Source organism: Shewanella canadensis, assembly GCF_003966225.1.
Taxonomy (GTDB): Bacteria; Pseudomonadota; Gammaproteobacteria; order Enterobacterales; family Shewanellaceae; genus Shewanella; species Shewanella canadensis.
On record NZ_RXNU01000016.1, the window covers coordinates 57,672 to 109,561 of the forward strand.

Below are 51,890 nucleotides of genomic sequence, written 5' to 3' on the forward strand. Positions count from 1 at the left end.
GATTCGCTCACGCTCTAACATGGTTGCCAGTTGGCTTATCTCCGCCTCACTCTGCTGCTGACGACATTTTGCTTCGACTCGTTTCCGTTCAGCCAGACCAAACAGGCCCACTCCTATGATGAGCAATCCTCCGTAGAGAACGAAGAAATATGGATTGATTCCGAGGAGTAGCGAGAGTGCTGTGAGGAGTGTTAGCAATGCCAGCAGGCTGAAGAAGGCAGTTCTGAGGGAGTAATAGAAACCGATAAAGAAGCCGGCGAAGGTAAAAAGAGCGAGCGAGCCGGCATTGATAGGAGTAATGAGTGCGCCTAAGGCTATCATAGCGAGAATAGGGTAAATGGCTTTCTGTTTCGAGCTGCGATGAGCCCAGAAGTAACAGTAAATAAAAGGGATTAAAATCAGTAAACACACCCCTATATCCCATAGTGGCATCTCATTGATAAAAATCGGGATAAAGTAGAAAACCAGATTAACCAGATAGATCCAAGCAAGCTTGTCTTCGGTCGTCTTACGCCTGGTTTTCGGCATAATATTTATGCTCTTCATTGCGCTCATTCCCTATGGGACCGCTTAGCTCTTTCTGTAGGCTTAGCGGCTCATTTCAACTAGTGAGTTAGATTATTTTGCTTCAGCAGAAAGTTTGCCCAGGAATAATCGGGCTGGATCTCAATCGCTGACTGCCAGTCGGTGATTGCGCCTTCGTTGTCACCACTATTTTGTTTAGCCAATCCGCGCCAGGTGTATGCCTCTGCATGTCCCCAACAGACCTCATCGCAGGGTTCGCTGTAGAGCGCTATTGCTTTACTGCTTAACTCTATCGCTTTTTTCATACTACCACCAAAGGTCACGGGCGTATTGAAGGCCGAGATAGCTTTTACTAACGCGACTCTGGGGTTATTGGGAGAGAGTGTCTCTGCCTGAGTGAGGGCTTGAGATAGCTTAGGTCCTAAACTTGCTCCCTGACTATTGTCTATGCCTATCTGCATGCCATACACAGAGGCAAGCAGCGCCAGTGTTTCAGCCTCTGTATGACCCAGTTCTTCCAGAGTCGATTGTGCCGCTAAAAGCGCAGATTTGGCTAATGGCCGCTGGCCTAAGATGTTGGCCGTGATAGCCAGACGATAGTTTGCATAGGCGTGCTCGTAACCTTGCGTCTGCTGACTCAGAGCCTGTAAAGCTGTTATGTTCATCGTATTAGAAGCGTTATCGATAGCCGGAATGTCGTTAGCGTGAACCGTCTGAGAGAACAGTGCCATTGTGGTGATAAGTATCGCTGCTTTCATATCAATCTCCTGTAAATTCCCTTTATTGGGTACAGGACCAGTATGTAAAATTGACCGAGGTGATGGCAGACACAAACGTCATCAGATCGAGATGACAAATGTCACTTTCGTTCTTGTTTAGTATGCCACCGAAAGGCGTCGGTGGCTTGTCGATAGAATGTAAGTTGTTAAGCTGCGGCTTGAGCCACGAGATAGCCGATATATGACAGATATCCGGCTAATAGAATACCGCCTTCCCGTCGACCGATCCTAAAGCCCGACCAGGCGAAGGGTAAGATGAGGAGTGCCAACACCAGCATCACCATCAAATCAAGACTTTGCACTCCCCCGGTGGCAATGGGATGTATCAGCGCCGTGATACCCAATATGCCAAGAATATTGAATAGGTTTGAGCCGACAATATTGCCTATGGCGATATCACTCTCTCCCTTTCTTGCGGCCACAACCGAGGTGACAAGTTCAGGCATACTGGTTCCTATGGCGACGATGGTCAGCCCTATGATGACCTCGCTGATACCTAAGGCTGTTGCTAACTCTACGGCGCCATCGACAAATAGGATCCCGCCAGAAACCAGCATCGCTATGCCTATGATTATCAGGAGCACAGATAGCAATGGTTTTTGTGGGCGCTCATCAAGCTCTTCACTATTGGCTCCTTTTTTTGTGCTGATGTAGCTGAAGCTTAAATAGAGGAACAATAGAGTCGTGAGCAGGGCACCATCCCAGAAGCTGAGGCCACCGTCGAGCAGTAAGCCCCAAAAAAGGAGTGAGGCGACAATCATGATCGGAATATCGCGTCTTACCATCTGAGATTGCACCTGGATGGGGCGAATTAAGGCGGTTATAGCCAAGATAAGACCGATGTTGGCGATGTTTGAGCCGATGACATTGCCCAGTGCGATACCACTCTTGCCTGCGAGTGCTGACTTTAAACTTACGGCTAGCTCTGGTGCACTGGTACCGAATGCAACTATGGTCAAGCCGATAACCAGAGGGGCTATCCCCAGTCTCAGTGCGATAGCGCTCGCCCCTCGAACCAAGGCCTCTGCACCGAGAGTTAATATTACGAAACCGCCGATAATGGCCAGTAAGATGAGCATGTTTTTTCACCAGGATAATTTCAGGATGGCTAGCATATGTATTTTGCCAGGGCAGGCAATAAAAATAAGCGATGAAGGGATTAAATTTCGTTAATTTTGAAGGCGTCAACAACAAAAAGCATGTCGAATGACATGCTTTGAATTAGGTAACTAAGAGTGGATTCTAAAGGTTAAAGCTCCTCTTCCCAGCGAATCTTGCCCCCACGGATCCCATCGACTTTTTCACTGAAACGCTTCTCTAACACATGGCGTTTTATCTTCAGTGTAGGAGTTAATACGTCATTATCGACGTCCCACGGTTCATCAACGACAATGATCGCATCTATGGTCTCATGTGACTCCAGATTAGGGTTGATGCTGTCCAGCGTCGCCTTCAAGGAGGTGCGTACCTCCTCTCTTGGTTGCAATGATGCACCCTCGGAGAGTTGCACCAGTGCTATAGGATGGGGCAGACCCGAACCTATGACACAGAGGAGTTCTATATGGGGGTCTTGGGCAAGCTTGCGCTCAATAGGTACCGGAGCGACATACTTTCCTTTGGACGTTTTAAAGTTATCCTTTACCCGACCGGTAATGGTGACACAGCCGTCGTTGTCGATTTCACAAAGATCACCGGTATGGAAGTAGCCATCGGGATCGAAACAGGCTGCGGTCATCTCAGGTTGTTTATAGTAACCCGTCATCAAGCCCGGGCTCTTAACCAGCAGCTCTCCGGACTCAGTTTGTTTAATGGAGCATCCCTCAATTGCGCGACCGACTGTGCCTATTTTAGCGGGATCGAATGGGTAGTTGATGATCGAGTAGGCACTGTTCTCTGTCATGCCCCATGCTTCACTGATGTTGAGTCCTATCTTGTGATACCAGGCGATCAGAGACGGTGGAATAGGCGCCGAGCCCGAACCCAACAGGTGGCAGTGCTCCAGGCCTAAACCCTCATGGATCTTCTTCTTAACGATATTATTGAGGATCGGAACCTTAAGCAGGAAATTAAGCTTCTTATAGCCGATCTTCTCGATAATGTTTTGCTGGAACAGGCTCCAGAGCCTTGGGACAGAGAAGAAGACTGTCGGTCTTGCGCGTTGAACATCGGCGACAAAGCTGTCGAGGCTCTCAACAAATGCGACGCTGCTGCCAGAATAAAATGAGGAGCCTTCCATCGCAACGCGTTCGGTAATATGTGCCAGAGGCAGATAGGAGATCAGCCTGTCTTCAATGCCCGTTTTTAGATCCCGGACCACAGCCTTACAGGTCCAGCCATAACTGGCGAAGTTCAGTATCGCACCCTTGGGCTTACCCGTAGACCCCGAGGTGTAGATCAGGGTCATCGTCTGCTCCGGTGTCGCGAAGGGGGCATCGATTAGAGGTTGGCCCAGTTCGAGCAGGCTGTCCCACCGATATTGAGCCGGCATAGTATCGTAGGGCATTGCCATTCTTAGGATATCACCACCTACGCCAGCTTCCTGATCGGCCCAATAATCCAGCTTGCCGATAAAGATGGCTTTCGCTTCACTGTGTTCCAGCACATAACGTATGGTGTCAGCGTTGGCCGTGGGATAGATGGGAACGTTAATGTAACCCCCATGCATCAGGGCGAGATCGGTAATAAACCATTCGGCGCAGTTTTTCGATAATACCGCGACCTTATCACCGGGCTTTAACCCTAAGTGTCTCAGTGCGCCGGCTATCTGTTGCATCTTCTGCTGAACTTCTACCCAGCTAAAATCTTTATATTGGCCATTGATGGGTTGTCTCAGGTAGGTGTTGTTACCGAGCTTGTCGACCCAATGGGCTAGCATCTCTACAGGGGTTTTAATTGTCGATTCCATCAGCGATTCCATAATTATTATTGTTCTATCGATTGGTATTAGTGCCAAACAGCTATGGTTTTTTATTTGTGTTCGATATCTGTTCGACTACGTCTTTGAGTATGGCGAAAAATGTGATCTATGACAAATTCTTTGAAGAATAAATAGTTGGAAGGTGAAAGCTAAAAGGATTAATTGAGGGAAAAGGGATTTCTAGGATAGTGAGTAGTGCTTCTCGGGTCGAGCTGATATGTCTGGCCGACCCGTTAACAGAAGCTTATTTGACAGCTTTTTGTGGTGATCGCATCCTTTCCCACCAGTCTGCATCGGCGACTATCTGTCCCTGCTCATCCACTTTAGGATAGGGGATGCTTTTACGTCGGCAGGCTTTAGCATAAATCGGATGACCCTGTTCGAACAGTTTTACCTGGCAGTAGTCTTCATCGAGTTTGCGTTGGCCGTACATTCCCGCTTCCTGTCTCTGACGCTGTGCTTCATACATGATGAGAGCCGATGCTACAGACACATTCAGGGATTGGACCATGCCTATCATAGGGATGATGATATGTTGATCGGCCGCTGCGATCCCCTCCGGGCTCACGCCATCTCGCTCATTACCTAAGATAACGACCGTGGGGCGAGTATAGTCAATCTCGCGAAAATCTATCGCATTTTCTGAGAAATTAGTCGCCAGAATTTGCATTCCCTGAGCTCGAAACTGTGTTTTAGCCTCATCAATATGATCATGCGTGATGGTCTTGACCCACTGCTGGCTGCCCGAGGCTGTATTGCCAGAGACTCTCATATCAAGATCCGGCCAGATGGCGTGAATTTGATGGATCCCCACGGCGTCGGCGGTACGTATGACGGCGGCAACATTATTGCTCTTATGGACTTTATCGAGGCAGAGGGTGAGATCTGGCTGGCGGTTGTCTAGCATCTCATTGATGCGTGCAAAGCGTTCTGGACTCATGGCTAACTTCTAATTTACAGGTTTAAATAACAAAAGGGCGCCGCAGCGCCCAGATATTGATATGAAATGGCGGAAGATTAAATCTCCATGACTCCATCCATCTCAACTAAAGAATCTTTTGGTAATTGCTTAACTCCGATCGCGGCGCGAGCGGGGTAAGGCTGAGAGAAGTAACGTTCCATGATCTCATTGACGGTAGCGAAGTTACTCAAGTCAGTCATAAAGATGTTGAGTTTAACGATATCGCTGAGTGAACCACCCGCCGCCTCACAAACTGCGGTAAGGTTTTCAAATACCTGGACAACTTGCGCTTCAAACTCATCGCTGACCATCTGCATATTTTCCGGATTCAGTGGGATCTGACCCGAAAGATAGACGGTGCTACCTACTCTTACTGCTTGAGAATAGGTACCGATCGCTTGTGGAGCTTTATCTGTGGCGATGATGATTTTTTCTGCCATAACACTCTCTCTGTTTTGTTAACTAACTATCGATTAGGAATTTAACGCTTACAAAACTAAATGACGATGAAACTCAGCGATTACGGGATGTACGCAGTACTTCAGGTAGTACCCTGATGCGTCGCATCACGTTGGCCAAGTGAATTCGGTCTCTGACCGAAACGCGCAGATTGATGAGGAAGACTCTACCATCACGCTCTTCGGTACTGAGATTGTGAATATTGGCGCCTTCGGCGGCAACAATCGAGGTGATTTTAGCCAAGGCTCCCTGATGATTCACTATTTCAACTCGCAAGTTCGCCTGATACTCGACGCCCTCTGCGCTGTCCCATTGGACTGGAATATATTTATCCGGTTCACCTTGATAGCCACGAATATTGGCACAACTTTCCATGTGTACTACCAGGCCTTTACCCGGGCTTACGTGGGCGATGACGGCATCGCCGGGGATCGGGCGACAGCAGTTGGCAAAAGTCACCAGCATGCCTTCGGCGCCGCGGATTGGCATCATGTTGGAGTCTTTATCTTCGTGCTGCTCTATCTGATCGCCACGAAGTCGCTGAGCGATAACAATGCTCATGGCATTGCCTAAGCCAATATCGGCCAGTAGCTCATCTAAGGTGTTATGTTTGGTGTCGTTGACGACGCTGTCGATCTGTTCGGCCGAAATAGTGTCTAGCTTAGTTTCGCCCAACGCATGATTTAACAGGCGCTTACCCAGTGCTACCGCGTCGACCTCTTTGAGGTTCCTCAATATCTGGCGGATCTTAGCGCGAGCCTTACCCGTAACAACAAAGTTCAACCATGCGGCATTGGGTCTGGCACCCTTGGCCGTAATAATTTCAACGGTTTGCCCCGAGATCAATGGCTGGCTAAGTGGATAGGCCTGACGATTAACACGGGCACCGACACAGGTATTACCCACATCGGTATGAACTTCATAGGCAAAATCGACGGGCGTTGCCCCGACGGGAAGTTCGAGAATGCGCCCTTCGGGAGTAAAGACATAGATCTCTTCAGGGAAGAGCTCGGTCTTAAAGTTTTCGACGAATTCGAACGAGGTACTGGCGCTTTGCTGCAATTCCAGCAGGCTCTGCATCCACTTACGGGCACGGACTTGTGTCGTGGTTCCCTGTTCTGCGGAACTGCCTTTCTTGTAGACCCAGTGTGCCGCAACCCCTTTATCAGCCATCTGGTCCATATCTTCGGTACGGATCTGTATCTCAACGGGCACAGCGTGAGGACCAAACAGTGAGGTATGCAAGGATTGGTAACCGTTGGCTTTAGGGATAGCGATATAATCTTTGAAACGTCCCGGACGAGGCTTATATAGCCCATGCATAGCGCCCATGACGCGGTAACAGGTATCGATGGAATCGACAATTACGCGGAAGGCATAGATATCCATCACTTCCTGAAATTGAAGTTCCTTGCTACGCATCTTGTTATAGATGGAGTAGAGGTTTTTTTCACGGCCCTTAACGGTGCCTTGCAGTCCGGTGTCTTCGAGGCGAGTGTGCACTGCGGCTTCGATGCTTTGGATCAGCTCTTTACGGTTGCCTCTGGCGGCTTTAACCACCTCTTTAAGCACGCGGTAACGCATTGGGTAATAGGCTTGAAAGCCTAAGTCTTCCAACTCTATCTTGATATTGTGAATACCGAGACGATTAGCGATGGGCGCATAAATTTCGAGGGTTTCTCTGGCAATACGGCGACGTTTATCGGGTCTGAGTGCTCCGAGTGTGCGCATATTGTGAGTGCGATCGGCTAATTTAATCAGGATAACTCGAATATCTTGAGTCATTGCCATCATCATCTTGCGGAAGTTTTCGGCCTGAGCCTCTTTCTTATCGCGGAATTTTAGCTTATCGAGCTTGGAGACGCCTTCAACCAGTTCGGCGATGGATTCACTGAAAATCTCAGCGAGTTCCTCTTTGGTAACCGGGGTGTCTTCAATGGTGTCGTGCAGGAGGGCAGCCATAAGCGTCTCATGATCGAGACGCATATCGGCCAGGATGCGGGCTACCGCAACCGGGTGTGTGATATAAGGTTCACCACTTGTGCGCATCTGGCCTTCATGGGCATCACGCGCCACCTGATAGGCCTGCTTGAGTAATTCTACCTGATCGGGTTCTAAATAACCCGATGCAGACTCCTTGAGACCTTCAAACAGATACAAGTGGCAATACTCCTTATATTACGTTGTTACGACCTTCGGCAATCGCAGCAACAGCAGCAATTTCAGCTGCTTCACGTTCACGGACCGTTTGGCGCTCATCGGCGTCCAAAGTATCGGCAGTGACTAAACCTAATTCGATTTCGCGAAGAGCGATAACCGTTGGTTTGTCGTTCTCTTCTTCAACCATAGGGTCTTTACCCTGCACGGCGATTTGGCGAGCACGACGCGCTGCAACCAGGATCATATCAAAACGGTTGCCGATTTGGTTTACGGCGTCTTCTACAGTTACGCGAGCCATGTGTGGAAACTCCAGTGTTAGGATGAAAAAATGACGCAAAATTGTACATGATGACAGCTAATCTGCCAACAGATCTTTAATCATATCATTTTGAGCATGAATTTGGCCAGCACCAGTTAAGCGTTGACTACGAATAACGGCGATTAAATCGGCGAGGGCGGTATCAAAATCATCGTTAATAATGATGAAGTCGTACTCAGCGTAATGTGATATCTCTGATGCAGCTTGTGCCATACGGCCTGCTATGATCTCATCGCTATCCTGACCTCGACCTGTCAAGCGGCATTCTAATTCGGTTCTGGAAGGCGGTAAAATAAATATACCAATGGCTTCAGGCATCAATTTTTTAACCTGCTGAGCCCCTTGCCAGTCGATATCGAGAAACACATCGATACCTTCATTAAGGGTTTGCTCGATCACTTTACGTGATGTGCCATAGTAGTTACCGAACACTTCGGCCCATTCGAAAAACGCGTTTTCTTTAATTAATGCTTTGAACTCTTCGACTGTAACAAAATGGTAGTGTTGGCCATTAACTTCACCGGGACGCGGCTGACGTGTGGTATGAGACACAGAAACTTGCTTGTCAGTCGGCTTATCTTTCAATAGTGCCGATATCAGTGAAGATTTACCTGCACCACTGGGTGCCGATACGATAAATAGATTTCCGCGTGCGGTCATTTGCTAAGTATCCAAAAGGTGAAAACGAAAGGTTGCCCCGCATTTACGGGTGATCCGGACATTATACAGCCTAGCAAGGGCGTGGCGCTAGTGTCAGTTTACTTCTATTTAGCTCAGCTGAGTTCTGCGTCGGCCACTGTTTATAAGGTGATGGAGCGAGTCTGATGTTGCTGCAAACGTAAAAAGGGACGTGCCCGGTGAATTTTTCAAGCTGGCACTGACTTTGAGAGAGAAATTGGTTAGTCTGTTAGCAGTTAAAGCTGATTATTTAGCTGGGGCCAAAGTGATATTTTGATATCGAGGCATTTTTTGGGCGTTTATTGTGCCGCTTAAGCTAGTTATTTCCCATTCGAAAGTTATTGTTAGGTATCAAAATTCATGCAGTATAGATCGCTCTTTTGTGTCCGGGGACGAGATAATGGTCCTAGATTTGCGCTTATCAGTGCGCTGGCTTACCTTATTTTATTATTGGGGTTCATCTTCATCGGAGCCAGTTCGGCACTGATTATCCTTACCCTGCTCTTGATGCCTGTTCTTGGACTTAGCGGCCTGCGTCGCATGCGCGATGCTGCCAGACCAAGTTGGTTGCTGGGTTTGAGCTTTATTCCTCTACTGCTTTTTGTTCTCTCTCTCGTCTATGGCGACAGCCTTAGCTTGTCTGCAAGTGTTGTTGTCTTTGCCACTCTTATAACGGGATTTCTGGCGATGCAGAGGTCGACGGGTAAAAACGGCCAATATCATCAAGGTTATTCGGGGCCAGCGGCCATGACCGCAGGCGGGAAGGGACGCATGAGGGTCGAACCTACCTTAGATGGCTCGCCAGAACCTGTTGGGGGATATATTGCTGATGCCGACATGCCTCAGCAAGCGGTAGAGTCCGTTCCTTATGGTGAAGCTGACAGAGGTTTCGATGGCGTCTCATTAGATCAATGGATCTCATGGGCTAAGCAAAACAGGAGGCTGCTTCAGGCCTTTGTTGGCGGATTATCATGCATGATACTCATCGCAGGATTTTGGTCGCTATTCTCCGGGACGACAGATGATGAATATGTCGAACAAGAGCCGGAGGTATCGGCGCCTCAGATCGCGGTGCAAAGGGATGAGGTGAAGCTGCCCGATGGATTCAGCCTGATCCTAGAACAGGACCTATTGGTGATGCGTTGGCTGGGTGAAACCGAAGACCCTGGGGTTATCTGGTCTCTGGCCACGGCTCAGGGAGATAAAACCTGTGCTCACCTGATTTTTAATAATGGGACACGTTACCGCCCCGTAGCGGTGGAGCAGATGCCCGATACAGGCATCGAAGCAAGATTTTCACCTCTCGATACCGAATCCATTATTAGTGACGTCGCACGCCGGGGCAGCGTGAAGCTCTGCGGCTATGACTTTAGCCTGAAAGGCAGCCAGTCTGCGTTGGCCAAGAGTGGTTCTTTTATTTCCTATTTATAGATATAGCTGGACTGGTGGGCCACGGGTGATTCTTTTATTTGCAGTATATAGATATAGCTGGGCTTGTCGGTCAAGAGTGGCTTTTTTATCTCCTGTATATTAGAGCTGGATATAAATTGGCTTTCTTTTTAGATTTTCCGGTTGTGCATGGTTCGCCAATTAGCGGCGACCTAATAATGGTGTAGAAATTTAGTGTATGACGCTTACAGCAATCATGAATGAAAATAGACCGCTGACGCTAGTCATTATGGCGGCGGGACTCGGTAGTCGATTCGGTGGTGATAAGCAGCTGGCCGCCTTGGGGCCCAGTGGCGAAACTATGTTGGAACTCTCTACTATATCGGCCTATCAGGCCGGTTTTGCTGAGGTTGTCCTAGTGATAAGGCCTGAACTCGAAGCACAGCTCGAGTCTCTGTTTTGTGAGCGAGTCAAACCTCAGGTTTCACCAGCATTCCAATACAGTTTTTGCTATCAGAAAATTGATGATCTCCCATCTGAAGCGTTAACTCTTTTCGATAACTTTGATCATAGGCTGAAACCTTGGGGCACGGCACATGCACTCTGGTGTACGCGCCACAAAGTTAAAGGCTTAATGGCGGTGATTAATGCCGACGATTATTATGGCGACACCGCTTTCGAACTGTTGGCTCAAGGTTTACGAGCCAGACCGCAAGAGTGGATGTTAGTGGCTTATCCACTGCATTTAACGGTGTCTGAACATGGCGGAGTGAACCGGGGTGTTTGTCGGGTCGTTCAAGGTGTGCTGCAAGGTATTGCCGAATGGACTCAGATCCGACAGGAGCCCCAAGGTTTAGTGGGTTTGTGTGACGGTGAGTCAGGTAATCTGATAGCTTCTACTCCAGTATCTATGACTTGTTGGGGATTTTCAGCCGATATTTTTGCGATTATAGAAGATGCACTGGATCAGTTTATTGCTGAGCATGGTCATGAGCAAAGCGCGGAATGTTACCTGCCTACCGTCATTCAGAACTATATGAGTGCAGAAGGTCATCTTTATGATTTTAAAGATAATAATAAACTTGACATTAAACCTATGATTAAACAAGAAACCAAGCTGATTCGGGTCGAAACGGCGCAAGAGCCTTGGTTTGGAGTGACCTACCCTCAGGATGTAGCGTGGGTACAAGATAAGCTCAATGAGCTTGTAAATACGAAGAATGGAGTGGTTGCGTGATCGATTTTATTAGGCAGTCTGTTCTGCCATTTTATGGTATTCCGTCTGCGGATACATCAGTGTCCCCTTTGGGGAATGGTCACATCAACGATACGTTTCTGGTGAGGTGGAGCCAGGGTGAGCTTGTCCTGCAGAAACTCAATACTCAAGTATTTAAAACACCCAATGAATTAGTCGACAATGCCGATAAAATTGCAAAATATCTGTCGGACAAACAAGCTCGGGGGGATTATTCCCTTAAAGTGGTCGAGCCGATTCGAACTCAAGATGGAAAGCTGGCCGTAGACTTAGGTGAGCAGGGATTCTGGAGAGCGATCAATTATCTTCCACACAGCCACAGTATCGAAGTGGTGAGTACTGAAGATGAAGCCTTTGCCGCCGCAAAAGCCTTTGGCCATTTTTCATCTGCCTTAAGCTCTCTCGATGCTACAGAGCTTGCCGATGTCATAGCGCAATTTCATCATCTACCGGGTCGTATCGAGCAGTTACAGGCGGCCGTTGCCAAAGACGCTCAAGCGAGAGTTAGCACCTGTAGGGAGTGGGTGGATTTCGCCCTTTCTCAGCAATCACTGTTGAAAGAGTTAAGAGATATCTCACCTAAGCTGCCTCTTCGAACCTGCCATAACGACACCAAGATCAATAACATGCTGTTCGATAAGCGTGATATGAGCAGCCTGGCAATCATCGACTTAGATACCTGCATGAAAGGGCATCTGATGTATGACTTTGGCGACATGGTGCGTACCTTCTGCTCGCCGGAAGAGGAGGACTCGACGGCTCTGGAAAATGTTCGTGTGCGTGAGTCTATCTTTGCCGCAATCTGTCGTGGCTACCTGAGTGAGCTGGGAGAAGTGCTGAGCCGTGCGGAGAGAGAAAGCTTGTGGCTGGGTGCTCGGGTTATCTGTCTGATGATCGGGGTGCGGTTCTTAACCGATCACCTCAATGGTGATGTCTACTTTCATATCCATCATGAGAATCACAACCTGGAGCGCGCCGCCAATCAGTTCACCCTGTATAAAAGCCTGCTGGCGCAAGAGAAGAGCCTGAAATCATATCTATAAGCTTTCTGGATAACTTAAATATTCGATAAGCTTCAAATTTGATGGGGGGAGAACTCCTTCTCCTCCTTTGACCCATGGTGAACGCTCCATAAACGGTGTTTTTGATGGAGAGCTTTGCCTGGAGTTCAACATTCCCCCTGTTAAACAAGCCTTCTTACAGTATTGCTGACTTTGAATCTGTCGTTGATTCGCTCGTTTTTACCAACCAGTATGTGACTCATTGATAACTCGCTTTAGACTCGATATGTTATTGATTAACAATGGGTGATGAGATGGACGCTCCCTAATACGGCGTCAATGCACCGAACTGATTTTTACATGATTTTCTTTACAGCAGTGCAGGAATCCCCGGAAGTTGCCCGACGAGTGCAAGTGAGCCTACACAAATAATAAAGGCGGTTAGTGGAATGATCAGCTTGTCCATCAATGATAACTTTTCACTGCGAGTTTTGTCGCCAATAAAACCCATATTATCAAGTAGCATAGTTAACGCCCAACCAAAAACAGGGTTAACAAAAGCGCATGAGAACAAACAAATCCCTGCAGCTTGTGAATCCTGAGTATCTCTAACCATCTGCATTCCGGCTTCAAGTAGCGGTAAGAAAACGCCAACGAGCAATGCGACTCTCAGCACTGGCTCCCACATGGCGAGATCCATTGGATAGCCAATTACAGCGGCCAGCACACACATGATGCCCGTAAGTACCGCACCGCCGGGAATCGGGCGTTTAGCTATCGCGGCTGGGATCATATAGGTTCCCCAGGATGAGGCTAAATTACCGCCACCGAGGATAGAGCCGACAATCTGGCGAATTGAGCACACAGTCATGGTGTCATCCACATTCATCAACACGCCTTCGGCTTTTTTAGGGTAATTCAACTCTTGGAAGACCCTGTGGCCTAGAAAGTCAGGTGACCACATAGCGACGGCCAAAATAGCAAAGGGAATAACGGCGATATAATGGCTTATGCTGGGCCAACCTAATTGCCAACCTGTCGATTCACCCCACCAATAACTTGGACTGAAATGGGGCAGGCCGGGTTCGGTTACAAACTCAAAAGGTGTTCCCATTGCGAAGGCAACAAGACCGGCGATAAGTGAACAAAGGGGAATGGCCAGCCAGCGTTTATGGATTTTAGCGAGATAGGCATAGATAACAATGGTTGCCAGTATCACGCCAAAAGACACGGCTCCCTGACCGATACTACCAGACCAGAGCTCGAGTTTAGCGATTTGACCGATTAAACCTACAGCCCCAAGATAAATAAGCAAGCCCCCTCGAACGCCTTCCCCCGTTAGTTTGACTAGCTTTGAGCCTCCCTTACTGAAGCTCAGCAATAAGCCGAAAAGCCCTACCATGATGCCCAGTGCTAACGGGTGGCCCCCTGCTGCTGCAATGAGCGGAATCAGCGGGATCATAGGGCCATGGGTGCCCGCAAGGTTGGTGTTTGGGTTGAGCAAAGCTGAAAATAGAATGACAAATAACACACCAGCAATCAGAAGCTCATAACGAACATTCTCAGCAACAAATTCAGGTGTTAGCCCAAACTGCACCGCAAAGGCTGCGGCCATGGCGGTCACCATGACGACTTTACCTATAGTGGCTGCCAGCGCCGGTACTAAATCTTCTGGTTCAATACCAAAATCTCTAAAAGGCAGATGAAGTCGCCAGCGCCTGAACCTCATTATGATCAATTCATTGTTGAGATATGCTTCGCGGGTTTCAAAGTCACTAGCGGGTTTGTGGGCTTGTTGATAGCTTAACTCGCTATTTACAGACCCCTCTTCTGGCCTATTCTCTGACATAGACAGCTCACCTTGTTGTTTAGGCTTCGATTAAATAAGTGTAGTCAAAAAGCAAGGAGATAAGCATCTAACCGGGCAAGGGGAAATATGCAAGGCTTCTCTCCAGCTGGAGAAGCGACTTACTATGCGCATCGACAAATTTTGGCTACAAAAAGATTTATTGATCACATTTCAGCCATTCTCTAAAGAGATGACCGTAAGGCGACAGTGGATTCAACGACAAGAAGTCGAGGCTTTTAAGGCCAATAATAACCTAGCTAAAGTGAATATTGTTGCATTGGAGCTCAACGATATGCCTCCGAGCCTGGTTGCGTCGGCATTGGATGTTGAAGTTGTAGCCCACAATCATCGTTCAGATATCTTTCAACCGGGCGTGCTTACCGAAATGGATGCTTTTATCTCCGCTCGTGAAACGCTTGGTGTGAGCTTCTCATATTGGGGACCTGTATCTGCAGGTGCAGATGTTGGCCAATAACATGGCCACCATAATTCTTGATGGGTCTGTAAGCTTTTACTAAGCTTAAAATATTACAGCATTTAGAGTCGAGGTGGTTATGGCGAGGCTTGGAAGTACATCGGTCAGCATCGAGCTTTTTGTTTAACGAGAAGTCCTTTTCATCATTGTGTTTCAAGGTGTATACATCGCACCTACCTGACGGAAGTCGGTAAATATACTGGTCAGTCTTATAGGTAATCCCCTCCATTAGTCAATGATGAGCCAAACACCCCCCAACTCAGTTCCATTTATTGCTTAAAGTCCACCATAAAAAACGTCCCGAGACCTTAAGGTCACGGGACGACGGAAAAATACCTTCACTTAATGAGATTGGGAGCTAAAGCCGGTTATTCCAAAAAATGTAATGAGACTGTGATGTAATACCAATCGGTATAAGTTCTGTTAACGCTTCATGTCCGGGTATTCAAATTCATGACATTGATTACAGTAGACCGTACTCTCCTTGTGCTCCTGATGACAGTAAGTACAAGGCAGGTCGGTGCCGTAATGCAGGCTGTCATGAGGATTAGGCTCTACATCGTGACCCGCATCCTTCGGGCGCGCCGTCTGCATGGCCATATCATCGCTGCTGCCGTGACAAGACTCACACTGACTCGCCGCAGGAATGGTTTTACGTTTTGCATCGCCATGACACGCGGCACATTCAACCTTGCCATTATCGCCTGTCATGATCTCTTTATGATAATCCTTCATCTGCACCGCAGAAGCTGCCGGGGCCACTAACAAGCAGGCTAACAATAAAGTATTAAGGGTTTTAAACATCTTGAAATCCTATTGCGGGGCAGCAAGCCGCCCCGCCTAACCGTTTAGTATTGAGCGATAAAGTCGTAAGACGCCTTGATATCCGGCGTAAATGGACGGTCTAACTCAACGAATGGCACCTGCTTGCGATAGTTTTTGTACATAGCCTTAGTCGCTTTACCCATACCCAGTTCTGGATTGGTAAGCTTGCGCAGATCGATGGCTTGAGTTGAATGCAGCAATTCGAGGCCATAGATGTAGTTGGTGTTGTCGACGATCTGGATAAGGTTATCCGAAGCCAGTTTCAGGTTAGTGAAGGTATCTTCGATATTACCCGCAACCGGGATGCCGTCGAATGAAACCGGGCTGGCTAAATGCTTGTTACGCACCTGCATATCGACAAAGTTCTTCTGGATAGCGCCAAAAGCGTGACCATGGTTACCAGGCGCGCCCAAGAAGCGAGATAGCTTAGTAAAATGGCTATCTGACAGATGAACGGTGCGCATCACACTGTTGTGAGACACATGGGTCAATGCAATACTGAGCCCTTGAACAGCCAGAGCTACCGGCAGTGGTTCGAAGTTAGTGGTCGGGAATACCCCACCTTTACCTTCGATCAGATACTTAGCGACTTGTGGGTACTGAGTGTAATCCTTCGATGCATTCAGAATAACGCCAGGGTTATCATCTGAGTGGTTGATCTGTACATCGATAACTTCGCCCAGATCGGCAAGCGCCTTCTTGGCACCCGCGAAGGTATAAGCGGTGGTGCGATAGCTGAGTGGATCCTGCAGTGAACGTTGATCGTTCAGCTGCCACAGGTAGCTGCCATCCAGCTGGTTAAGAATTTCGCTCGTCGCTTCCTTGATGTAAGGGAAAGGACGAATATCGTTAGTCTGAGGCAGGAATGGCGATACGTTGCCGTTCAGACCTTCCAGGCTAAGGCTGAATACCGTTGGCGAAACAGCCATCAGGTGTGACGCATCCCGGTAACCCTTCATGGCGTAGGCAACCGCGACAGAGTTGTTAGAGAGGATAGACAGCGCATCTTTACCGATAGGCTTAAGTGGCTTAACGCCGGCATCCTTCATCGCCTTAACACTGCTGACACGCTTGCCTTTATAGAACACGTCCCATTCACCGATCATGGCCAGACCCACATGGGATGCCATCAAAATATCGGCTTCACCTACCGTGCCCTTAGATGGGATAACCGGGGTGATACCCTTGTTCAGGTACTCTTGGTATAGCTCGGCAACGTATGGTTGAACACCGGTTTGACCGGATAGAATGGTGTTTAGACGTACAGCCAGTGCGACACGGGTCAGACGAACCGGTACGGGTTCTCCCATCGCGGCGCTATGGGCACGCAGTGTGCTGTAGTTGAAGCTTTTAGAGGCCTTCATCACGGCCTTGCTTAGCTTGCCATCGGCGGTAAATAGCTTCTGGTCTTTGTTCAGTCCGACACCGACAGTTAGTCCATAGACCGGCTTACCTAAACGCGCCGCATCCATCAATAGCTCATGAGCCTTAACCAGGTTTTTAGCTGCCTTATCGCCAATCTTGACCTTAGCGCCGTCGGCAATTGCCCATGCCTGTGCTTGTGTCATATGCTGGCCATCTAAAACCACACTATCCATTGCCAGTGCACTTCCTGACATCAGGCTTAACGCCAGAGAGGCCATAACAACTTGCTTACTATTCATCATCTTAACCCTTTTTATATTTGACTTAATTATACTTGTTTCAACATAATACTTTTTGATGAGGCACACATTTGGCCAGCGTTGCGGCCTGTAACGACACCCTCTGCGACGGCGCAGGCACCGAGACGACTCGCGCCGTGAATGCCCCCGGTTGCTTCACCCGCCGCGTACAGGCCTGCAATTGGCTTGTAGCTCACCAGATGTAACACCTCTGAGCGGGTATTTACCTTGACGCCACCCATGCAGTAATGAACCTTTGGCCACATACGGACCGCGTACCAGGGACCTTGCTCCAGCTTCATCGCCTTCTGCATGGGGCGGCCAAACTCGCTGTCCTCGCCGGTATCGACAGCCTTGTTCCAGCTCTCTACCTGTGCCTTGAGGGCATCGGCGGGGATGGCATAAATTTCGGCCAGCTCTTCGAGCGTGTCCGCCTTCTTGATGACGTTATATTTAAGTCCCCAATCCAGAGTCTGGGCCTTGCTGGCGCCTTCGGCATTGGTGAAGCCGATGGGGTAGACAGGTTGTCCCTGAGCGTCACGACGGGTCATGATGGCATCGGCGCGGGCCTTACGGTCAGCCAGTTCATTGAAGAAACGTTTACCGGTGCGCGCATCGACCACTATGCCTCTGGGATAAGTGGCAATGGTGTTAAATTGTGATGCGGTGCCAAACCCTTTCTCATCGGGAGAGGCCCATGGCCCCAGCTGGATCTGATCCAGGTGGATGGGGTTAGCACCGATTAGCATCATCTGCTTCAGCGCATCGGCATTGGCTCCCGGGTGGTTGGTGGAGTCCAGCTCTTTGGTGAGTTTCGGTTGTTGCATCTTGCGATACTCGATGTCTCGACCGAAGCCACCCGTGGCCATGATGACCCCTTTACGGGCACCATAACGGCGAGTCACACCGGAGCGCTCTTTAGGGAAGAAGTAGTTGGCCTTAACTTCGATACCCGTTACGCGTCCCTGATCATCTTTAATAAATGATTCCAGTTTGGTTTGAGTGCGCATATCGATGCCGCGCTTCTTGGCTGCCTTGACCAGAGGACGAATGATCCCGGCGCCTGAGCTTTCGACAGTTTGAAGTATGCGAGGCAGAGAGTGCCCGCCAAAATGCTGTACAAATGGCTTCCACTTCACGCCATAATCCGTCAGCCATTGGCATGACTCGGCGGTGCCATGACACACCAGTTTGAGCATCTCAACATCATTCATACCGCGGCCCGCTTCAAGCATATCGGCCACCATAGTGTCGACCGAGTCTTCTATGCCATTTTGTTGCTGTAACGGCGAGCCGGCAACGGCCATGGCACCACCATTGATGGTGGAGTTACCACCGAAGACGGGCATCTTATCGACCACCATGACGCTGGCTCCGGCTTCACGGGCTTGTAGTGCCGCAGACATGCCGGCAAAACCGCTACCTACCACTATGATGTCGACAACCTCATCGAACTTGATCTCTTCAGCCGGTACACATGCGGCACTGACAGGTTTAGCCAGAGAGGCTCCCAGACCGGTAACGGCGAGTGCTGCTCCTCCGGTAATTAGCTGGCGCCTGCGATGGCTTATTTGTTGTTTGTCACTCATTCTCGTGTGTTCCTTAATCTTTCCGGGAATATCGATCTGTTTATCTTCTTTATTACACAGGTAACTGCAGTGACTATGCCAACTGGTCTAAATTGGCGAGAATGGCGAAGGTTTATGATCTGTAACACCAAATCACGAAATATGATGAATTGGGATCACGAAGTTTCGTGTTGAACTTGAAATGTCGGCCAATAAGCTCTGTTAGATAACGCTATATGACTAAGGTGTTATTTTTGCTTTATAGTGCCGGAAATAAAACGCTTGTATCTTTATCTGCTAAATGAGGTATGAAGAGGTTTGAATAGCATTAACCTGTGATTGTTGAAGTTGTATTGATAGCTGTAAATAAAAAAGACTCTATATATCATAGAGCCTTTTTATAGTGCCATTATAATGATGGCGGCAGGGATTTAAATCTTTAATTAATTGGTGGTGCTTTTATATGTTTAACCGGTATTTAACTGGTTATTATTAGAAATAATATCCGAAGTTAATATTAATACGTTTGTCCAGGGCATCCCCCATTTCCGGCAGGCCAACATGGTCATTATTTTTCGTTGAGAATGTCATGTTTTTACCCATGATAAAATCGATCATGGTGTAAGTCGGGCCAGCTGAAACTGCACAGCCTGTAACATTTTGAATGCTGTCATCATAACTTGAATCCGCGACATCAGGCGTCATTAAGCCGAAGTCGTTATAACACTTCACACTACCCCATGATGTTGGCATAGTCTTGGCGAGGTTAAGGCTGTAAACCTGACCCTTTGAGGCAATTTCATATTGCCAGTTAACGACCGATACACCGATCTTGTTGTCGTCTGCGGCATCGGCGGCATCATACTCATACTGCATCGCCTGTAGTTGCAACTTCCAACCGTTATAGAGTGTCTCCATGTGTGCAGCAACGGCATACCTGTCGCCATTGTTACCGGTTTTGTTGTTGTAGATCTGGCCCGCTTCGACCGAAGCACCTAGGGTAGTTGAGCCGCCTTCATGCTCCATGGTGTAAGTTTGACGAAGGTTTAACTGGTTAGTCTCTTCGTTGTTGTACTCGGTACCATTGTCGATACCGTCATAGGTGGTGTCTATGGTGCCGGTGAAGAGATCCGTAGCGTAACGCTTGATTTCAGACGGGCCATATTCAGCACCCTTGTAGAAGGCCAGATCTGTGTGCCAGCCATTCTTTTCATAAACAGCCTTGATACCGATATCATGGTCATCTTCGAAGCCCAGGTAGTAGGGTAGGCCAAACCACCAGCTATTAGAGATGAAGCCAGGGTTACCGAAGGGAACCTTGTTAATACCAAACTGGAGCTGCCAGTCAGGGTCTATATCATAGTAGCCGTAACCATATTTGATAAAGTTGGTGCTTTTAGTGAAACGATATTCGGCGGCCAGGCCGAAATCTCCCTTCTTTCCCTTCATTACTAAGGTCGCAGTGTCGAAAACCAGGTCTCCGCCTTTGTCTTTTGAGCTGTCATCGTATAATTTCAGGCCATAGTTGACCCGAACCGAGCCACCAATATTAATCCCATCTTCCTGAGCCTGAGCACAACCGATTGAACCGGCCATTGCCACAGCTGTCGCTACAGCGGACAGCATAAGTTGAGTGGATTTTTTCATCATCATTTTCCTGTTACTACTGTTTATTATTGAATTGTTCTTTACATTTGTTATCGGCTAAATAAATTATCGATATAAATAGATAAAGGCTTGTTCTTAATAAAGCAGTAAGCATGCCAAGCTATAAATGAAGTGTGAAATGGTCGGTTAATTAGATATGAATCAACAAAACACGAAATATCAACAAACGATAACACTAAATGCCGTGAAAACACCTGAGTTTCGTTAAGTTACTACGTCAGTGTTTACATCTGTATTGTTGGTGTGACGCGATCTGAGTTGCAGTTTTTAAATAATGGTGATGTAGGGGCTGCGTATTTAATAAGTGTTGCATGGCTCTGGGTATTTATATAAGTATGGTCTATGTCACATATGTTTAAACGTTTTTGTGAGCTTATACATTGGGCATATATTTATGTCACATTAATAGAAGTTGGCTGGTAAGTATGGTTAGTCTCAAGTTAATTTTTTGATCGGTAACACGGAATCACGAAATATAACGAACTACAATGATATTTAACGGTAGCCATTCAGAAGAATCAATGGAAAAGTTCTATTACAAAGCGACTCAATGTTTATGCAGTAGTCTTCAGTTAGAAGAGTCACTACAGAGCTACTTTGATTACATTAAATCCCATCTTCCAATCGATGGGATCTACCTGAATATCTATCGTCCCGATTTCAGCGATATTCAGTTTATCGCACAGGTCAATGAGCTGCAGTCCACCACTCTGGATAGACGGATACCGATCAGCAACGAGATGTGTGAGGCTCTTCAGGATCTCGATAGGCCAATTATTCGTATCGTTAATGATATTGAGTTGGATACTGTGACCCAATTTGTCGCCCCTCAGGTCATTCCCGAAATTAAGTCTGTCATCCTGCTGAGAATGGTTTCCGGCAATACCCACCTTGGGGTCGTCGGCTTTTATGCCAAGCAAGCCGGCGTATTCAGGCCACGACATGTGGATATGCTTGAGCCCCATATGCAGACTTTCTCTTTGATAACCGCTTTTAATCTTAAGGGGCGCAACTTGCTCAGAGCCAATGAAGCTCTGGCAGAGCAGAACCAGTCTCTTAAGCGTACCTTGAACATATGTAATGGTGTTGTCGGTGCTCATTCGGGTCTGAAGCATGTGATGCAACAGGTTGAGTCTATTGCCAAACTCAATACCACAGTCTTGATGTTGGGTGAAACCGGTTGTGGTAAGGAGGTCATAGCAAATGCTATTCATGAACTCTCATTGCGCGCTAATAAGCCATTTATCAAGGTCAACTGTGGTGCGATTCCTGAGAGCCTGATCGATTCTGAAATGTTCGGCTATGAGAGGGGGGCTTTCACCGGCGCGGAGTCTCGCAAGGCTGGGTATTTTGAGCAAGCCAATGGCGGCACTATTTTCCTGGATGAAATTGGTGAGCTACCACTGTCGGTCCAGGTCAGGCTACTCAGGGTATTGCAAAATAGTACCATTACCCGTGTAGGTGGCCACGATTCCGTGCAGCTGGATATCAGAGTCATCGCCGCGACGCACCGTAACCTCAAGGCGATGGTGTCAACGGGCGAGTTTCGTGAAGATCTCTGGTACCGCTTGGCTATTTTCCCAATTGAAATTCCCTCTCTGAGACAGAGGCGTGCCGACATTCCTCTGCTGGTGCAGCATTTCATCGAAATGTTATCGGCAAAATTCAACCAAGATCAACTTCCCCGGGTTGCGCCAGAACAGCTGGCCATTCTGAGCCAGTATCATTGGCCCGGTAATGTCAGGGAGCTGATAAACGTGCTTGAGAGAGCCATTATTCAGCACCCTAAGGGGCCGCTTAATTTCGATTTCTTGGTGCCTGACGTGGAAGTCGAGCATAAGGAGAAGAGGGGAGAGACCATTATTGTCGATCCCAGTCATGCAACCGATAAACTGGTGCCTCTGGAAATCATGACCCGAAAATATATCGAGCATGCGCTGCGGGTTACAGGGGGAAAGCTCTATGGCCCGGGTGGTGCCGCTCAGTTGCTGGACATCAACCCGAATACCATGCGTAGTAAGATGAAAAAATTAGGTATCTGCTAACGTCCCATATTTCTTTTTTGAAGTCGCCTCTGCCGATTGAGCTCATCGAGCTGTTCGGCTAGTTTGAGGATCTGTTGTTGTAACTCTCGATATTGAGTCAGGCAGATCTCATTGTCTGGCTTCTCCTCTATCTCTTTCGTTGCCCAGATTTTGGCAAGCTGAATGATCAGGTGTTCGGCCTGACTCAGGTTGTCATGCTCAATCTGTTTTATCATCAGTAGCCGAAAACAGTCGAACAGTATGGTGAGCATAAACTCATGGGTGAGCGGCAGCTCTTGCTCCTGAGTCTCAGGTTCACGAAAGCCGATGGCAGCAATCAGATTGGAGACGGTGGTGACTGTAGTTGCTCCAATAAAGAGGGAGTGGATCTCAGGCTCCTGCAACAGAGCCTGCTCAAGCTGTTGAGCCAGCTTCCCTTTATTCCACTGCGCCCCCAGCGCCTTAATGAACGTCATATCAACCCACCCGTTATTGAATCTTGTCTATTAACGATATAAGCGTGCTGTCATAGGGACCAGGTTTAATCTTTGGATCAGGCCATCTAAATAGGCTTGAGTCAGCAATGCGATACCGCGATAGAAGTCGGTTCTGGCATGTTCAGTCATGAGTTCGAGGCAGCGACCCGACCAGGGGAGCAGGTGTTGCTGTAGTAGGATCATACAGCTGCGCTCCAGTGGTTCGCTATCTTCTGTTTGCGCCCATTGGGTAAACATCTGATCCAGTACCGCGAAAAACAGGCCGATATGATCTACGGGTTGATTGGTCTCCAGCTCGAAACTGATCCCTTGCTCTTGATAGAAAGCCTTCAGTGCCAGAGTCGTCTTGTCATTGAGGAGTTGCCTCTCGCTCAGGTAGACCGATCCCCAGGGCACGGCATTAGGCTCGCCAGGACCGTAGAAGAGTTGTGCATAGTCCAGCTTCAGGGCTTGTTGTTTATCTGTAGTCCATTGGCCGAGATAATTGGACAGCAACTCGCGACCACTCGACTCCCGGGCCGAACCTGTAAACTCAGGCCAGCTTTGAGCAACATCGTGTTCGATAAAACCCTGGATCAACTCAGGTGTCGGGTCGTTAAAGAGTACATTGTGGAGAATGCGCGCAATGCCTTGATATTCCAGGAGCTCATTTTCGGTAAGGGATGACATGCTAACCTCATTTGTGGAACAAAATGTTGCCGTAACTAACAGCAACTAACAGTAACTAGCAGCAAAAAAGGTGCCATTCAAAATGAATGGCACCAAGCTGGGGTTAAACTTCTGAGTAGTTCAACACTTCTCCATCGGTGGCGCCACTTGGGCGAGAATGACGGTTAGGTGTGATAAGTAAGTTGGGTGTCGTTACACTACTTTCCGGCAGTGGGGCGACATCGGGTGAGATGGCTCCCGGATACTTAGCCTTTAACTCGTCCATAGGACCGAAGTCGATAGCACGCATTGGGCAAGACTCGACACATGAAGGCTGTTTACCTTCGGCCAGGCGCTCAAAACAACCATCACATTTGGTCATCACCTTACGATCTTTGTCTATCTGCGGTGCATCGTATGGACAGGCTCTTGCGCAGCTTTCACAGCCGATACACAGATCCGCCGCCACATGAACTAAACCATCTTCGCGGCGCTTGTGCATCGCGCCAGTCGGGCAGGCCTTAACACACACAGGCTCAGAGCAGTGGTTACAACCGATAGACATGTAATAGGCGAATACGTTCTGACTTACTGTGCCATCACCATGTTCTGTCCATTGTCCCCCACCATATTCATAGACCCGGCGCCAATTGATGCCAACTGGAAGGTCTTTACGATCCTTACACGATATCTGACAGGTTTTACAGCCAGTACATTTACTTGCGTCGACATGAAAGCCGTATTGGATATTATTGCTCATTGTTAACTCCTATCAGACCTTACGGATTTCAACCAGGTTAGTGTGCTGAGGATTACCTTTAGTTACAGGTGTGGTGCGTTGTGAGGTAAGCACGTTCAAACAACCGCCTTTATCCACATCGCCGCCGGGTAGGAACCACGCGCCCTGACCCAGTGCCGTTACGCCGACCATGATACGAGGCGTGACCTTAACTTCGACTTCGATGGTGCCGCGATCATTGAAGATATGGACCTTGTCGCCGGTTTTGAGTCCGCGCTTATTCGCATCGAGCGGGTTCATCCATACGGCATCCTGTACGGCTTCGCGCAGCCAGGGGACGTTGTGGAAGCTTGAGTGGGCACGGCCCTTGGTGTGATAACCGGTAAGTTGCAGTGGATACTTCTTCTTGGTCTCAGTATCTTCATAACCTTCCCAGGTTGGCACATATTTAGGTAGCGCAGATATTACGTCACCCTCTTTGAGCTTCCAGGTACGGGCTTTCTCTGCCAGGCGTGATGAGTAGATCTCAATCTTGCCAGATGGTGTGCCCAGAGGATTTGCATCAGGATCGGTACGGAAATCTTCCAGTACGATATAGCCGCCGTTTGGCAGATACTTGCGATAGATACCTTGTGTGAGCATTACCTCTTTTTCTGGTAGTTCTGGGGTTGCAGCTTTAGATTCGGCATAGAATTGATCCAGCCAATCTTTACGGCTCTTACCTTCGGTAAACTCGGCCTCGACGCCCATACGTTTGGCAAGATCGACACAGACCTCATAGATAGGACGGCTCTCGAACATAGGATCGACGCCGCTACTCATCTGTACCAAGGTGGCGGTATCACCGGCTGCGTAGCTTTGGTTAACTAAGTCTTCTGATTCAAGCCATGATACGTCTGGCAGCAGAACATCGGCAAACTTGGCACTCGGTGTCATCCAGTTATCGACTACAAGAATAAATTCACACTTAGATTCATCTTTAAGTAGTGCTTCTGTTTTGCGCACCTCTGAGTGTTGGTTAATCAGGGCGTTACCGCCGTAGTTGATAATCGCCTTAATATCTGTGCCCAGCTTTCCGTCACCCTCTTCGTCGAGATCGACACCTTGAACACCATCGGACAGAACGGTCATGTTTTTACCGTCTTCGATGGCCTGAGTGAAGGTAAAGAATGAGATTGCTTTCTTCACCGGGTTTGAGCCAGTAGGCATTGACGGTGCGTGTAGAGAAGAGCCCTTACACAGGCCACCACAGTTAGTGCCCGGCAGACCCAGTTGACCTAATAAGATAGGTAGCATGTAACCCGCACGGGTGTTGTTCTCACCGGCAGCCTGACGGTTTAGCGAGGCCGCAATCTGGATGAAAGGTGCACGAGCCGCAGCCAGCTCACGGGCCAACTCGACAATGAGATGGGCTTCGATACCTGTGATCGCGGCGGCCCACTCTGGCGTCTTAGCATTAACGCCTGGAATTGAGCTGCCAACCGTGGCGTTATCGAGAATATACGCCTTATAGCTCTCTTCATACCCGATGCCAGCAGGCATGGTCTTCTCGTCATAACCGACACAGTATTTGTCCAGGAAGGCCTGATCGACTGTGTTGGTGGTGATCCATTCATAGGCTAAGGCTTCGAACAGTGCTGCATCGGTACCCGGACGGATAGCGAGCCACTGATCTTCCTTACCTACGGCAGAGTCGGTGTAGCGTGGATCGATCAAGATAGTCTTGAACTTATTCTTCTGCTTCTGTACCAGGAAGTCATAGGCTTCACCCGAACCACTCATGCGGATCTCGGATGGGTTGTAGCCAACCATCAGCACTAAGTCTGAGTTTTGCATCTCAGACACGCTGCTTCCTTGCCAGCCAGGGCCAGCAGAGCCGTATGTTTGTCCGGCGGCTTCATAAATTTGTGACCAGCTATAATCACCATAGGCGTTGAGATAACCGCCCTTAAGGTTCATCAGACGGTAGAGACACTGCTTACCAGAGAAGTGATAACGCGCACCCGAGTTATAGGTGAAGTGAATCGATTCATTACCGTACTGGTCTATGGTGCCTTGAAGTTTTTCGGCCACAAGATCCAGGGCTTCATCCCAGCTGATCCGCTCAAATTGTCCGCTGCCACGAGGACCAACACGCTTCATCGGGTATTTTAGGCGATCGGGCGCATAGACACGTTTACGCAGCGAACGGCCCCTTGGGCAGGCGCGCACATCATGATCGCCGTATTTATCTGTGGTGGTAAATTGAGACTCTACACGGGTGATCACCCCATCGGTAGAAAAAACCTGTACCGGGCAGTTAGATCCACAGTTAACCAGACAAGCCGACCAGTTGAGGTTTTCACCGGCAACTGGTGGCGTAGGCGGTACCACTTCAACATCTTTAGAGCTTGAGTTACAGCCTGAAACCGTCGCTGCGCAACTTAGTGCGGCACTCATTTTTAAGAAACTTCTGCGTTCCATTATCTTATCCTCATTACAGTTATGATTAGCACTGTTTGCATTAGCGCAGCTGGTAGCTAAACGACAACATCACTTGGTGCGCGTTATAGTTATGGTTCAGGTCGCCTAAGGTGGTCAGTCCCGGAACAGTATCGACATCAATTTGCGCGTAATCGGTGTCGTAATAGCGCTCATACTGGTAAGCCAGTTTTAACGCCATCTCTTCACTCAATGCGTAGTTCGCATGTAGCTTGAGACTATGATTGAATGAGTAGTAATCCCCCTGTGGCGTGGTGACGTCATAGGTGATCAGCGTATCGCTGGTGGAGTTTGCGAACAGATAGTCGCCGCCCAGGCTGAGCTTGTCTTCCATTAGCCCTGTATAGGTGAAACCAGCGCCTAGGTTGATAAACTCATCTTCGATATCGGCGGACCAATCCGGGGCAGAGAAACTCTGGCTGCCGGTTTGATTGGATTCGATCCACTGCTGACCGGCAAAGGCATACCCTGACAGGTGCTCATCAAGTTGCAGCCCAAGGTTGATGTCATAGCCGTAATCTTCAGATTCAGTCAGACCCAGTTGAGTCTCGTCATAATCATCCTTGGCGTAGCGAGCGGTCATATCCAGACTGAGCCACGAAGTCGGGGTGTGATTAAACTTGGCTTCGAAGGCGGTGCGCGCTCTATCTGCCAGGTAGTATTTCCGTAGCAAAGGGTTAGCTTCAGATGAGGTCAGTTCACTGGTTTGATATTCGCTGCCACCACGGTTATCCAGACTGGCCTTGAACTTAAGTTTGATATCATCCAATGCGCGGACATTGAGCTTGGCCCATAGCACGTCATCATTAGTCTGCTCACGGTCGCCATGGCTGCGCTCCATCTCCTTGCGGTCATAGCCAGCCTGCAGGCGATAGTCGCTGTTGAAGCGATAACTGGCATTAACCTTGAGACCGCGACGTTCGGTGTCTAAAGGCACATTTTGTTTAAATGCGCCCGTGATCCCGTTAACTTCATATTGAGCGAACTCCCATACCGAGCCCTTGTTGTCGCGCTTGCTGTAATCGACACTGCCGCCGAGTCTGAATTTATTGCTCACAAGCGAGGTGACTGACAGCTTGCCGTCTAAAGTCTCGACCTCACCGTCCCAGTTTTGTAGTGGGTTACCGGACATCTGGATCAAATCATCGTCCTGGATCATCTTGCCCGATGCCAGACGACCGCTCATGACGGTACGGTTTAACTGATATTGACCCGACAGGCTAAGTTGATGAGCCTCATTGTCAGGAGTAGGTGCAAAGACGTCATACAGGTAGGGGAGACTTAAGGCGCCGATATCGTTCTTATACTGACTCACGAAGTAATTGAGGTCAGTAGTCCAACTATCACCGGAGAGTGACAGCCCTGCGGTGAGGTTATCTGTGTTGGCATCGACAGGCAGACCGAAATTAACCGGACGCGGAGTGACAATGCTGCTGCTCTGGTAACCGGTTTTATTCTCGTGGTCATAACGTACATATGCCTGATAGAAATCCCGGCCATAACTCAGACCCAAGCCAGCTTTGTTTCTCTGCAGGGAGAGCTCCTGGGTCTGAGTATGTTCGCTCGGGGTAAGCACGCCATCGTTGTACCATAACTGACTGCGTGCATCGCCTGACTGATAACTGGTTAGCTGCTGATAATCTGCAACTAGTTCATACTGGCCGGATTTTCCCGCTTCAAGATGAGCGAAGCCATTATCCAGGCCTAAACGGTGTGCCTGGAACTTGGCTTTATAGCCTGCTTCGTTTCGGTAATTGAGATCGGCATCCATACTGGCATTACCGCCGTCGCTGTCGGTACCGAAAGCATTGCCTGAGTGAATATCATCGCTCTCAATATAGGCGGCATTGATACCGATGGTGCCGGTATAGCCTTCGACTTGAGGGCAGTGTTTACACTGAAATACTTCCTGTTTAACTGTACTGGTATTGGCCCTGTTCACGCCAAAGTCAGCCGCCATTGCAGAGCCCGTTATCGCACCCGATATGGCGAGAAGTGATAACGTGATGAGGTTAAATTTGAATCTCATTTGAATTACTCCTGATTAGCGCTGCAGCTTGCTGCCGGCTGGGTGATTGGAGCCATGGATCTGGCTATGGCAGTTGAGACAGCTCTTACCGCCGCCAAAGGCGTCACTTCCGCCTTGCTGTACGACACGACTTGCATGGCCATCATCCATATGGCATTGCTGGCACAGCTGCGGCGCTCTGTGAGTGAGCATGGCTTCATTCACGCTGCCATGGGGGTTATGGCAGTTGGCACAATTTTCAGTGACTGGCGCATGCTCCCATAAAACGGGGCCACGTTTTTCGGTGTGACAGCTATAGCAAGTGTCATTCACTGTGGTGTGGTTCAGTGCACTTTCACTCATAGAGCCATGTGGATTATGGCAATCGATACAGGTCATTCGATCCCACTTCATCGGGTGAGATGAGCGCTTATTCATGTCAGATTTTTGCTGAGTGTGACAAGAGGTGCAGGTGTCATTGACCGTGAGCTGATCCATTACCGGATCTTTGTCGGTGTGAATATTGTGACAATCGCTGCAGGCCACCTCGTCTAAATTGTGGCTGCTGCTATGCCATGCCATCTGCTTAGGATCGTTATGGCATCCCAGGCAAACACTGTTCTGACTCTGTGCAGGCAGCTTGCTCTCTTTACCGAAGGCGATCATCGGCTCCTTGCCGCCCTTATTGTGTTTGCCTAACGGACCATGACAGGCTTCGCACTGAAGACCCGCCATAGGCGAATCTGCTTGGCTCGAGTTGCCGTGTACACCATCGAATATCGCCATGACCTTGTCATTTTTCTTATGACACATCAGGCAGGAGTCGGCACCTTTCTTGGAGTATTTACCCTGAGCAAATTTCTCCGCCAGTTGCTGTTCCAGTTGTTCACCAGTGAGTTGGTTCCAGGGGGCCGCCTGAACTGAGAGGGATAGGCACGCGAAAGCGAATATCCCACAAAGTAACTTAGTGATAATACATTTGTTCATCATCTTGGCCTTACGGTTAATTATTTTATAGTTTGGTAATGTTTGTGTTAATTGTTTTGCATTTAAATTGTAGTTTGGATTATTAAAAATGCGAAGCTATTACTTAAGGGGTATTGTGAAATGTGTGATTTTTAATTTAAAAACAATTTATGCGTGATCAAGATCTTTATTTAGGCATCTCTTTTGTATGTTTGTTTTGATGTTTTTATAACCCGCTGCGCCGCTATATCTCATTGATTTTGAATTGGTTTCAGTTTTCACTTGAGCTTGCTGCTATTATTTCTGTTTTACGGTTTATATAAATGAGAATGTTTTCAATATAATTTTTTTTATGAATGATCAGAATTGTTATTCATATATATATTTATTAAACAGATACTCATTAATAGTTATTCATAACCCATTAATAACTTCGAATAAGTTTTCATATTTATTCATAACTCAATTGATAATCATTATTGATCGAGTGTTTTATCTGCACTTTATTATTTGTATTTCATGCTTTGTATTTCACTTATTGGTTTGAATTTTTATCTGTTGTTTTCTTTAGCTTTTATTAGCTTATCCTAATTTGTGTGGCGGGAGGGAAGCTGTTTTCATCGTTGCAGTTCGCTGATCGAAGAGAGGTTAGAAAGGGGAGTTGGATGATATGGCTCTCTATGATTATGTTAACAGAGATTATCGGCATTTGGCTCATAGGGCTCGCAGGTCAGCTTATCGGGCTTTCAATTATCTTGAAGCTTGTGGGACTCCGACTTAAGGAGGCTGCTGTGTCAGCTGGCAGATTTAGGGAGATGGTTGCTATGTCGGTAGTGATGCCCCTAGAGAGAAGAGGGGGGAGCAAGCCTAGGCATCAGCTGTCATTTGAACGCACTAAAACTGATTCTCCAACCTTATAATAAGTTCTCGGTTTATCTATCTGCTGAACGAGAAACTCATGTCTCAGCGCGGGCTGCAGTAGAGGCGTAAACATATCGGCCTCTCGCACTATGTTGATCTCATTGGTGGGCGTATTAAATCAGTTGAGTCATGAATAAATTGTTTGAGATAGTGCTTATTAAGACAAGGGTAGCATCAGAGGAATGGATGAGGTGATGAGTAGGGATGAGGAGCCAATATGGAGTTGGCTCCTATTACACTCTGATTTAGCTCACTGATATCGAGCATAAAGGCCTATAAAGTTTCGTATCGAGTCTTATCTGTACAGATGGCGACTGAGTTCGATCACCTCTATGGCCGTTTTACCTAAGGTGTACCTTCCTGCAATCGCATATTGATGGTTATAGCGTTTTAGCCATTTTTGTAAATTGTCGTTTAATGTCTCTATGTTTGATACCTTATTGTTCTTTAAGAATGGCGCATAAAACTCGCTGTGAGCCAGGCTGTGAAACCGGGCGGCAATACCATTAACGATTGGCCCGTTATAGGCCCTTTTCTGAATATGGTTAATCGAGGTTTCCTGTAGCAGAGTCTGAAATGGCTTGCTATGTTTGCCGCTAAATTCGGCGCCCCTATCGGTCAAAATACTATTGATGGGAATCCCTTGTCCCTTGTACCAGGGGAGCACCTGAGTCCTGAGAAAGTCTGAGGCTAGCCCGGAATCCTTATCCAGAGATACTTGTGCATGTGTATATTGGCTATAGGCATCCATGCAGGTGTGTTGGTAGATAGTCCCTAGCTCAGGAATGTTGCCAACTTTAAATGTGTCCTGTACGCAAATATCACCTGGGCTCTGGCAGTCGAGGCTGCCTTCCTCTTGTTGAAGTTTGCAGGATTTTTCAATTTGATGCTGAGCATTAAAGTTAAGCTCATTTTGCTGTCGCAGGCGACTGTTTAAGGCGATAAATCGATTGTGCTTAGTCTCCAGATTATGACGCAACCAGATGGTTCTAACCCCGCTGGGGGATATGGTACACCCCCTGGCGGTTAAGAGTTCAGCCACCTTTGCCTGACCATAGTTTGGGTAATCGAGTGCGATCTCTATGACCTGCTCTTCAACTTCCTGTGAGACCCGGTTCTTAAGTGTACTCTTCTTTCTCGATAGGTTGTGTAGCCCTTGCTCGCCGGCATTCTCATACTGCTTCTTAAAGCGGTAATAACTATCCCGACTGTAACCCATCATGTCGCAGGCTTTACTGATACTTCCAAGCTCTTTGGCTAGCTGTAATAGTGCAAGTTTACTTCGGATCTCATTATGATTTGAATACATATCAATTAACTCTGCAACTTGGAATTGACCAGTTCATCTACCAAAACACGCCATTAGGTGTGTAACCTAACCAATGAAACCAGGTTTCGCCTAAGACAATGCTGGTGATCCAGCCAATGGTTAGCATAGTGATACCGAACTTGAAGGTGTCACTCAGGCTGTATTGATCCGTAGAGTAGAGCAGTAGCGCGGGCTTACTGTTAAACGGCAGCACGTAGACATGCTCGATAAGCAGAGCAACGGGCAGTGCCAGGCTCATAATCGGATAGTTAAATCTTTGTGCAATGCCTATCGCAATGGGAACGAATAACATGGTTCGCATTGTCTTTGATTGAAAGACGAGTGAGCTGAACAACATGGCTCCGGTAAGACCTATATAGAAGACCGAAAAGGGCGTGTTGTCATCTAGTCCAAAATATTCTAAACCGAAATTTACCGCAAGATTAGGCAGATCCGTCTGTTTAAAGCCGGCACCAAGCGTATATGCACCCGCCGAGAACAGAAGTAGATGCCATGGGACATCGACCTGGTTCCAGTTGACTACGCCGATGCGTGGGGAGAGGGCGACAATGGCACCGATAAAGGCAATGGCGGTTGCGCTGATGCCATGGTGTTTATCCGTGGCCCAAAAAACCAAGATAGTGACAAAGATGACAATTGCTTTTATCTCTCTGGTTGAGATGGTGCCCATCTTATCCAACTCTTTCTTCAGACGATCCATTCCGCCTTCAATTTGAGGCAGATGTTCTTCCGGAGAGAGTGGGAAAAATACCTTAGTGGCTAACAGCCAGCCAACGATGATCATGCATATGACGATAGGCAGGGCGACGATCATCCAGTCGGCAAAGAAGAAGCTGCCACCGATAGCCCCGGCAATAAGACTGGCTGCAAGCAGGTTTGCGCCAGAGCCGGTGACAAACGCGCCGGCACAGAGATTTATCTGCAGTAGGTTTTGAAGAACCAGATTTCTGCCGAAGTTATTCTTTTTGTCTCCCCCTGAGGCGCCATACACCGCAGCGATAACCATAAAGATTGGCATCAGGATCGCGGCCTTAGCCGTTGTTGCCGAAATAAACGCCGACAAGACTAAGTTGATGACCATAAAGCTATAAAAAATTGGGGTGGCGCTGGTCGCGAATCGGCAGATAAACCACAGGGCAAAACGTTTGGCCGCTCCGGAAGCGACTAACATAGATGCTAATATAAAAGAGAGGATATTCAGCCACATAATTGGGTGGCCTAGTTGAGCGTAAGCCACTTTTTCCGGGAGAACCCCGGTCAGTACCATGGTAATAATAACGATTAGCGAGGTTAAATAATTCGGAATGGCTTCCGTTATCCATAAGATGATGGCGGCGCAAAAAATGGCGAGCATGGCCTGACCATGCCAGCTAAATTCAATATTACCCACATCAAGAAAATGCTTAGAGGCGGTGGCACTGAGCGTCGATGGGTCGAAGTTGGTAAGGAATACTGAGGGATCACCGACGAGGAGATAGATAAATGCGGCAATAGCAATCCAAATACCCGATTTTTCCAACCATTGCTCAAACTTGCTCTTACTCCGTATCGGTAGTTTTTCCATTCGATACTGGTTCATGTCTAATGGATCGACATGTGCTTTTTTTTTGTTCATACCAGCCTAGCCTCTATGACTTATTTTAATGTATTTAAACTGTAACGATAATCACATCTCAAAAACACGATCGAGATCAACATTTTAATCAACTAGTTTTTATTTGATCTTTTTGTATTTCGTTCCTCAACTTTCTGCTCTTTTGTAAGTCGTTGATTTTTATGTTTAATGCTTTCGGTTAAAGCGTTTTCTTTTTACGCATGTCAGATCAAGTTAAAACTTATATGTACATAAGTTTGATCTGGATCGTGTTTTTTGAAGCGCTTAGAGAATAACATGTAACTCGTTCATCAACACTATTCATCAACATTCATAAAACAATTTTGGAAGGAAAAAACATGTCTGAGTTAAAGATTGGAGAGATATCCAAACCACGCTTCGAGTTTCGCACGTTTGGTCAAGATTTCAGCGTAGCATCGGAGCGTATGGCTCGTTTATCGGTTCCTGTACCTGAAAAAGTCTGGCGTCGTGAAAGTGATGAAATCTATATCATGTCGCGTACTAATGATCTTAATAACACGAAAATCCGTGATGGAAAGATGGATGTGAAGGCATATGTGCAAACCGTTGACGGTCTTGAGCAGTGGGATCCAAAACTGAAAGCGGAATTTCCTATCTCGAAAACACAGCTGGTTGAGGAGATTTTCCCAGCATTTATGGTTGAAATTCCGGCTCTCGCCAAGCAAGAGTATTCTTTCGAAGAATTTATCTCGATTATCGATGCACATCCGGATCTACAAGCGGTTAAGATCCACAAAGAGCGTTATGGCTACATGGTAAACAACACTATCTGTGAAGTTGCCAACGTACTGATTAATGGCGCCCGCCTCGTGAGTGTAAATAGTGAGTCTGTAGAGCTGGATGATATTCAGAAGACAGTTTCAGATCTACGTTTAGAGGGGGTGGAAAACATCAATTATTTACAAGCCATCAAGCGTGTGATCGGCATGAAAAATCTTCCATTGGCAAACTAGTAAGGGGTTAACAAATGGCACAGGAAATTGAACGTAAATATCTGGTAAAAAATGATAGCTTTAAAGGTCAGGCCGTAAAGGCTGTGCGCATTATTCAAGGTTATTTGAGCAGTGTTCCTGAGCGTACCGTTAGGGTTCGTATCAAGGGAGATAAAGGTTTCTTGACTATCAAGGGGATAGGCAATGAATCGGGGGCTTCTCGTTATGAATGGGAAGAGCAGATCCCTACAGCTGAGGCCGAAGAGTTGCTGAAGATCTGTGAGCCTGGGGTTATCGATAAGACGCGTTATATCATTGAGCATGCATCGCTTATCTTTGAAGTCGATGAGTTTTACGGTAGTAACGAAGGCTTAACTGTCGCAGAGGTTGAGCTCATCGATGAAGCACAGGCCATCGATAAGCCTGAGTGGGTAGGTGAAGAGGTTACCGGAGACGTTAAATACTACAACTCTATGCTTATGAAGCAACCTTATACTCAGTGGTAATCAGGGCTATATAAATATGTTGTCGCTATCAATTGCCGATCAGTACCATTTGAAGATATCTGTCGAAATACCTCCGGAGCTCAAGAGTCTGCAATGGAAAGTATTCTTCTTCTTCCCTGCAAAACTGGTACAGCATAGCGACAGCATGAGTAGCGCACTGTTTTATCGTAATTTACTGCAACAACAGAAGTTAGTTAAGCTTGAAACTGTCACTCATCAGGGCATCGAGCATGACTTGTTGGTTCTCAGGCAAACGGCTTATGCGGTGGCTAAAGTTAATAAAACCCTCTATCGGAGCGCATTAGCCGATCTGGTCGCCGCCAGCTTGGAGATGCTGACAGAAAAGAGTGGTAATGAGCTGCTCGACTTTGCGACTTATCTGGATAAGTTTCATCAAGCACATGACGATGAAGAACGTTTATCTCAGCGGAAACTGTTTAAGCTTGCCGATCATCTTCTCCTTTATCACTATCATCAAGCACTGTTAAAAGCGAAGCACTGCGCGACTAAAGAGGAGAGGGCGCAGTACTCCTTGAGGATAAAAAATCTCACGGCCTATGCAGAAAGTGAAAATCATAAATTAACCCATGATTCAGAGTTTGGCCGGGAGAAGTTATTAGACCGTTTACAGCTAGCCCAACGAATTCTTAATCGGCCCTATCAACTAAGGCGCAAGATGATGAACAGCGGCATGTTAGCCGAACAGTTAATCTTTGGATTTGCCGCGGCGTTTGCTATGGCTTTTGCCACGGCCGCTGCATTTATTACCCAGAGGGCGTTCGGTAACTTTTCAACGCCCTTCTTTTTCTCTCTGGTATTGTCATATATTTTTAAGGATCGCATTAAGGAGTTGGGAAGAAACTACTTAATGGAGAAATACTTCGCCCACTATTTTCAGCATCATTATCGTTTTTATAAAGGCAATGAATCGGAAATCGTGTTCGATGCGAAAGAGACACTGTACCGGCAGAACAGCGCAAATATGCAAGGCTTGCTGAAGAGGGTGCGCAAGGCATTCTCTTCGTCTGACAGCAGCGCATTTAAAGAGGCGCTGGTGTATCAGAGAAGTTATACGGCTCATGTGAAAAAACAGCAAGAAGCATCATGCAAGTTTGTTGATAATCTTACACTCAACCTGAGTGGTCGATTGCGCTCCCTGCCCAGAGTGATCAGGCGGCACTGGAAGGAGGCTGATAGGAATATTCAGGCCGTAAACGTTGAGCAGGTACATCCAGTCTATCTTGCATTTGAGGTAAAAACGGATGCCGGAAGCTCCCATAAGATCTATAAGCTGACCGCCAGCAGGAAGGGAATTCACGCATTGCTTGAGGCCGTAGACTAATACTATCAGGGTCAATCACTATCTTTGTAAGCGCTTACTCACTAATGGGCTTGTTGTAAGTTGCGCTTGATAGCGCTGTGCTGTCTATACGCCGAATTGAAATGATACTGGAATGCTATACGGATAACTAAAAAGTAAAAAAATAAGTTTTGTACGATTAGATTGAGATTAGTTGAGCTGGATCACTTTATATTCTCGTCAGTAGTCGTAACCTATCAGCAATGAAAGTAAAACAAAAATTTATCATGTACACATAAAAATAAACTAATCGAGGATGTTCTCATGGCTAAAGCTAATGTTTCACGAATCTCAATCGTTGCGCTTGCTGTTTCTGCTTCACTACTTTGTTTCTCTGCCAATGCTGTCGCGTCTGAAAAAGAGCGTATTACCGAGTTGGAGCAGAGACTGGATATGCTCGAAGTTGAGCTTATCGAAGCTAAAGATGCCGCTTCACAGGTTGACAGAGTAAAATTTTCTAAGAGTTCACCAAGTCCTGAACTTATCTCTAAAGATGGTCGCTCGACTCTGGAGTTTAAGGCTAGAATCCAGACTGATTATGTTAGTGCCGATGAGTTGTATACCGGTAGCAAGCGCGAATACGAGGATTCATTTAATGAAGCTAGCATCAGACGCATTCGCTTTGGTTTAGAAGGCTATTTCTCAAATGTATGGGAATACGAATTAGAATTTGATTTTGATGGTGTTGCAGAAGTTGAAGTTAAGGATGCGAACATTGCTTATAAGGGGTGGGATAATTCTCAATTGACTTTAGGTTTCCAAAAGTATGCCTTTGGTTTAGAGGCCACAGGAAGCTCTGCTCACTTGGCATTCTTAGAGCGTGCAGCTACAGATACCTTCGCTCCCGATCGTGCACTCGGTGCTCAATGGCGTTATGTAGGCAACAATTATAACGTCACTTTAGGTTATGGAGTTAACGCAGGGTTCGATGATGACGATTTGAACTTTAAACAAGATATAGTAAATGCTCGTTTTACTACTGCACTTATCGATAGTGGTGATCATCTGCTTCATCTCGGTGCCAGTGCACTATTTGTATATAATAACGAAGCGATTGAAGAGACACGTTATCGTGCGAGACCAAATACTAAAGCCAGTGGTAGAACGATTGATACAGGTAAGTTTGATGCCGAGTCACTTCAACATTATGGCGCCGAGATCGCATACCAGTACAGTAATGTTCTTCTCCAAGCGGAATATGCAACAGCGTTAGCCGATCAAGCCGATGATTCTGAGCCAGAAGTGACGGTAGATGCATACTATCTCCAAGCCATCTATACCCTAACCGGCGAAGCTTGGAAATATAAAGGGAAAAGTGGCAAGTTCAAGACGGTTAAACCTGACAATGCTATCTCTGCCGGCGGTTATGGTGCATGGGAAGTGGCACTAAGAGTGGACCAAGCCAATTTCGACGATGTTGAAGCCGGTATATATGGTGGTAAGAAAACTGATTACGTTCTTGGCCTTAACTGGTACCTGGAGAACAATTTAAAAGCTCAATTTAATTATGTGCACACCACTGCCGATTACAAGAAGCCCTATGAAGATATCAATGGCGATATGATGTATGACCAAGATGCTAATATTTTCCAAGCTCGTTTGCAGTTTGCATTCTAAGGTGACCTTATGAGAAACAATTTATTGTTAATTGGTTTAGTTAACCTTTGCCTCAGCTCAAGTGCTTACGCCTTGTCGCCGGGGGAGTTCACATCACTCGAATATCATGTCAATACGGGGGTGGGGGGAACTTTACCTTATGCAGCTAAAGCACAGACATCATCGTTTAAGCAGGCATTTAATTTTATTGAGTTTGATGATGAGTTATCTCAAAAACTCGTGACCTATATTGATACGCCTGACAGAGCCTTTAAGGCGGAGCATATTCAAATTCGAGTACGTGAGCATATTACTAAGCCGCGTAAGAGTAAGATCACGGTTAAGTTTAGAGCGAAAGCGCCTGAAGGGTTTGGTGAACTATCAAGCTATAGGAAGGCCGAGATCGATTATACCAAAGGTAAGGCAGCATACAGTGTCAGCTACGATATACCCTATTCTCCAGGTGATATCGACGTAAAAAAATTGGATATAGAACTCGTTTTCAACTCTTTGAAAAAGAACAAAGTTGTCTGGGATATGCTTGGTCCAATTTATGAAAGCAATAAGAAACAATTTATTCAGACAGTCGTGATGCGTACCAATGAATGGGAAGGAACCCTGAAAGATGATCGCTTCAGTAATCTGGAAATTGATTTTCAGCTTTGGACACCCTATTACCGTAAACCGCGGGTAACATTTACCGAGTTTTCCTTTAAGGGGCATGTGAGTGACAAGGCGAAGCTTGAGGAGGCGTACCAGTTCCTCTATCAGAAGGTACAAGAGGTTGGCTTATCTAGTGGTCATCAAGGCTCAAAAACCAAAGCAACATTCAAAATGACGGAGGGATTTAAGTAGGTCCTTCCCCGAAGGTCAGGTAAGCTCCCAATTCCTGCCTGACCTTCACCCTATCTCATTCTAATTATAAAAAGGAGATGCCATGTTTGGTTTTTCTCGAGTTTCCTCTTTACTTTCTCAAAGCAAATCTACAGAAGCGAGCATTTATACATTTTTAGACCAAGTCACATTATCTCATCATGCATTTGTTCAGTTATGGAAAGCCTATTTAAGACATGGCGCCGACAGTGAAGAATTTAAAAGTACACTAGATGAGTTACAAAGAATTGAGCAACATGCAGATAATTTAAAGAGAGATATTGAAAATACTCTATATAGGAAAACGTTAATTCCGGATCTTCGCTCCGATGTGGCATCACTAATAGAATTAACTGACAGGCTTATAAATAAACAAGAAACAATCGGTCTGCATTTGGATATTGAGAAACCATTAATTCCAGCCGAAGTTGAAGAAGATCTATTATTGTTGTTGAATGTGGTCGGCGATACAATTGACCACGCTCTATTATGTGCTAAAAGTTTTTTCACCGATCTTCAACGTGTTCAGGAATATCATAAAAAAACAATCATGTTTGAAAGCGATGCAGATAAAGTGTGTACCAGAGCTAAAACTATTTTATTTGAAACAGATCTGCCATTAATAAATAAAGTTCAGTTGCGTTACTTCTTTGACCGAATCGATCAGGTGGCAAATTTAGCCGAAGATATCAGTGACCGTATCTCAATATTCACACTAAAACGCGTTCAATAGAGGGAGGGTTCGATGGATATTGCTATTTGGATTTTCCTCTCCAGTGGTCTGTTTCTGGGGTGGTCGTTAGGCGCGAATGATGCTGCGAATGTGTTCGGCACCGCCGTTGGAACAAAAATGGTTAAGTTCTCGACCGCGGCGCTTATCTGTTCTGTCATGGTGATCTTAGGCGCCGTAATTAGTGGCGCGGGTGCATCACATACCTTAGGTGCCTTAGGTAAAGTCTCAGCCTTAGGTGGTGCCTTTACCGTTGCCCTGTCGGCTGCAACGACGGTTTATTTCATGACTAAATCCGGGCTTCCTGTCTCTACGGGTCAAGCGATTGTAGGCGCCATTATTGGCTGGAACCTATTCAGTGGTATGGCAACCGATCCTAAGGTGTTGAGTAAAATCCTCAGTACCTGGATCATGTGTCCCATTCTGGCTGCGATCACCGCTGTGCTGCTATATAAGCTGGTTGCAGCATCGATAAACTGGTTTCGTCCCGGCTTGTTTCAATTGGATAAATGGACTCGAATCGGCTTGATCATTGCGGGAGCATTCGGTTCTTACAGTCTGGGGGCAAACAATATTGCCAATGTCATGGGAGTATTTGTACTGAGTGCGCCTATCGACTCTGCAATATGGATGGGAATTGAGTTCAGTCCCGCTATGCAGCTGTTTTTTATCGGTTCTGTCGCCATTAGTATAGGTGTTTTTACCTATTCCAAAAAAGTGATGCTCACCGTAGGGGATAACCTAATCCCTATGACGCCGATAACAGCCTGGGTTGTAGTGATGGCCCATTCTATCGTGTTATTTATCTTCTCTTCGCAATCTCTGTCAAATGGCTTTGTTGAGCTGGGGTTACCCGCGATACCTTTAGTGCCGGTCTCCAGTTCGCAAGCTGTAATTGGTGCGGTCATTGGTATTGCATTGTTGAAGCGTTTACCTATTCGATGGGCGGTGTTATCCCAAATATTGATGGGCTGGGTTATTACTCCAATAATATCGGCCTTGGCATGTTTTATTGGTTTGTTTGTCGTTCAGAATTTATTTAATCAGGTCGTAGTTTGATTAGTCTGAATGTTTTGAGTTTCTGCTAATTGGTAAAGGTTCATGTATTTATATTTTAATATTGCTCTCTATTGTGCCTTTGCTGTTTTAAGTGGTGTGACAATCTGTGGATTGATGTTGTCGCTAATAATTAATGTTTGGCTTGGTTAGCTTTTGCTGCTTATGATTATTGTCAGTATTATTAATGGTGGTCATATTTATGTTGAAAATGGAATGTAATATTTAAACCTTTATTAGTTGTTTTAGTATTAACTAGTTATTGTTATTTTTATATTGAATTTTAAAAGAGTGATCAAAGTTAATTGTAGTGTAAATTTTTCTACCATGTTTTCTTTGGTTATTCATTTAAAATTCTGTTAGTTGAAATTTTGAATAAGAGTAGTGTATTGCTGACAAAGATTAGGAGAACGTTAATCTGTTAATTCAGAAATCCGGTGGATTATCCTTTTGTACAGCCTGCCAAAAGTAGGTATTTAGTATTAGCTACCAGTCACAATTCCAACGACTGTAGGGTCTCGCTCCCTTCTATCCTAAGGTATACGCACTATTATAAGGTAGTTTATGTTAGATCTGGTTTCTGCGTCTAACTGCACGCTGGTATTTAGTCATTTCTGCTAGAGGCTTACGTGTATTTCTCTTGCCATTGTTTGTACGATTTAGTTGAGACTATTTGGTCGGGATCACTGTTTTGATTCTCATTAGGTTTATTCTAGGCACATGGTTAAATAAGAACCAACACAGGTTCAACTGACCACAGCAGTGAATGCCTTTAGGCAGGAAGACGATGAGATAAATAGGTGTGCAATTCCAATAACATCATGCACCGGATAAATGCTCTCATTACGCTTCCATAAAGCAGCGACAACGACTGTCGCGGAGCTGGCATTCATCGGAGAAGTTAACGTTTAACAATCGACTTTTACTATCGACTTTTTAGTATCGTTCAAGGAAATGAGCTATGAGATCACATCTACTCGCACTATCTGTTCTACCTTTTGCCTTTAGCGCTATCGCTTCAAGCAGCTTGGATACGCTTTATGGCCCTGTTATGCCACCAGCCTATATTAAGGCTTACGAAGTCAACAATCATCATCTGATCGCTTTGAACCCCTACCTGCAAGTCGGTAATGCCGACAACCCTATCGTTCTGGACAAGGGGGAAGGGTATGTTTGGGTTATCGATAAGGATGGCAACTTCGTTATTGCCCCTGAAGTGACCTCTCCCTGGGGAAGAAAATACAAAGAAGGGATGATGAGAATCGAGGATGGTAAGCCTAAAAAATGGGGATACAAAGAGAAATACGGACACACTGCCTTAATTGGTGGAAGCAAGGCTCGTATTGGTGGTGAGCTGGAGATGGAAAACGGCCAATGGATCATGAATAACAAATCGGGTCGTTACAACAAACGTCGTCCAGGTCGCACCGAAGAGGCATTGCATAATGCGGGTGAAATGCTGATCGCCATTGCACCACAAATTGCCGAATTAGATTATGAATATTTAAAAGATTATGGCCCGGCTAAACCAATCTCGTTAAAGGAGATGAAGGATATCGAGTGGCATTACATGATCGATGATAACTATTTTTGGGATGCTGAAGGAAAGAAACTAGGCAAAGCATTTGTCGAGAAGACCCCCTTTATCGACTGGCGTGCCAAGGTCAAGTTTAAAGAGGGGTTCTATATGGATACCCAGGACCGCTTCCTTAAAAGTCAGGATGAGATTTTCCGGGTTCGTTTGGACGTCAGTAAGCCGCGTAAATCCAAATTTACCCATAAGCTTCGCTCATCGGATGTTGCTGACTTGAAACCTATGATCAATGGCGAAGGAGAGGTGGATGTCTCTATCGGTGGCGACCTATACAGCCTTGCTACCGATGTAGGTTTTAACTTCTTGAACTTTGATTTCTATAACGCTGATTCAAAGGAAATTTTCGATTACCTGATGTTTGCAGATAGGCGTGCATACAAGCAGATGACGCCACTGATGCGCTATGGTGCCGATGAGGTGCTAAAGACCGACATCATGCGTCAATCTAAGTATAAAGGTTGGCTCAATACCGGTCCCTTTGCCGGACATGAAATTGAAATTCAGATCTGGAAAAAGATCATCGAACCTGGAAAGTTCGGTAAAGAGGGTAAGTACAGCGAGCCGCTATTGCTGGAGATTGGCTTCGAAGGTAAAACGAAGAATCGCGAAGAGCTTAACAAGCTCAACACCTGGCTTTACGGTAAGTTGAAGCAGGCAGATCTGCTGGCTAAAGATCAGTCTCAATCTAAGACCGAGGTGGCTTTCGCAGTCAGTAAGCGCTTCGATGCCAAGAAGAACCCTAATACTCCGGATGTCGCACCAGAGGTTAAGATTGCCGCTCTCGATGGGATCAAGACACGTAATCTCGACGGCACTATCAATGTGAAGACTAACGGTGATAAGCAGGTAATCGCAGGTCAGGAAGGTGTTCAGGGCGAGGTGTATCAAACAGCCTTGAATGGTAAGCCGCTTTCGGTTGTCGTGTTAGGTGCTAAGGGCAACATGAAGCAGACCTCTGCAAAAGTGATAGGCGCTAAAGGTAAGCTGTTGGTCGCTGTGGCTGCAGGTTCTTCTCTGGATAACCCTAAAAGCCGGGCAAAACTTGCCGCTAAGTTAGATGGTGGCAATGCACTGAAAGGCTATGAACTGCTGGGTGATACGGCAAGAGATTATTTGAAGCCTATCATCAAGAAGAATATGGATATTAAGGCTCGCAGCAACCAGCATTACTACTGGTCAGGTGTCGCCGAATAATTGATGTGTAACACCAGATGGGGGAAGGTACTTAACACTTCCCTCGAAACCAAATACCTCTAGTCCGGTTGGGCTCAACAGTTTCAACCGGGTCTCAAATAAGATAATAATTAATTACGGGGAAGTATCATGACTTTTCATCGTTTGACTCTTGTTGCTCTATCATTGACTGCGGCTATGGCATTACCCTGCCAGAGCGCGGATCTCGACCTTTCACTCAATGCCCTGCCTATCTCATCTGATACGCTTTGGTTTGGCCACACGACTCCTGATACCGATACTACTGTTTCTGCCATCGCGGCTGCAGAGTTTTACGGCGGACAGGCGCGCAGCACAGGTAAACTCAATAAAGAGACTCAGTTTGTATTGGATAAGCTAAATGTAAAAACGCCTCCATTGGCCAGAAACCTGGAAAATGCCAAGGTGGCTTTGGTAGATTTCAACCAAACGACGCAGCTGATGAAAGGCGTGGATCAAAACAATATTCAGGCCGTGATCGACCATCACGCCCTGAGAGATAATCCAATTTCATTATCGGCGCCTATCAGTATTGTCATTAAGCCTTGGGGATCGGCGGCAACCATTATTGCCGATGATGCATTAGATCATGGCAAAACCATCTCAAAAACCATGGCGGGACTTCTGCTTGCGGGTATCTTGTCGGACACGCTAAATCTTAAATCGGTGACCACAACCCAGCGTGATATAGAGCTGGTTAAGACACTTTCGGCAAAAGCCAACATTAACGCCGATGAGTTTGCTCAAGGCATGTTTAAGGCTAAATCCGATCTGTCGGATGTCAGCGCATATGACATAGTCGTGGGCGACTATAAGAACTACACCGTAAATGGCCAAGATATTGGTTTTGGTGTGGCAGAAGTGCTGGACTCCAGCGAGCTACTGGGACGCGTGGATGAGCTCCGCAATGCCATGGCAAAGGCTCGTAAAAATCAGAAAAGAGAACAGATCTTCTTCGCCATCGTAGATATGCAGAAAAAGACCGCTTTTGTACTCACCAACAGCGATAAAGAGGCGAAGACAGCCAGTAAAGCCTATGGGGTGAAGCAAAACAACCAGGGTCTGTTTGTACTGGAAGACACCCTATCGCGTAAGAGACAGATGATGCCGGCTATTAAGAAAGCCTTGGCTGACTAAACGGCAGGTAAAGAACAGGGTTTTTGAGCCTTCAAAAACCTCGCAAGAAAGGCATGAAACCCGATTTAACCTGGGATCCATGCCAAAAGTACAATCACTCCAGCTCCATCTCATCGAACAGGGCGGTCAAGTCAGGCCGCCCTATATCGAAGAACATAATCAACAGTTTAATCAATCATTAAATCAAAAGCTGAATCAACAGCTTAGAAAAAGAGGACAATAATAAGATGCGTATTATGCTATTAGGTGCACCGGGTGTAGGTAAGGGAACCCAGGCGCAGTTCATCATGGAAAAGTACGGCATCCCACAGATCTCGACAGGTGACATGTTACGCGCAGCCGTTAAGGCTCAGAGCCCATTGGGCTTGGAAGCCAAACAGCTGATGGATAGTGGTCTGTTGGTTTCCGATAATTTAATTATCGGCTTAGTTAAAGAGCGGATCGTTCAAGGCGATTGCGCTAACGGTTTCTTATTAGATGGTTTCCCTCGCACCCTGCCGCAGGCCGATGCCATGGTGGCTAACGGTATCGATATCGATCATGTGGTTGAGATCGATGTGCCCGATGAAGAGCTTGTGAAACGTATGGGAGGGCGCCGTATTCATCCGGGGTCTGGTCGTGTTTACCATACCGTGTTTAAGCAACCTAAAGTCGAAGGTAAAGATGACCTGACCGGCGAGGCGCTTATTATTCGCGCCGATGATGAAGAGAGCACGGTAAGAAGTCGGCTGGAGATCTATCATCAGCAGACTAAGCCATTGGTAAAGTATTATGGCAAATTGGCTGACTTTGGAAAGCTGACCTATAACAAGTTTGACGGCACCCAAAGCGTTGCCGATGTCAGTGCAGCCATCGTTAAAGCTCACCAAGCGTTTGCGCCATCTATCTGATAACGCTGAGCGCTCTACCCGGTAAATGAAACAAAGCCTCGACAGACCGAGGCTTTGTGATTTTAAACAGGTTTTTCGATGAACATCACTCTACGTTCTGGATCTGTTCACGCATCTGCTCGATTAGAACCTTAAGCTCTACCGCTGCCGCTGTGACTTCAGCGCTGATAGATTTAGATGCTAAGGTGTTAGATTCGCGGTTAAATTCTTGCATCATAAAGTCTAAACGGCGGCCTTGTGCGCCACCTTTCTTAAGGATACGTTGTGTCTCGGCAACATGGGCATCGAGCCTGTCCATCTCTTCGGCGACATCCATCTTCTGAGCAAGAATAACCATCTCCTGCTCCATACGAGCCGGATCGAGTTCGCCAGTGATCTCGGCTAAACGATTAATCAACTTGTCACGTTGCCATTGCATAACGGTAGGCATATGTTCGCGAACAATAGTGACCTGCTCAACGATGGCATCGAGGCGTGTTTGTAGCATGGTGTTGATTGCCGCACCCTCACGGCCACGTGCTTCGATGAACTGGTCGATTGCAGAATCGAAAGCAACTAATAGCTCTTTGCCTAATGCATCCATATCTTGCTCTGAACCTGACATGACGCCCGGCCACTTTAAGATATCGACTAGGTTCAGTTCACCCTGACCGGCTTCCTCTTTTACCCAGTTAGCAGCATTAATCAGCTGCTTAGCTAGATCTTGGTTGATCTGCAGTTCATTCGTGCTGTTGTCGGCGAGGTCATATCTTAGGTTAACTTCAATCTTGCCTCGGTTTAAACGTTTACGCAGACGGTCTCTTAGCACTGGCTCCAGATTGCGAAAATGTTCAGGTAGGCGCAGGTAGGTTTCTAAATAGCGCTGATTGACGGAACGAATTTCCCAAGAGGCGGTACCCCACTCGGCTTTGTGCTCGATACGAGCATAGGCTGTCATACTTTGGATCATGGGTTTTCCCAATCGTGTAAACGTTAAAGTGAACTGGGATTATAGACCTATGCTTGCAAGGGTCAAAGTAATCTCGCCTGGCTTTAACCCAAGAGTTCGAATAACGTGGCGTCAAACGCGACAAGCCCCTATAATATGCACCCAAATTCGCCTATAGATTTATGAATACAGGAATTTCCTATGCGCCCTAGCGACAGAACGCCAGCTCAATCACGTCCAGTGACAATTACTCGTCAGTTTACAGCTCATGCTGAAGGCTCTGTTTTAGTTGAGTTCGGTGACACTAAAGTACTTTGTACTGCCAGCTTCGAAGAGGGAGTTCCACGTTTTCTTAAGGGAAAAGGTCAAGGTTGGGTGACTGCCGAGTATGGCATGCTACCGCGTTCGACTCACAGCCGTATGAACCGTGAAGCTGCTCGTGGCAAGCAATCTGGTCGTACTCAAGAGATCCAGCGCCTTATCGGTCGCTCATTACGTGCAGCCGTCGACATGAAGGCTCTGGGTGAAAACACCATCGTTATCGATTGTGATGTGATTCAGGCCGATGGTGGTACACGTACCGCTGCTATCACTGGCGCATGTGTTGCCTTGGTTGATTCGCTTAACTGGGCTCGTGGAAAAGGTATTTTAAAAACCAATCCACTTAAGTTCCTTATCGCTGCAGTCAGTGTTGGTATCTATAAAGGTGAGCCAATCTGTGATCTTGAGTATCTTGAAGACAGCGAAGCTGAGACCGATATGAATGTCGTGATGACAGAAACCGGCAAGATGATCGAGATCCAGGGCACTGCAGAAGGTGAACCATTTAGCCATGAAGAGCTACTGAGTTTACTGGAGCTTGCGAAGCACGGTATTCGTGAAATTGTCGATATACAGAAAGCAGCATTGAGCTGATTTGTTATCAAGTAAAATTAAGGGCCCTTCGGGGTCCTTTTTGTAAGTAAAATAATAAGACCTGCCTACAAATTTTAAGGAGAGATTGTGAAAGCCTATCAACGTGAGTTTATTGAATTTGCATTAGAGCGTCAGGTACTGAGATTTGGCGAGTTTACGCTTAAATCTGGTCGTACGAGTCCTTATTTTTTCAATGCTGGCCTGTTTAATACCGGTCGCGATCTGGCTCGCCTCGGGCGCTTCTATGCCGCTGCGTTAGTCGATTCAGGGATCCAACACGATCTTCTGTTTGGACCTGCGTACAAAGGGATCCCAATTGCGACAACGACGGCCGTCGCTTTATGTGAGCATCATGATATCGATATTCCTTACTGCTTTAACCGTAAAGAGAAGAAAGATCACGGTGAAGGCGGCAGCCTGGTAGGCAGTGAGCTTAAAGGCCGCGTTATGTTGGTGGATGATGTGATCACCGCCGGTACCGCGATTCGTGAGTCTATGGAGATTATTCAGGCTCATGAAGCTTCGTTAGCGGGGGTATTAATCGCGCTCGATCGTCAGGAGAAGGGTAAGGGCGAGCTTTCGGCTATTCAGGAAGTTGAGCGTGACTTTGGCTGTGAGATTGTTTCTATCATCAAGTTGGGTGATTTGATTAACTATCTTTCTGAAAAATCAGGAATGGAAGCGCAGCTTGAGTCGGTGAGTGCTTATCGCGATCAGTACGGGATTTAAAAGAAGTGTTGAGTTCCTAGTACCTAGGTTCTAGGAACTCGTATCTGGTGCTCTTAATTACTTAGAAACTCTGCGCGTGTGGCTGGGTTCGATTTGAAAATGCCGCCCAGTGCCGTGGTTGTCGTTGAGCTGGTGGAGTCCATGACGCCACGGGATTTCACACAATAATGTACGGCATCCATCTTTACGGCGACATCTTTGGTCTCTAGCAGGGTCTGTAGTGCGACTAAAACTTGTTGAGTGAGTCGCTCCTGCACCTGAGGACGCTGTGCGAAGAATTGCACGATGCGATTGATCTTAGACAGGCCTATGATATTTTTTCTTGGCAGATAAGCCACGGTGGCTAAACCATCAATGGTGACTAAGTGATGTTCGCAGGTACTCGTCAGACTGATATCGTTAACCTTGATCATCTCATCGAATCCCATCTTATTTTCGATGACAGTGATCTTGGGGAAATTTTGATAATCCAGACCTGAGAAAATTTCATCGACATACATCTTGGCTATACGGCGTGGTGTATCGGCCAAACTGTCATCGGTCAGATCCAGCGACATTAAATTTAAGATTGCACGCATATGCTGCTCAATCTGATCTTTACGCTCATCGGCGCTAAGCTCACACGGGAGCATAGGAGTCTCGAGTCCACGTGTTAATAATGCACTTTGCACAAGCTGTGCTGATTCACTGAGAACGGCGTCTTTTGATGTCATAAGTTCCTCCACTATGATGGGTAGTGGTTTTATTGTGTATCTTTTGCCGCAACAAACGCTGGACTTGCTGAGGTGTCAGTCTTCTCTTAATCCGTGCCGGAGTCAACTTCTGGCTCGGGGCTTGAATTAAGAGAGAGCGGGAGGATACCGCTATTTGCTGTAAATATATACCAGAAATCTGAGTTAAGATAACAAAAAAGCCGATAGAGGCTATCGGCTTTTAAGGGGGAATCGCAGGTTATAGTTTGAGGTTTTCTTTCAGGAAGCTCAACATCTCACCATAATACTTTGCTTGATGCTCGTCGTTGTAGAAACCATGACCTTCGTCGTCCATTATTAATTTCTGGTAAGGATAGTGATGCTCTTTAAGTGCATCTTCCAGCGCTTCAAACTGCTCGATGGGCGCACGCTCATCATCACCACCATGAACCAGTAAAAGCGTAGTCTTGAGCTTATCGACATTATGAGTCGGTGACATAGATTGCAAGACCTTAGTGTCTTCTCCTAAGACCTTCTCCAGATAACGCTCGCCAGCACGACGACTCTGTACGTCTCCCTCTTTGAACATTAATGGCAGATCGTAGACTCCTGCAAACCCGATAGCGCATTTAAACATGTCAGGTGCAAGTGTCGGTGCCATCAATGCTGAATAACCACCGAAGCTGCCCCCGGCAATACAGATGCGGTCTTTGTCTACTAATCCCTGTTCGATGACATGTTTAGTCCCATCGATGATGTCATACTGAATATCGGTGCCCCATTTCTGATGGCCCAGATGTTCAAACTCTTTACCGTATCCGCCCGAACCACGAAAGTTTATCTGTAATACCGCGGCGCCTTGGCTGGCAATCAGTTGGTTTTGAGCATCGAATCCCCACCAGTCCCTTGGTCCATGTGGTCCACCATGAGGATTGACCACTAAGGGTAAGTTCTTTGCTTCCACGTTGTTTGGCAGGGTGAGGTAACCGTGGATTTTTTTACCGTCTCGGCTGGTAAAGCTAATAGGTTTAACCTCGGCCATTAATTCGGGATCGAGCCAGTTTTTTTGAGATACCAGGTATTCAAGCTTCATGGTCTCGGTGTTAAATAGATAATAATCACCGGGGTTGCGATCGTTAAATGCTTTGATTATAAATTGATTCGCATCAGTGGTTTCACTGAGGAGGTGGATCTGGTGTCCGGGTAAAGATGCAAGTAACTGTTTTATCAACTTTGCCCGAGCATCTTGTTTATCTACGAATTCATAATTGGGATAACCATTTTCAAATTCAACTGCGTAGAGTTTTTTGTTATTTTGATTGATCCAGACGTTGTAGGGATCGACCACATCATCCCGGCTTACCAGTTTCTTCGTTCCTGTTTTTATGTTGATCAGGTATATGCCTTTATTTTTTCCGGGTTCACTGCCAACGACATAGACACTGTCTTTATCATCGCTGAATGCAATGGGTCGCATTTGATCCAAGTTTAACTGCAGTTTTTCTGTATCCACCCAAAGGTTATCCTCTCGGTAGAAGAGGCTAGAGTTGATGTAATCTCTGGTGCCACTGACAAATCTAACCTCACCTTCATCATCGGTTAAGAAATTGGCATATGAGATAGGGGATGTGACGAGTTTCTTACGCTTTCCCTTGTAGACATCGACACGATAAACTTGTTGTAAATTTTCAGCCGTGTTACTACCGCCCGAGCCCCAGGGAAGGGCCTTTACTAGCATGTAGCGTTTGTTTTCTGGCATGGGGTCAAGGATATAGGCCGTGGCTCTTATCGGGGTATTTTTCTTGATTCTGGTGCCAGTCTGTTGTCCTTGTTGATTGTAACCAAATAAATACACAGGCTTTGAACCGTCGGCGTTAACGGCCATCAGCTCTCCATAATAGAGCGGATGATCTTGCCAGCCCTTCAGATACACTTTTTGGAGCACCACTCTTTCATCGTTAACCCACTGATAGTCGCCAACCTGAGCGTTGGTGGAGAAATAGACCGAATGAAGTGGCTTTCTGGTTTTTGCATCTAAAATGATCAGCACTTTTTTGCCATCTTTTGTGGTTATCGTGCTGAGGTAGTCTCCACCTGGGGAGATTTTCACATTGGTGAACTCGGCTGAACGGCTGAATACTTCGGCTGGATTTTCTATTTTTGCCACAGCGTTATAGCTGAGGATAGAGAGGCAAGCAAAACTAAAAAACTTAATTAGTTTCATATAACTTCCTTGTAATAATATCGTGAATATTTTGTGTATTTATGTATCAGCAGGAGAATAAAGCAAAAACAACAGTATATCAATAGGATGGTTTAGGGGAGTAGCTGCTGGATGAAGGCCCATTGTTGTTCGAACTGTTCGGTTGGCTTTTGTTTGAACTCACCGCGTGTAATTGGGGCGATGCTTCTCTGATGGGAAAATTACAGCTCGTCTTCTTATAGGTAAGAATCGGGCTGGTATCGGTATAAATGGTTTTAGCTTTGAAGTAGCTGCTGCTGGATGAAGGCCCATTGTTGTTCGAAGTGTTCGGTTGGCTTTTGTTTGAACTCACTGCGTGTAATTGGGGCGATGCTTCTCTGATGGGAAAATTACAGCCCGTCTTATAGGTAAGAGTCGGGCTGGTATCGGTATAAATGATTTTAGCTTTGAAGTAACTGCTGCTGGATGAAGGCCCATTGTTGTTCGAAGTGTTCGGTTGGCTTTTGTTTGAATTCACTGCGTGTAATTGGGGCGATGCTTCTCTGATGGGAAAATTACAGCCCGTCTTATAGGTAAGAGTCGGGCTGGTATCTGTATAAATGATTTTAGCTTTGAAGTAACTGCTGCTGGATGAAGGCCCATTGCTGTTCGAAGTGTTCGGTTGGCTATTGTTTGAATTCACTGCGTGTAATTGGGGCGATGCTTCTCTGATGGGAAAATTACAGCCCGTCTTATAGGTAAGAGTCGGGCTGGTATCTGTATAAATGATTTTAGCTTTGAAGTAACTGCTGCTGG

The 51,890-nt window shown here is 46.7% G+C and carries 42 protein-coding genes and 3 pseudogenes (1 of these 45 only partly in view); 17 read left to right on the plus strand and 28 right to left on the minus strand.

Features of this window, described 5'->3' with window-relative positions; translation table 11 throughout:
- The 9 genes from EKG38_RS21150 to gmk all read right to left on the minus strand — a co-directional run.
- A protein-coding gene (locus EKG38_RS21150; RefSeq protein WP_126522902.1) for a sensor histidine kinase crosses the window boundary here: on the minus strand, positions 1-546 show its start. The gene continues 576 nt to the left of window position 1, outside the view; 546 of the gene's 1,122 nt are visible here — the first part of the coding sequence; its start codon is at positions 544-546; the stop codon falls past the left edge of the window.
- 59 nt (positions 547-605) lie between these two features.
- Positions 606-1,283, minus strand: coding sequence for a tetratricopeptide repeat protein (locus EKG38_RS21155; RefSeq protein ID WP_126522904.1), 678 nt, complete (start codon positions 1,281-1,283; stop codon positions 606-608).
- 167 nt (positions 1,284-1,450) lie between these two features.
- On the minus strand, positions 1,451-2,383 hold the full coding sequence (locus tag EKG38_RS21160) for a calcium/sodium antiporter (protein ID WP_126522906.1): 933 nt from the start codon (positions 2,381-2,383) through the stop codon (positions 1,451-1,453).
- A 170-nt stretch (positions 2,384-2,553) separates the two neighbouring features.
- Positions 2,554-4,209: an AMP-binding protein gene (locus EKG38_RS21165; protein ID WP_126522908.1), complete on the minus strand. Its 1,656-nt coding sequence runs from the start codon at positions 4,207-4,209 to the stop codon at positions 2,554-2,556.
- A gap of 256 nt (positions 4,210-4,465) precedes the next feature.
- A complete protein-coding gene (trmH, locus tag EKG38_RS21170; RefSeq protein WP_126522910.1) occupies positions 4,466-5,161 on the minus strand; it encodes a tRNA (guanosine(18)-2'-O)-methyltransferase TrmH in 696 nt (231 codons plus the stop codon).
- 77 nt (positions 5,162-5,238) lie between these two features.
- A complete protein-coding gene (locus EKG38_RS21175; RefSeq protein ID WP_126507287.1) occupies positions 5,239-5,622 on the minus strand; it encodes a RidA family protein in 384 nt (127 codons plus the stop codon).
- Positions 5,623-5,695: 73 nt separating this feature from the next.
- Entirely contained in the window at positions 5,696-7,801 is a 2,106-nt protein-coding gene (gene spoT, locus EKG38_RS21180) for a bifunctional GTP diphosphokinase/guanosine-3',5'-bis pyrophosphate 3'-pyrophosphohydrolase (RefSeq protein WP_126522912.1), read from the minus strand.
- Between the two features lie 13 nt (positions 7,802-7,814).
- Positions 7,815-8,099 carry a DNA-directed RNA polymerase subunit omega gene (gene rpoZ, locus EKG38_RS21185; RefSeq protein WP_012004474.1) on the minus strand — a complete coding sequence of 95 codons (285 nt, stop codon included), beginning with the start codon at positions 8,097-8,099 and terminating at the stop codon, positions 7,815-7,817.
- A gap of 57 nt (positions 8,100-8,156) precedes the next feature.
- Positions 8,157-8,780, minus strand: a complete 624-nt coding sequence (gene gmk / locus EKG38_RS21190; RefSeq protein ID WP_126522914.1) for a guanylate kinase — start codon at positions 8,778-8,780, stop codon at positions 8,157-8,159.
- A 378-nt stretch (positions 8,781-9,158) separates the two neighbouring features.
- On the opposite strand from gmk, the gene EKG38_RS21195 reads away from it, so the two are divergent.
- From EKG38_RS21195 to EKG38_RS21205, 3 genes are all read left to right on the plus strand, one after another.
- Positions 9,159-10,229 carry a DUF805 domain-containing protein gene (locus tag EKG38_RS21195; RefSeq protein ID WP_126522916.1) on the plus strand — a complete coding sequence of 357 codons (1,071 nt, stop codon included), beginning with the start codon at positions 9,159-9,161 and terminating at the stop codon, positions 10,227-10,229.
- Between the two features lie 196 nt (positions 10,230-10,425).
- Positions 10,426-11,424 (plus strand): NTP transferase domain-containing protein, encoded by a 999-nt coding sequence (locus EKG38_RS21200; protein WP_126522918.1) that lies wholly within the window; start codon positions 10,426-10,428, stop codon positions 11,422-11,424.
- Positions 11,421-12,485: a phosphotransferase enzyme family protein gene (locus EKG38_RS21205; protein ID WP_126522919.1), complete on the plus strand. Its 1,065-nt coding sequence runs from the start codon at positions 11,421-11,423 to the stop codon at positions 12,483-12,485. The genes EKG38_RS21200 and EKG38_RS21205 overlap by 4 nt, the downstream gene beginning before the upstream one ends.
- A gap of 328 nt (positions 12,486-12,813) precedes the next feature.
- Here the strand turns inward: EKG38_RS21205 and EKG38_RS21210 are convergent, their stop codons facing one another.
- Positions 12,814-14,292 carry a DUF3360 family protein gene (locus tag EKG38_RS21210; RefSeq protein ID WP_126522921.1) on the minus strand — a complete coding sequence of 493 codons (1,479 nt, stop codon included), beginning with the start codon at positions 14,290-14,292 and terminating at the stop codon, positions 12,814-12,816.
- Between the two features lie 124 nt (positions 14,293-14,416).
- On the opposite strand from EKG38_RS21210, the gene EKG38_RS21215 reads away from it, so the two are divergent.
- Positions 14,417-14,767: a hypothetical protein gene (locus EKG38_RS21215; RefSeq protein ID WP_126522923.1), complete on the plus strand. Its 351-nt coding sequence runs from the start codon at positions 14,417-14,419 to the stop codon at positions 14,765-14,767.
- Positions 14,768-15,190: 423 nt separating this feature from the next.
- Here the strand turns inward: EKG38_RS21215 and EKG38_RS21220 are convergent, their stop codons facing one another.
- The 4 genes from EKG38_RS21220 to EKG38_RS21235 form a co-directional block, all read right to left on the minus strand.
- Entirely contained in the window at positions 15,191-15,571 is a 381-nt protein-coding gene (locus tag EKG38_RS21220) for a cytochrome c3 family protein (RefSeq protein ID WP_126507281.1), read from the minus strand.
- A gap of 44 nt (positions 15,572-15,615) precedes the next feature.
- A complete protein-coding gene (locus EKG38_RS21225) occupies positions 15,616-17,259 on the minus strand; it encodes an HAL/PAL/TAL family ammonia-lyase (RefSeq protein ID WP_439332674.1) in 1,644 nt (547 codons plus the stop codon).
- 26 nt (positions 17,260-17,285) lie between these two features.
- Positions 17,286-18,845 carry a flavocytochrome c gene (locus EKG38_RS21230; protein ID WP_126522925.1) on the minus strand — a complete coding sequence of 520 codons (1,560 nt, stop codon included), beginning with the start codon at positions 18,843-18,845 and terminating at the stop codon, positions 17,286-17,288.
- A gap of 471 nt (positions 18,846-19,316) precedes the next feature.
- Positions 19,317-20,474, minus strand: coding sequence for a hypothetical protein (locus EKG38_RS21235; protein ID WP_126522927.1), 1,158 nt, complete (start codon positions 20,472-20,474; stop codon positions 19,317-19,319).
- Positions 20,475-21,013: 539 nt separating this feature from the next.
- Between EKG38_RS21235 and EKG38_RS21240 the strand changes: the two genes are divergently transcribed.
- Complete coding sequence (locus tag EKG38_RS21240) at positions 21,014-22,537, plus strand: sigma-54-dependent Fis family transcriptional regulator (RefSeq protein WP_185826929.1); 1,524 nt, start codon at positions 21,014-21,016, stop codon at positions 22,535-22,537.
- Here the strand turns inward: EKG38_RS21240 and EKG38_RS21245 are convergent.
- The 8 genes from EKG38_RS21245 to EKG38_RS21280 form a co-directional block, all read right to left on the minus strand.
- Complete coding sequence (locus EKG38_RS21245; protein WP_126522931.1) at positions 22,534-22,992, minus strand: hypothetical protein; 459 nt, start codon at positions 22,990-22,992, stop codon at positions 22,534-22,536. The two genes, EKG38_RS21240 and EKG38_RS21245, sit on opposite strands and share 4 nt — an antisense overlap.
- A gap of 30 nt (positions 22,993-23,022) precedes the next feature.
- Positions 23,023-23,682, minus strand: coding sequence for a TorD/DmsD family molecular chaperone (locus tag EKG38_RS21250; protein WP_126522933.1), 660 nt, complete (start codon positions 23,680-23,682; stop codon positions 23,023-23,025).
- 103 nt (positions 23,683-23,785) lie between these two features.
- Positions 23,786-24,421 (minus strand): DMSO/selenate family reductase complex B subunit, encoded by a 636-nt coding sequence (locus EKG38_RS21255; RefSeq protein WP_126522935.1) that lies wholly within the window; start codon positions 24,419-24,421, stop codon positions 23,786-23,788.
- Between the two features lie 12 nt (positions 24,422-24,433).
- Entirely contained in the window at positions 24,434-26,863 is a 2,430-nt protein-coding gene (locus EKG38_RS21260) for a DMSO/selenate family reductase complex A subunit (RefSeq protein ID WP_126522937.1), read from the minus strand.
- 40 nt (positions 26,864-26,903) lie between these two features.
- Complete coding sequence (locus tag EKG38_RS21265; RefSeq protein WP_126522939.1) at positions 26,904-28,910, minus strand: MtrB/PioB family decaheme-associated outer membrane protein; 2,007 nt, start codon at positions 28,908-28,910, stop codon at positions 26,904-26,906.
- Between the two features lie 15 nt (positions 28,911-28,925).
- Entirely contained in the window at positions 28,926-29,879 is a 954-nt protein-coding gene (locus EKG38_RS21270) for a DmsE family decaheme c-type cytochrome (RefSeq protein ID WP_126522941.1), read from the minus strand.
- Positions 29,880-31,071: 1,192 nt separating this feature from the next.
- On the minus strand, positions 31,072-32,085 hold the full coding sequence (locus tag EKG38_RS21275; RefSeq protein ID WP_126522943.1) for a helix-turn-helix domain-containing protein: 1,014 nt from the start codon (positions 32,083-32,085) through the stop codon (positions 31,072-31,074).
- A 37-nt stretch (positions 32,086-32,122) separates the two neighbouring features.
- A complete protein-coding gene (locus tag EKG38_RS21280; RefSeq protein ID WP_126522945.1) occupies positions 32,123-33,721 on the minus strand; it encodes an SLC13 family permease in 1,599 nt (532 codons plus the stop codon).
- A gap of 338 nt (positions 33,722-34,059) precedes the next feature.
- Between EKG38_RS21280 and EKG38_RS21285 the strand changes: the two genes are divergently transcribed.
- The 10 genes from EKG38_RS21285 to adk all read left to right on the plus strand — a co-directional run bounded on the left by EKG38_RS21285 (position 34,060) and on the right by adk (position 45,628).
- Positions 34,060-34,695, plus strand: coding sequence for a hypothetical protein (locus EKG38_RS21285; protein ID WP_126522947.1), 636 nt, complete (start codon positions 34,060-34,062; stop codon positions 34,693-34,695).
- Positions 34,696-34,709: 14 nt separating this feature from the next.
- Positions 34,710-35,180 (plus strand): CYTH domain-containing protein, encoded by a 471-nt coding sequence (locus tag EKG38_RS21290; RefSeq protein WP_126522949.1) that lies wholly within the window; start codon positions 34,710-34,712, stop codon positions 35,178-35,180.
- A 16-nt stretch (positions 35,181-35,196) separates the two neighbouring features.
- Positions 35,197-36,522, plus strand: a complete 1,326-nt coding sequence (locus tag EKG38_RS21295; RefSeq protein ID WP_126522951.1) for a hypothetical protein — start codon at positions 35,197-35,199, stop codon at positions 36,520-36,522.
- Between the two features lie 282 nt (positions 36,523-36,804).
- Entirely contained in the window at positions 36,805-38,157 is a 1,353-nt protein-coding gene (locus EKG38_RS21300; protein WP_126522953.1) for an OprO/OprP family phosphate-selective porin, read from the plus strand.
- A gap of 9 nt (positions 38,158-38,166) precedes the next feature.
- Positions 38,167-38,991, plus strand: a complete 825-nt coding sequence (locus EKG38_RS21305) for a hypothetical protein (RefSeq protein WP_126522955.1) — start codon at positions 38,167-38,169, stop codon at positions 38,989-38,991.
- 82 nt (positions 38,992-39,073) lie between these two features.
- A complete protein-coding gene (locus tag EKG38_RS21310; protein WP_126522957.1) occupies positions 39,074-39,742 on the plus strand; it encodes a DUF47 domain-containing protein in 669 nt (222 codons plus the stop codon).
- A 12-nt stretch (positions 39,743-39,754) separates the two neighbouring features.
- Positions 39,755-40,798, plus strand: coding sequence for an inorganic phosphate transporter (locus EKG38_RS21315; RefSeq protein WP_126522959.1), 1,044 nt, complete (start codon positions 39,755-39,757; stop codon positions 40,796-40,798).
- A 958-nt stretch (positions 40,799-41,756) separates the two neighbouring features.
- Positions 41,757-43,583 carry a hypothetical protein gene (locus EKG38_RS21320; RefSeq protein WP_126522961.1) on the plus strand — a complete coding sequence of 609 codons (1,827 nt, stop codon included), beginning with the start codon at positions 41,757-41,759 and terminating at the stop codon, positions 43,581-43,583.
- 129 nt (positions 43,584-43,712) lie between these two features.
- The gene (locus EKG38_RS21325; RefSeq protein ID WP_126522962.1) at positions 43,713-44,738 is read left to right on the plus strand and encodes a manganese-dependent inorganic pyrophosphatase; all 1,026 of its coding nucleotides are present in this window, start codon (positions 43,713-43,715) and stop codon (positions 44,736-44,738) included.
- Between the two features lie 227 nt (positions 44,739-44,965).
- Positions 44,966-45,628 carry an adenylate kinase gene (gene adk / locus EKG38_RS21330; protein ID WP_126522964.1) on the plus strand — a complete coding sequence of 221 codons (663 nt, stop codon included), beginning with the start codon at positions 44,966-44,968 and terminating at the stop codon, positions 45,626-45,628.
- Between the two features lie 85 nt (positions 45,629-45,713).
- Here adk and EKG38_RS21335 read toward each other — a convergent pair whose 3' ends face one another.
- On the minus strand, positions 45,714-46,577 hold the full coding sequence (locus tag EKG38_RS21335; RefSeq protein ID WP_126522966.1) for a YicC/YloC family endoribonuclease: 864 nt from the start codon (positions 46,575-46,577) through the stop codon (positions 45,714-45,716).
- Positions 46,578-46,757: 180 nt separating this feature from the next.
- Between EKG38_RS21335 and rph the strand changes: the two genes are divergently transcribed.
- Positions 46,758-47,471 (plus strand): ribonuclease PH, encoded by a 714-nt coding sequence (gene rph / locus EKG38_RS21340; protein ID WP_076415173.1) that lies wholly within the window; start codon positions 46,758-46,760, stop codon positions 47,469-47,471.
- Between the two features lie 87 nt (positions 47,472-47,558).
- Positions 47,559-48,200, plus strand: coding sequence for an orotate phosphoribosyltransferase (pyrE, locus tag EKG38_RS21345; protein ID WP_126522968.1), 642 nt, complete (start codon positions 47,559-47,561; stop codon positions 48,198-48,200).
- A gap of 53 nt (positions 48,201-48,253) precedes the next feature.
- On the opposite strand, the gene folE is transcribed toward pyrE, so the two are convergent.
- From folE to EKG38_RS21370, 5 genes and pseudogenes are all read right to left on the minus strand, one after another.
- Entirely contained in the window at positions 48,254-48,913 is a 660-nt protein-coding gene (gene folE, locus EKG38_RS21350; RefSeq protein WP_126522970.1) for a GTP cyclohydrolase I FolE, read from the minus strand.
- A 238-nt stretch (positions 48,914-49,151) separates the two neighbouring features.
- Complete coding sequence (locus tag EKG38_RS21355; protein ID WP_126522972.1) at positions 49,152-51,116, minus strand: alpha/beta hydrolase family protein; 1,965 nt, start codon at positions 51,114-51,116, stop codon at positions 49,152-49,154.
- 254 nt (positions 51,117-51,370) lie between these two features.
- Positions 51,371-51,466, minus strand: a pseudogene (locus EKG38_RS21360) (nucleoid occlusion factor SlmA); the annotation flags it as partial.
- 69 nt (positions 51,467-51,535) lie between these two features.
- A pseudogene (locus tag EKG38_RS21365) lies at positions 51,536-51,631 on the minus strand (nucleoid occlusion factor SlmA); the annotation flags it as partial.
- 69 nt (positions 51,632-51,700) lie between these two features.
- Positions 51,701-51,796, minus strand: a pseudogene (locus tag EKG38_RS21370) (nucleoid occlusion factor SlmA); the annotation flags it as partial.
- Positions 51,797-51,890 lie beyond the last annotated feature (94 nt).

Bases quoted from the DNA above. Each gene is read 5' to 3' on its own strand.
- EKG38_RS21280 (WP_126522945.1), bottom strand. From the start codon at position 33,721: ATGAACAAAAAAAAAGCACATGTCGATCCATTAGACATGAACCAGTAT.
- EKG38_RS21275 (WP_126522943.1), bottom strand. From the start codon at position 32,085: ATGTATTCAAATCATAATGAGATCCGAAGTAAACTTGCACTATTACAG.
- rpoZ (WP_012004474.1), bottom strand. From the start codon at position 8,099: ATGGCTCGCGTAACTGTAGAAGACGCCGTAAACCAAATCGGCAACCGT.
- EKG38_RS21230 (WP_126522925.1), bottom strand. From the start codon at position 18,845: ATGAGTGACAAACAACAAATAAGCCATCGCAGGCGCCAGCTAATTACC.
- EKG38_RS21240 (WP_185826929.1), top strand. From the start codon at position 21,014: ATGGAAAAGTTCTATTACAAAGCGACTCAATGTTTATGCAGTAGTCTT.
- adk (WP_126522964.1), top strand. From the start codon at position 44,966: ATGCGTATTATGCTATTAGGTGCACCGGGTGTAGGTAAGGGAACCCAG.
- EKG38_RS21290 (WP_126522949.1), top strand. From the start codon at position 34,710: ATGGCACAGGAAATTGAACGTAAATATCTGGTAAAAAATGATAGCTTT.
- EKG38_RS21255 (WP_126522935.1), bottom strand. From the start codon at position 24,421: ATGAGCAATAATATCCAATACGGCTTTCATGTCGACGCAAGTAAATGT.
- EKG38_RS21285 (WP_126522947.1), top strand. From the start codon at position 34,060: ATGTCTGAGTTAAAGATTGGAGAGATATCCAAACCACGCTTCGAGTTT.
- EKG38_RS21300 (WP_126522953.1), top strand. From the start codon at position 36,805: ATGGCTAAAGCTAATGTTTCACGAATCTCAATCGTTGCGCTTGCTGTT.
- trmH (WP_126522910.1), bottom strand. From the start codon at position 5,161: ATGAGTCCAGAACGCTTTGCACGCATCAATGAGATGCTAGACAACCGC.
- EKG38_RS21305 (WP_126522955.1), top strand. From the start codon at position 38,167: ATGAGAAACAATTTATTGTTAATTGGTTTAGTTAACCTTTGCCTCAGC.
- EKG38_RS21295 (WP_126522951.1), top strand. From the start codon at position 35,197: ATGTTGTCGCTATCAATTGCCGATCAGTACCATTTGAAGATATCTGTC.
- rph (WP_076415173.1), top strand. From the start codon at position 46,758: ATGCGCCCTAGCGACAGAACGCCAGCTCAATCACGTCCAGTGACAATT.
- EKG38_RS21175 (WP_126507287.1), bottom strand. From the start codon at position 5,622: ATGGCAGAAAAAATCATCATCGCCACAGATAAAGCTCCACAAGCGATC.
- EKG38_RS21225 (WP_439332674.1), bottom strand. From the start codon at position 17,259: ATGATGAATAGTAAGCAAGTTGTTATGGCCTCTCTGGCGTTAAGCCTG.
- EKG38_RS21155 (WP_126522904.1), bottom strand. From the start codon at position 1,283: ATGAAAGCAGCGATACTTATCACCACAATGGCACTGTTCTCTCAGACG.
- EKG38_RS21210 (WP_126522921.1), bottom strand. From the start codon at position 14,292: ATGTCAGAGAATAGGCCAGAAGAGGGGTCTGTAAATAGCGAGTTAAGC.
- EKG38_RS21165 (WP_126522908.1), bottom strand. From the start codon at position 4,209: ATGGAATCGACAATTAAAACCCCTGTAGAGATGCTAGCCCATTGGGTC.
- EKG38_RS21250 (WP_126522933.1), bottom strand. From the start codon at position 23,682: ATGTCATCCCTTACCGAAAATGAGCTCCTGGAATATCAAGGCATTGCG.
- EKG38_RS21160 (WP_126522906.1), bottom strand. From the start codon at position 2,383: ATGCTCATCTTACTGGCCATTATCGGCGGTTTCGTAATATTAACTCTC.
- EKG38_RS21320 (WP_126522961.1), top strand. From the start codon at position 41,757: ATGAGATCACATCTACTCGCACTATCTGTTCTACCTTTTGCCTTTAGC.
- EKG38_RS21310 (WP_126522957.1), top strand. From the start codon at position 39,074: ATGTTTGGTTTTTCTCGAGTTTCCTCTTTACTTTCTCAAAGCAAATCT.
- EKG38_RS21245 (WP_126522931.1), bottom strand. From the start codon at position 22,992: ATGACGTTCATTAAGGCGCTGGGGGCGCAGTGGAATAAAGGGAAGCTG.
- EKG38_RS21200 (WP_126522918.1), top strand. From the start codon at position 10,426: ATGACGCTTACAGCAATCATGAATGAAAATAGACCGCTGACGCTAGTC.
- EKG38_RS21315 (WP_126522959.1), top strand. From the start codon at position 39,755: ATGGATATTGCTATTTGGATTTTCCTCTCCAGTGGTCTGTTTCTGGGG.
- EKG38_RS21325 (WP_126522962.1), top strand. From the start codon at position 43,713: ATGACTTTTCATCGTTTGACTCTTGTTGCTCTATCATTGACTGCGGCT.
- EKG38_RS21260 (WP_126522937.1), bottom strand. From the start codon at position 26,863: ATGGAACGCAGAAGTTTCTTAAAAATGAGTGCCGCACTAAGTTGCGCA.
- EKG38_RS21355 (WP_126522972.1), bottom strand. From the start codon at position 51,116: ATGAAACTAATTAAGTTTTTTAGTTTTGCTTGCCTCTCTATCCTCAGC.
- EKG38_RS21270 (WP_126522941.1), bottom strand. From the start codon at position 29,879: ATGATGAACAAATGTATTATCACTAAGTTACTTTGTGGGATATTCGCT.
- folE (WP_126522970.1), bottom strand. From the start codon at position 48,913: ATGACATCAAAAGACGCCGTTCTCAGTGAATCAGCACAGCTTGTGCAA.
- EKG38_RS21195 (WP_126522916.1), top strand. From the start codon at position 9,159: ATGCAGTATAGATCGCTCTTTTGTGTCCGGGGACGAGATAATGGTCCT.
- gmk (WP_126522914.1), bottom strand. From the start codon at position 8,780: ATGACCGCACGCGGAAATCTATTTATCGTATCGGCACCCAGTGGTGCA.
- EKG38_RS21265 (WP_126522939.1), bottom strand. From the start codon at position 28,910: ATGAGATTCAAATTTAACCTCATCACGTTATCACTTCTCGCCATATCG.
- EKG38_RS21215 (WP_126522923.1), top strand. From the start codon at position 14,417: ATGCGCATCGACAAATTTTGGCTACAAAAAGATTTATTGATCACATTT.
- EKG38_RS21335 (WP_126522966.1), bottom strand. From the start codon at position 46,577: ATGATCCAAAGTATGACAGCCTATGCTCGTATCGAGCACAAAGCCGAG.
- EKG38_RS21220 (WP_126507281.1), bottom strand. From the start codon at position 15,571: ATGTTTAAAACCCTTAATACTTTATTGTTAGCCTGCTTGTTAGTGGCC.
- EKG38_RS21235 (WP_126522927.1), bottom strand. From the start codon at position 20,474: ATGATGAAAAAATCCACTCAACTTATGCTGTCCGCTGTAGCGACAGCT.